Below are 57,671 nucleotides of genomic sequence, written 5' to 3'. Positions count from 1 at the left end.
TTGTCAAATGCTTGCATAGCGGTACCTGGGCGACCATGAAGCACTACATCAATATGATCTTTAATATCTCCTAATACTACCGGACTGCCTTTGAGCGCCGGGAAAACCCCCGGTAAGCCCATACCTGTTGGTTGGTGACACGCAGCGCAACTGGCCATATAGACTTGCTCGCCGAGTGTCATTAATTCTTCTTTTGGTAATGTTTGATCTAATAATGCAGCATCAGCAATTGCAGCGTTTGCTTTTGCCTGCTTAGCTTCGCTCAGCCAGTTTGCAAATGCTTGCTCAGATTTAGCTTCAACCACCACAGGCATAAAGCCATGATCCTTTCCGCATAGTTCTGCACATTGCCCTCGATAAATGCCCTCTTCATTAATTCTGGTCCAAGTTTCATTGATAAACCCAGGGTTAGCATCTTTTTTCACTGCAAAATCAGGCACCCACCAAGAATGAATAACGTCGTCTGAGGTCATTAAAAATCGTACTTTTTGATTAATTGGCAACACCAAAGGTTTATCAACTTCAAGCAGGTAATTAGGGTTTTTATTTGCAAGATTAGTTATTTCATCTTGAGGTGTAGCAAGCATTGAATAAAACTCAACATCTTCACCCATGTACTCATAATGCCATTTCCATTGAGAACCAGTAATTTTAATCGTGAGATCAGCTTTACTAGCATCTTCCATTGCAATCAAAGTTTTTGTCGCAGGAATTGCCATACCAATTAAAATCACAAACGGGATTGCCGTCCAAAGGATTTCAACTTTAGTACTTTCATGAAATTGGGCTGGTTTTGCCCCTTTAGATTTACGGTGGTGGATCAGTGCCCAAAACATCACGGCGAACACGATGACCCCAATCACACAACATATAATAAATATTGTCATGTGCAGCTGATAAACATCATTACTTATATCTGTTACGCCCTTACGCATATTAAACTGGCTATTAGCCAATACTTGCTGCGGTAGAACAAACAATATAAGCCACAAGGTAGAGCTCAATTTACCCATGTGACGGCTCCTTTAAATGCTATTGCAAAACGCAAAGCGAAAAGGCGGCACAGCTTTATTCGCGCCAATTCGTTATTTTTTATTGTTACTGAATATTAACGCAACCCTAAATTATGCTATTGAGCAAAATTGTTAGACTTTTAAAGTAGCTGTTAACACAGTGTATTAACCAATTAGTTAAAAAATGAACAATTAGCAAGTTTTAAGAGCAATTAAATTCTTTTTTGGTGCATAAATAACAGCTAAAAATCAGCGCGTTATTTTGTAATTAGGGATAATATTAGAGGGCTAAAAGTAGCTGACAAGTAGATTTGATAGGGCTTAGGACGCTATAGCTAAGTATAAAATCTAGCCATTAAAGCGGTAAAAAATTAAATGCACCAAACTTCACCAATTTGGTGCAAAATATAGATCAAAAATTTTACATCCAATCAGCGTTGCGGATCACCCCAACAGCTAACCCTTCAATATTGAAAGATTCATGTTCAAGATCCACTTCAATCGGTGAAAATTCATCGTTTTCAGCATGTAAAAAAACTTTTTTACCTGCTTTTTCAAGGCGTTTTACTGTTACATCGTCATCAACACGGGCAACCACCACTTGGCCATTTTCAGCAACTTGAGTGCTGTGTACTGCCAATAAATCGCCATCCATAATACCAATGTCTTTCATACTCATGCCTTGCACACGCAGTAAAAAATCAGCAGCCGGTTTAAACAAGAGTGGATCTATTTTGCAATGACTTTCAACATGCTGCTCTGCCAAAATAGGCTCACCAGCGGCAACTCTGCCTATTAGAGGTAAACCAAGTTGTTCCGGCTCATCCTCTTCAACTAACTGAATACCTCGACTAGCACCGGGCTTCATTTTAATAACGCCCTTTTTCGCTAATGCCTTTAAATGTTCTTCCGCTGCATTAGCACTTTTAAAACCTAACGTTTGCGCAATCTCAGCACGGGTTGGCGGCATACCGGTATCTTTAATAAAAACTTTAATAAGTTCGAGAATTTGAGCTTGGCGATTCGTTAATGGGCGCATACAACTGGTTTTCCATACAGTACATTTAACTGTGAGTATATACAGTTATCTGAAAATCGCAAATATAAATTGGCTTAAAATCGCGCCGTTAATAACAAGCTCATACTATTTAAACCACTTCCAGAATCAAGCGCAGATCCAAGACCAAACTTTAATGCTACATGTTGATTAAACCAATATTGCGTTTGCAGTTCATAGTTGTCTTTTAGATTTTTCTGATTCCGAATATTGGCAACGACTCCCACTGACCATGCTTGATTTACATAATAAACCGCCTGCCCCTGCACATAACGATAACGCCCTGCCAATTGCTTTAGCTCTAAATCCCAACCTTGATTGCTAACTATATTTGTCCAACGAACATAAGGAGCATAAGTCCATTCAACCGCGACTCTTTCATTATCTTTGCCAAACCACATATCATGGCGCTCTAAGCGACTGTAATATACATTGAACCCTAGTTGTAACTGCTCATTCATTTGCTTACCAACAGCGGCACTCACTAAATAATCAGTATTTTGCCAATAGCTATTATCCTCACAGAGGCGCTGCGCGCTGGCACTAATAACTAATCCTGCGGGACCATAGATGGCAGCATCGGCATTTAAATAGCTAAAATCATCATTAGCAAACCCACCAATAGCATAATTATTGACTTGATTTAAATACGCTTTTAGCTCGTATGGACCAGTCAAAGATTCAAGATCTTGCGCAAAATATCGGTATCGTGCGCCTAAAAAAGATTCATCTAAACCAGCTAAATCGGTAAAACCAATATCGAGTTGATGTTGGGTACTAGCAACAGCCTGCGGCTGAGCAACAAGGCTCATTAATAATATTGCACCACATCCAAATACCTTTACTTTCATCCTTAAGATCCATTAACAGTTAGATAATATAGGTACATTTTATCTATTTTTATGATCTTAACTGTAGGAAAATGTTTAAAAGTGTAGACTGATTTAGTAAATAACTTAGTGAGGTAGACAGATGAGTATTTGGTATCAACCGATCACCCTAGCACAATGTAAGCAACTTGATGACGGCATAAGTGGTCAAGGCACATTGATGAAAACCATGGGCATTGAAATAAGTGAAATAGGCGATGATTATTTAGTAGCAACGATGCCCGCGATCCCAGCTCATCATAACCCTATGGGTATGGTGCATGGCGGCGCAAATGTTGTACTTGCAGAAACCGTGGCGAGTTATGCTGCAAACTTTGCTGTTGATTTTACAAAGTTTTATTGTGTTGGCCAGGAGATCAATGCCAATCATCTAAAAGCATCACGTAATGGTATATTAACCGCGATAGCAACACCACTACACTTAGGCAAGCGTACATCCGTATGGGAAATAAAAATCACCAATAGTCGTGGAGAACTGTGCTGCGTATCAAGAATGACCGCAGCAATTGTAGAGCGAAAAGGCTAACTTGAAAGTGGATAAATTGTAATTTCAATACCTGCGCCAATAGCAGAAATACGCAATAAAGTATCGGCACTGAGCGCTTGATTAAAGCATTTTGGCGAAGTGCCTGATTCAAAGCCAATATCAAAGGTGCGCTTTGAGCATGATAACCACTGCTTTAATGCATTGCGTGAGCAAGATTCAATTAACTCACATAAGTGGTTAATCGCTTTATCTGGTGAGATAACGTCTTCATTAGACTCAATACGTGCTAGTTGACGGTACTCATCTTTATCGTAATGCAAAACCACAGCACTTTTTTTTAAGTCTGCAACTAACAAACTAATATCTTGCTTTGATTCAAGCTCTAGATCTACATTTAAAAATTGAATTTCCGACATTGTTTCATTTTTACCCTGCGTTAATAACAACGCAAACTTTAACCTAATTTTGCGTATATACCAAATCTAGAGTAGCTAGTTTTATTTTGTTGATGCGACAATTTGCCACATTGGCAAACTCAATATAATTTATAGAATACCGCACTAATAACAAACAGGTAGTCACTATGGATAAACGCATTTTTAAACATGCGCGTAAGTTTCACAAATGGTTAGGTTACTTATTAGCGCTACAAATTTTTGCATGGTTACTCGGTGGTTTAATTATGAGTGCTATACCGCTTGAAAAAGTTCACGGTAAACATTTAGCTGCGCGGCAATTAAATAACCCATTCAAACAAGCTGATTATCTAGCCTCAGTTGATAATATCGTTTCACAAATTACTCAACCAAGACAAATTAGTTATAGTCACTTTTTAACAATCCCTACCATTATTGTGAGCAACAGTAACGGTGAGTACAGCTTTAACGGAGTTACTGGCAGTCCTTTGGTAGCACCGAGTAAAGCGCAAATTATTGCCAATGCCCAAGCTCATCTATTAATTAATGCGCAAGTAACAGACGCGATCAAACTAGCTAAAGGTACTCGCGAAGTTGGCTTTAAAGAAAATATTTGGCAAGTAAATTTTGACGATACGTTTAACACCACACTATATTTATCCGCTGATAGTGGCCAAGTTATTACTGTTCGCAGCACAATTTGGCGAATTTTCGATTTTTTCTGGATGTTACACATAATGGACTATGATCAACGTGAAGATTTTAATAACCCATTATTAATTAGTTTTGCAGCCAGTAGCATATTGTTTTGTTTAACTGGCTTTATTTTATTACTACAGAATATCCGTTTTAGAAAACGTACTTCCCGTCGCCCAAGTAGCTAACCTTACCTTGTAGGTGAGTTAAAATTCCCACTACATCACACAGTTAAGCGATTTACTTTTTGAATAATCGCTCTAAACTAGCGCTTCCTGTAGTTCACTAAAGTGATTGGATATGCCGCATTTAATTATTGCGCTGGTATTGTGTTGTGTGAGTTTTAACCTTTATGCAGAACAATTCACCAGTTTTTACAGCGCAAAAAAACACCTCATCAAAACCCTTCCTGATAACGCCACCAGCCTCTATTGTGGCTGTAATATTAAACGCCAAGGTAAAAAACTGGTGCCCGACCCAAATGCATGTGGTTATGTGCCTCGCAATGCGGTTACTCGTTCAGGCAAACCAAATGCGCGCGCAACTCGGATTGAGTGGGAACATATTGTGTCTGCATGGGAATTTGGTCACCAGCTACAATGCTGGCAAGATGGCGGCCGAAAAAATTGCATTAAAGTCAGTGCGCAATTTCGGAAAATGGAAGCTGATATAAATAATCTCGCTCCGGCAATTGGTGAAATAAACGCAGACCGCTCTAATTATAGCTTTGGCATGATTGCAGGTAATGCAAGCCAATATGGTCGCTGCCAAGTAAAGGTAGATTTTAAACAGCGTGTGGTAGAGCCGCCCTTTTATGCACGAAAACGCATTGCCGATGCTTATTTTTATATGCAAAAAACCTATGGTTTAAAAATTTCCGACAAGCAAAAAAAATTATTTACCGCATGGCAAAACCAAGCTTTGGCAGCGAAAAATAGCAATGCTGTACTTTAAATAGCCAAAACCATAAAAAAGGCGCATTTCGCGCCTTTTCACTTAAAACCTACATTTAGTTTCGTCATTAAATATCTTGATGTGGGCCAAACACCTCGTAGTGAATACGCTCAGCAGCAACTTCTAATACGAGTAATTGCTGTTTAATTGCAGCCATAAACCCCGTTGGGCCACAGATGTAGAAATCACCTTCTTCAAGCGGTAGCTGCTCAGCAACAGCGCTGACATTCATCAATCCAGTAAACTCAGCTCCCTCGCCACCTTGATTAAACCAAGTGTAGTAATTTAATCGAGTATGCGCCGCGGCTTGCTCTGCCAAAAACTGACTAAATGAATGCTGCAGGATATTTTCACAGGCGTGTAAATAGGTGACCGCTTGATTCGATGTATCACATAATAATGTTTGTAGCATTGCCAGCATCGGTGTTTGGCCAACGCCCGCAGAAATTAATACCACAGGTTTTTTATTTGCGCGTAAAAAGAAGTCTCCAGCCGGTGGATAAAGCTCCACAACGCTGCCCTCATCAAGTGAGTGCAAATAATTAGATACAATCCCCGCTGCTGGCAATAACTCTTTTTTCACGCTAATACGGTAATTTTCACCATTACTTTGCTGAGAAATAGAGTATTGGCGTATCTCACTACACTGTGCATAAGCTGGTTTTACTTTGATACCTAAATACTGCCCTGGTTTATGAGTCATTACCGCTTTACCATCGACTGGCACTAAAGTAAAACTGGTTACTAACTCTGATTCAGGCTGTTTCTTAGCAATAACAAATGCTCTAGTACCCGACCAGCCACCGTGGTTATTTTTACTGTGCTCGTATAGCGCCGCTTCTTCGGTAATACAAATATCAGCAAGTAGTGCGTAAGCCTCACGCCATGCATATTCAACTTCAGCTGTAAATTGCTCAGGGAGCAATTCTTTTAAAGTGCCAATCAGGTGTCCGCCAACTATTGGATAATGCTCAGGTAAAATATGCATGCTGGTATGCTTATGATTAATGCGTGCCAGCGCCTCTTTTAATACGGCTAAATTATCAATATTTTGAGCATACGCAGCCAAGGCATTAAATAATGCAAATTGCTGACGGCCACTACGTTGATTGGTCATATTAAAAATATCCTGCAGCTCAGGGTTATGACTAAACAGCCGGTTATAAAAATGCTCCGTGACAACGGTGCCCGCCTGCGCCAATAAAGGCGCTGTGCTTTTTACTATTTCAATGGTTTTATCAGATAACATACAACTTCCTTTAACCACGACGCCCATCAACACGACGCCGCGTTAAAATAGGAATACAGTGGAATAAGAACAATAAAAATGCCACGATCCACAGTACAGCACTCAGCTGCCATGCGATGTGTGGCCCAATAACAACAGGTAATAACGAACGAATAATTGCTGCAATAAACACTAAAGCAAATGCCACAGCCATAAAGTGAGGAATAGTTAAAGGGCGGCCAGTATGACCATGAGATACCCGCGTCATCATCGCTAAGATCATCATGCCAATCGTACCTATAGTGATCATATGCAGCGCGTCTTTAAACAAAATAACCGAGCTGTAAAAACTCAGCGCAAGCAATACTAAACCAAGCCCAAGAGCTAGATAGGAGAAGTGCAACGACCATAACAGTGGTACTTTGAGCATTTGATTATTCCACCACAACAATGAGCGACTTAAATGCACTACAGCAACAACAGCCAATGCCCAACCAGGATTAACGCTTGCTATAAATAATTGGCTGATAAAATAAAGCGCGACAGCAAATAATGAGCTGTAAAGCAGCACTTTATCTAAACGAGGAGTACGCACTTGCTCCGCTAAACCAAGACCACGAGCAGTAAAAAAAGGTAATACCCGCCCAGCCACCACACCGACAAGTAAGGTCATTACTAGTACTGCGGTATCGGCGACTGCCAATGCAAGTAGCATGTTTTGTTGTATTGCTAAGCATAAATAAATAATATTGAGCACACACAATGCGCTTAGCATCGGTAAAAATTGGTAGTTATTTTTATTGCCAGCTTTAAGGAGCATATTAGCCAGCGCCATAACTGCACCTAACCACCAAAGCAATTGGAACAATAACACCGCATATAAACTAAAGTTTTCAATACCTGCACTGGTAATAAAAAACGCAACACGAGCTGCTAGCCACACTAGGGTTAGCAACATCAATTTACGACCATTAATACTCGCAACCCCGCTCCAAGTTTGTGCTGCGGTTAATAAAAACCCCACAGCTACAGCGCCTGCAAAGCCAAACATCATTTCATGGGCATGCCAAAGTGTTGCTGGCATAGTCAATTGCCATCTGGCATGGCCTGTTAAAATGAGTAACCAATAACTAATCGACAAAACGGCCAATAAGCCAGCTCCTAAAAAGTAGGGCCGAAATGCTAACATCCATAACGGCCATTGACTGACTTGATAAAAACGCACTTTTTTGGGCATTGGTTCGGTTAAATTGATTGCTCGCATCAGCGTATTAGACTTATCTATCTAGGTATTTATAACACGCTACTGCACAAGCCGAGCCAAGATTCAAACTGCTTATTATTCAACATATTAACTATTTTACTATTGACAAAAAAGTCTTTATGACTCACCTTTAAATAAGATAAAAACACATTTGAGTCATTTTGACATGGCAGATAAACAAAGCTTACTTAATGTCGCCCTTGTGCTTGCTAAAGTGAGCGACCAAAAGCAGCCTTTTCAGCAGTTAATTCAGTGTATCAAGCAAGTAATACCCAGTGACGCTATTGCACTGCTTACCTTACAAGGCGATGTGTTAAAACCACAAGCTATTCATGGACTGACGCCTGACACCCTAGGACGACGCTTTGTAATAAACGAGCATCCACGTTTACATGCCATTTGCAACGCTAAGCAACCATTACAGTTTGCCCATGATTGCCCAATTCCTGATCCGTACGACGGTTTACTATCGAGCAAAACTGGCGATATCCCTGTTCATGCTTGCTTAGGCATCCCCCTACTTGATAGCGAAGATAACTTACTCGGTGTGATCACCCTCGACAGTCTCGATGCAAATGCATTCGACAGTTTTGACCTTGAGCTATTTACTCAACTAGGTACGCTTTGCACCGCGCATTTGCAAACTGTATTAAAACTGCAGCAATATCAAAACCACGCGCAACATAGTAGCGCTTTAGTGCAAGAGCTAAACCGCGAAGCGCTTACCCGCGATGGTGCAGAGATCATCGGCCAAAGCACGGCCATGCAAGCCCTTCGAAGCGATATAAAACTAGTGGCGGCTTCTGAGTTTAGTGTCTTGATCCAAGGTGATACCGGGGTAGGTAAAGAGCTAGTAGCACGCAATATCCATCTTCATTCAAAGCGTAGCGAAATGCCGTTAATTCACTTGAATTGTGCATCATTACCAGAGAACCTCGCCGAAAGTGAATTTTTTGGCCACGCCAAAGGCGCATTTACCGGCGCCCATAATGCACGTCAAGGCAAGTTTCAGCTGGCTGATGGTGGCACCTTATTTTTAGATGAAATTGGTGAACTACCACTTGCCATGCAAAGTAAACTATTGCGCGTCTTACAAAGTGGTGAAATCCAAACGGTTGGCGAAGATGAAGTAAAATACGTCGATGTAAGGGTTATTGCGGCTACAAACAGGCATTTAAAAAACGAAGTCGCTCAAGGGCGTTTTCGAGCCGATTTATATCATCGGTTAAGTGTTTACCCGCTCAACGTTGCGCCACTTAAACAACGCGAAAACGATGTAATTCTACTTGCAGGTTACTTTGTTGAAAGAACAGCCCGTAAGCTAGCTATCAAACAACTCAAACTCAGCGTCGAAACGCAACTACTACTCACTCAATATGACTGGCCGGGAAATGTGCGAGAACTTGAGCATGTGATCAGCCGTGCAGCATTAAAAGCCAAACAAAGCCAGTGGCAGCAAGCAATAATTACTATTGAACCTGCTCATTGTGAACTTAACCTAAGTACAAATAACCCAGCGCCTGTCGCATTAACAACTGCCGATAACAATAACATAAATAAACAAAATTTCTCGCTCAAACAAGCAACGGATACATTTACTCAGCATTTAATCAGCCAACAGCTAGAACAACATAATTACAACTGGGCCAGTGCAGCACGAACATTAAAAGTTGATCGCGCTAACTTAGTGCGATTAGCCAAACGTCTCGGTATTACAGTAAAAAAATCTATTTAATGTGTATTTTATACACCCAAACTTGGCTATAGTGCCAACTGGTGTAAAACCACAATAAACATCTAAACAGGAGATATTTGATGATTGTATTAAACCCCCTTGCTGGGCAAGTAAGTGCTTAATTTTATTTTTTAATATTAAGTTTTGCCCGGCCATTAGCCGGGGCGCTGTTGATAGCTAAAATTTAACAGCAAACCCCTTTGTTATTTTTACTCTTTGCAGTAATGGGGTTATATGAATACTAATTTAAGTTTAAGCCAACTGGGTTGGCGCGCATTTTTCCAACAACAGCTTACGCTCAATGATTTAGAGCACACACTGATTGCACGGATCATTACCTACCATCGCGACCACTTTGTTGTACAGAGTGAGAAGGGTTGCCACAAGGTATTGGTAAATTCAGATCATCCCCCCTTAACTGTGGGTGACTGGATATTACTTACGCAACACAACGAACACTGGCTGTTTACCCGATTGCTTGAGCGCTTAACATTGCTCAGTCGCAAAAGTGCGGGAAGTAAATTAAGTGAACAGCTTATTGGCGCTAATATTGATACTTTGTTTATTGTCAGCTCGCATAATCAAGATTTCAATCTAAGCCGCTTTGAACGCTACTTAGCGTTAGCATATCAAAGTGAGTGTTTACCCGTTGTTGTACTGACCAAACGCGATCAATGTGCAGAGCCAGAGCAACATATAGCACAACTAACAGCGCTTGATAATCACTTAACCGTGCTGTCTGTTAATGCATTAGAGCGTGGCAGTGTTGAGCAATTAATGCCATGGTGCGGCAAAGGTCAAACATTAGCTTTTGTTGGGTCTTCGGGTGTAGGTAAATCCAGCTTAGTTAATAGCTTATGTGAACAGCAGCTAAGTGACACTGGTGCAATTCGTGAGGACGACAGCAAAGGTCGCCACACCACGACTCATCGAGCATTGCATGTTCTTAACGTAGGAGCGCTGTTACTCGATACTCCCGGCATACGAGAGCTGCAACTAAGTGACTGTCAACAAGGTGTAGAGCTTACTTTTAACGATATAAGTGAACTGGCGCAGCAGTGTCGATTTGCCGATTGTAGTCATCAGCTAGAACCCGGTTGTCAGGTGCTAGCTGCGTTACAAAAAGGCTTATTAACGCAGCGGCGTATCACTAATTATCAAAAACTGTTAAAAGAGCAGCAACGCAATACTCAGAGCCTTGCGCAATTACGTAGCCAAGATAGAAGCTTAGGTCGGTTTTATCGTAACGTACAAGCAGACATGCGTAATTTAAAAGGACGTTAATTAATTTTTCTCAGTCGTTAAACAAAACGTGGCTAAATACTGTTTAGCCACGTTTTTGCTGATAGAAAGATTAACCAGCTAAATTACGCGAGCTTATGCTCCTTAAAATACGCTTTTAAAAGCTGACTGAACGCCTGTACCTTAGCTGTTCGGTGCACTAAGTGATGGGTTACTAGCCATAAATCCGTTGGCCAACTCAGTTCATCCGCTAGTATTGGTACTAAATCAGCATACTGCGCCGCCACGTCATGCTGCATCCCGCCAATTCCCAAGCCTTTAACAATCGCACGGGTTGCCTCTGAGGTTTCAGACACGCGTAATTTCACTTGTGAAGTTGGTATATTTTCATCAACCCAAACAAAATAAGGCACTTTGCCATTATAGCCGGCCACCCCCGAAACAAAATTATGCAACGGCAATTGCTTAATACTTTTTGGCACGCCATGCTTATCAATATAACGCTTTGATGCATAAAATCCTGACGACAAATGCGCCAAATGCTGGGCGATATAATCACCTTCATCAGGACGAGGACCTGCGCGTACCGCTATATGTGCTTGGCCGTGATCAAGACGTAACCGGTTTTGATCAAGTATCACTTCCAGCTGCACTTGCGGATGTAAACTTTGAAATTGTTCACACACATCACTCAGTACATCAATAAAACCACTGACCGTTGTAAGCAATAAACTACCACGCAAAGTACTATCTGCGGCAATAATATCATTGTGTAAGCGTTCAAGTTCACTATTAATAGACTGCGCTGCTGTAAAGAGTTTAGCGCCAATCTCAGTTACTTTATAACCCCGGGCATGACGATGAAATAAACGTGCATTTAAACTTTGCTCTAGGTTATTAATGCGCCTAAGTACCGTACTGTGATGAACGTTGAGCTTTTCAGCCGCCGCTGTTAACGTTCCTAACCGCGCAACTTCATAGGCTACTTTTACATCTTGCCAGTCATCAAATTGAATCGCCATACCTGCCCTTAACCTTAACTGTGCGTATATGCACATAAGTTTTGCGTTTATTTGGCTTTTCTGCAAGTAAATATTTGCTAAAGTAGTTAACAGGCAAACCCAACTACGTTATTGAAGGCGACCACCATGACAGCACCAAAAATTATTGCCTTAGCAGGCAGCTTACGTAAAGACAGCTTTAACCAAAAATTGATCAATGAAGCAGCCCGCTTTGCATTAGAAAGCGGTGCAGAAGTTGAAGTAATTAAACTGGCAGATCTAAACTTACCCATGTTTGACGAAGACGTTGAAGCGCAAGGCACACCAGTAGGCGCTCAGTTATTAAAAGACAAACTACGCGCTGCAGATGGCATCTTACTTGCCAGCCCTGAATATAACGGTTCAATTACCGCGGTACTAAAAAATGCCATTGATTGGGCATCACGTACTGAGCAAGGCGCAGTTCCAGCATTTCGTAACAAGGTAACGGCTTTATACGCCTCATCACCGGGAGGCTTAGGTGGCTTGCGTGGTCTAAATCACGTTCGCGATATTTTATCGGGTATCGGCAGCTTGGTATTGGCAGATCAACTTGCCGTACCTGCAATTCACACTTTGCTTGATGAAAATGGCCGCATTAGTGACCCTGTGACAGCAGAACGAATTGCAGGCCTTGCTCAGCAGCTTGTCAGCTTAGCCAGCAAACTTAATAAATAACCTCTATTTCGAGATGAATATTTAATAAAAGCCAGCGCTAACGTTAAACAGTTGGCACATTATCTATTTTTAAGATACTGGCCCGGCGTTGTTGCTAATGTTTTTTTAAAAGCAGTATTAAATGCCGAGCTTGATTCAAACCCAAGCTGCTGTGCAATATATTGTTGAGAGTGACCACTCTCCAACATTTCGACCGCGCGTAATGCTCTAAGCTTTTGCTTCCACTGGCTAAAATTCATAGAAAAACTTTTATTAAATAAGCGATTTAATGTTCGACTCGATGCACCAACTTCAAGCCCCCATTGCTCAAGCGTTTTATGGCATCCAGGATGTGCATGTAGTTCACTTAAAATTGGCGTCAAACGGTTATCTTGCGCTGTTGGTATAAAAAATTGACTTGTTGGCGCGCACTCTAAACAATCAATAAATACATCAATAAACCGCATAGTTCGTGCGTCTAGATTATAGTCTTCTGGCCAACTACAAATCATTAAAACCATTGCTTTTAATAAGTCATCAATATGCAGTACCTTCGCGTTCAAGCCCAAACGTGCAACGTAAGACGTATCAATATAGACACTGCTAAATTGACCGCCGTAACGGCAGAAGGTCTCGTGAGGCAAATGCGGTGGTAACCACACTGCTTGATTTGGCGGAACAACAAAGCGCCCTTGTGAAGTAGCCACCGTCAAGACCCCTCTGCTGGCATAAGCTAACTGCCCCCATGTATGCTGATGAGTTTGCACATGCTGCCAAGGCGGCATTGGGCCTGCCCTTGGGTGAATAGGCCTATCGAGCTTAGTGCGCTTAAAGCGTGATTTGATACTCACCCAGCAATTTGTCTGATCAGATAAACTTTGTGTCATACTATGCTATTTTGGCCATTTTAAAAACATCTTACACTAGGGGCTGCAATATCAACAAATGTACTTAGGAAAAAAATGAAAGAACAAACTGGAGCCAAAACCTGGCAGTCGCCGTTCAATTTTTTAGCATTAGCCACTGCTATAATGGCGATCACCTTTTCTGGTTGGATGGCGCTACTTAATAACTTTGCAATAGAGGCGGCTAATTTTACTGGCGCCAACATGGGCATGTTGCAATCTTTACGTGAAATACCGGGGTTTTTAGCTTTTACAGCCGTATTTATTTTACTCGTATTAAAAGAACAAACAGTTGCGCTGATCAGCCTGTGCCTATTATCGATTGGAATCGCGCTTACAGGGTTTTTCCCCACTGTTTATGGCTTGTATGCCACCACTGTATTAATGTCGATAGGCTATCACTACTTTGAAACCATCAACCAATCTTTAAGCCTACAATGGTTTAATAAACAAGAAGCGCCTCTCAAATTAGGTAAATTACTCTCAATAAAGTCAATCGCTTCACTCTTCGCTTATGGGTCCATCTGGCTGAGTGTTACTTATTTAGCCACTGACTATAAAGCGCTCTATTTTGTACTCGGTGGGGGTGGGCTTATATTAACAGCGGTATTAGTTTTAGCGTTCCCAAGTTTTAAAATTAATTCAATACAACACAAAAAAATCATCTTGCGCAAAGAGTATAGCTTGTACTATCTACTCTTGTTTTTCTCAGGCGCGCGCAGGCAAATATTCATGGTGTTTGCAGGCTTTCTAATGGTCGAAAAATTTGGCTTTGATGTTGCCCAAATTACCGCCTTGTATATGCTAAATCATGTTATTAATATTTTTATTGCTCCAAAAATAGGGCAGATGATTAGTAGCATCGGCGAGCAAAAAACCTTAACTCTTGAATACAGCGGCTTAATACTGGTATTTATTGGCTACGCACTAGTTGAGTCTCCACTATTCGCAGCAGCCCTCTATGTCGTTGATCATCTCTTTTTTGCCATGGCTATTGCCTTAAAAACCTACTTTCAAAAGATAGCTAGACCTGAAGATATTGCCGCAACAGCTTCGGTCAGTTTTACCATTAATCATATTGCCGCAGTTATCATCCCTGCTGCTTTTGGTTTAGTTTGGCTATACGACCAAGTATTAGTCTTTTATTTCGGCGCAGCGTTAGCAGCATGTTCATTACTGTTCAGCCAGTTTATTACTGGGCATCTTCAACGCATTAAAAGTATTGCTTAATATCTTACAGCTTTGTCGCTGCCAACTTGGCAGCGATAAAATCCTCATGCGCGACATACAACAAGTTAGAAACACGGCGAATTACATACTCTTCTTGCGGATCTAACTCACCATCGGCATACGCTAAGCGCCATAGCAGCTCTATAATTTCAATGCGTTGCTCTGCGCTGCATTGATCATTAATTTGTTTAGAAAACTGAAAGTAATCAATCGCGTCATCCAAACTTTTTCCTGCGCTTTGCATTAGCTCACTAACGTCTTCATCACTCAAATTAAAATACTTTTTTAAAGTCAGAGATAACGTTTTCAATTCATCGTCTTGCTGCTCGCGATCAGCACGCATGACTTCAATCAATAATGCCGCTACAGCCGTTTTCAAATCATGCTCTTGCAGCTGAGCTGGTTGCTCATCAAAAGCTGAAAATAGTTGTTTTATTTGTTTGAACATCACATTTTCCCTTTTTGGGTGTTAGACTTACAGCATAACTCGTTGCATCACTGTAATTAAATAGTGCGCTCAATACAATAATGGAGTTAAAGGTTTATGAAAGGAAAAACAGCAAATAGGCTAGTAATTATCAGTGCACTGGCACTATTAATAGGCAGTAATGCGGTATTAGCAGAAAAAGGTGAAACCGAAAAACTCTATGACTTTGATGAAAAAGTCCATTATTACCAAACAAAATTAGACGCAAATAACTATCATCTAGAAATTCAATCTGACGACTATCAGCACTTTAAAAATCAAAGTGTATTTTTATTGCGCCATGCTGATCGTTTATGCCGTGGTAATCCGTTTATGCTAAAAGTGACTGATGGTGTACAAGAGTATGATCGTTTCCCAACCAAACCCCGCGCCTATCAGCCGCCTTTAACGGTATTACTACAATGTGAGACAAAGCCCAGCAAAGACTAATCTTTAGTCTTTATAACCCCAAGGCGCTGGCGGTGGTGTAATTGGTTTTGTTAAATCAAAATCAACGCGAAACTCGCGGCCTTGGCGAATTAAACGATAAGTAAACTTTTCAGGGTAAATATACATCTGCCATGTATTACCGATAGATTGTGGAATACCTTGGCTAACAAACAATTCTTTTGAATACTGATCCGCAGGGAACGACTGCACGTTAGCAAACCCAGCATCAACCGTATGACCACCGTACATAGTCGATACATCATCAGTCCCATCTTGATGGCGATGATCGTGTTTTAAACTCAAACCACTACCGGTTTTGGTAATGATCCACGTACGTGATGCATCATCACCTACATGAAACGGTACTTGTAACTCGCTATCAGTGCATTTACGAACATGCATGACTAATTTTTTACCCGCAAACGAGCTAGGACCAGTGGCATTATCAACCGTTACTTTACCCTCAAAAGCTTTACCACAATAGGCGGCAATATTATCAAAAAAGCCATCATGAGTTGGGATAGATACCAAAGGCGCAGGGCGAGCAAACGCCGCCGTAGACGCCAGCAATAAAGTTGCCGCAGTTAATAATTTCATAGCATGTTCCTAAAAATATAAAGTTGCAGCTTAGCGTGTTAATAAATACAAAGGAAGTAATCGCGGTGAGTGGTTTTTGGCTATAGATTAAATAAGCAAAGTTTACGAGCTTAAAAATAAATAAAACGTAAACAATTGCACTTGAGTCTAAAACTATTTATGTTTTTAAAGAGAATCAATTAAGAGGGTTAATATAGGAAATTATCCTATAGTGGCGTTTATCTTAATTTGTGCGCTATTCATTATAGAAGATCGAAAATATAACACATTATACCAATCTGCCAAATTATGTGATCTAATTAGCACACTGATACTTATCTACTTTTACTAAATTGAACTTAGAAAAATCCAAGCAACTTTTAGCTTTATCACGTAAAGAGCCTAATGCAAGAAAGCGCATACGCCTGCTTGCTGTTTCATTATTCTTTGAGGGTGAAAACAGAACGAATATTGCTAAGCGCCTAAATACAGCGCGCGGCAGTGTCATTAAATGGGTTTCAAACTACCTTAACAATGGCGTTGCTGGCTTGAACAACAAACCGATTAAAGGTCGTCCAGCTAAATTAACCTCACAACAACTAAATACACTGTCAGATTATGTAAAACAGTCAGCAAGTTCTTCAGAAGGAGGCAGACTAATGGGGGGAAGATATTGCTCAGTATATTTATGACCAGTTCAACATTAGATATCACACCGATCATATTTACAAACTGCTCAAGAAGCGTCGGTTTCGCTGGATCACAAGCCGTTCTATGCACCCAAAGCAGTCAAAGCAGTCAAAAGAAAGCCAAGAGGCTTTTAAAAAAGTTCCAAGTGGAAACGATCCTTCACACCCCAGGACATCTCCCTTTAGAGCGCATTGATGTTTGGTTTCAAGATGAAGCACGGTTTGGACAATAAAATCAAACAACACGCTTATGGGCTGAAACAGGCTCGAGGCCTCGCGCAACAAAACAACAGCAGTTTGAGTATGGATACTTATTTGGTGCAGTGTGCCCAAGTAATGGTAAAACAGAAGCGCTGATCAGCCCTATCGTCAATAAAGAGGTCATGACGCAACACATGGAATTAATATCAAAAGCCACGGAGGCCTGACGTCATGCGGTCGTGATTGTTGATGGCGCTGGTTGGCATACTATTGATACTGTACAACCATTCAATAATGTCACGCTAATAAAACTTCCGCCTTACTCCCCGGAGTTAAATCCAATAGAGCAAGTATAGAGTTGGATACGGCAACACTGTTTATCTAATCGTGTGTTTAGTGGTTATGAAGAAATTGTCGAACAGGTTTCGCAAGCGTGGAATAAATTCATTTCCGTTCCTGATACGGTTAAAAGCATATACTCTAGAGACTGGATCAAATTGACTTAATCTTTATGCAGATTGGTATTACTTACACACTTAGCGCAGACATACCAAACCCGGTGGCAGCAGTTAGCTCAAAATACACTAGGTAATACTTCACGCTCCGCTATTGCTACTAACTTACATGAATCACTAAAAAATGGCTTTTTATCGACCATTGATGCTCCAAAAATTAGCCAATTTAAAAAACTTAAAACAATTAATATGACTATTTGCTGCATACTTGCTTTGCTAGGTTTCGCTATTGCTTATATGTATTAATAAACACATCATATAGTATAAAAAGACTAGCCCCTGGAATTATTTAATTTGTATGTTTTGTACAAAAGGCAAAGCAGTATGGTTTTCATGCTACATTACTAATAAACACTCAATCAATTGATAAATATAATTAAAAATAAAAACACTTTGTAAATTCGGCTTTTGCAATAACGGTTTCAAGGCTTCTTACCTCCTGCGGAGGACCTAGCAGTTCAGGTATTGAAGATACAATGAATGGGAAGCTTGAACTTGTTAAATCAATACAAGGTTTGTCCGGTGGGAAGGATACATACCCATCTAAAAATCTCTACTTGTTTATCTCTGCATTCAACAATTGAAAACCTCTCAATAAACAACTGTATTGAAAAGTAAAACCGTTTACTCTTGCAGTGTTGAATACATTTTAAGTTCACAAGGATACGGTGAAAATGAAACATCTAATGAAGTCACAATAGAAGAAATGGCTGATGGCTGGCTAATGCGTTAACTTCCATTCAAAACGCGGCCTGAGCCGCGTTTCATTATTTATAATTATGGATTCAAAGGCACTGCTGAATTAAATCGAATATAGCCCTTTAATTCTGGAGATTCACTGCTCTCACAACTCTGCGTAATATTTACAGCCAGTTTTTGGACTTCATTTTTAGAGTTCTCTTCTAACTCAAAAATCTCAAATTGCCCATAAAGCCTACCACATCCTCTATGCTCCCCAGAGAGATCTAAACCAGCCGACGATTCACCTTGAAAAGGGTAACGGGTAGCATTTAAATACTCTCCAACAGACAAGCTTGCATCACCAGGGGCTTTTAGATTTAAACTCCAATTACTTTCATCACTTTCAAATAGAAACTCTAAGTGGGATTGATCATTTGAATCACGCGACACAGAAAAATCACCTGTTGCCTGCGTCTCTATGATCTTCTTCCCTAAGCTAACATAATCATCTTTAATACCATCTATAAAAAGGTACGTTCCTGAGTAAGGCAAATACTGCAAAGTTATTCTTTCCTTTGCACGCTCACCTAAGTCATTAGTAAGTATCACTTCAATAGTGATATCTGATTCAACAACTTCTGGTAGACTAAAACTTGTAGAAACTGCATTTTCGTCATCAAATTCAATGCCTACACCATTTAAATCAACCCATTGATAAGATAGAACCTGCCCTTTATTTAAAATACTGTCCTCAACACTCAACGTAGGATATTGATTGTCTTGATAGAAATAATTGGAGCTTGTTAAATTAGGAATAATACTATCTGTTGTTTTTATATCTAAAAATATCCAATTATGCTCCTGCCCTGTGACACTTGTAATACCTGAAACCTGTAAATCATAGTCTGTATCAGCCTTTAATGGTTGTTCTGGGTAAATATTTATTAGCGCGCCAGCAACCTCAACTCTACCAGGAATATTGATATGGTCGTACCCTGATTGAGTTTGGAAATATACAGAAGCAGAAGTGTCAGCTGCTACAGGTCTTGAAAAAATTAGAGGTACGGGGCCATCCAACTGAACTGAATTATTATTAACACTTCCAGGATCAAGTACTCGATCAAAATTATCTGCACGAAATGCTCTGATATTGTTATATATATTAAACGTAGACATAGCTTCGGGCAGGAAGGTGGACCAATGAAGCTGGAGCTGTTCTTCACCATAGCTAATGTTTAACTTATCAGAATCTGAAACAAAATTACTGGCTAGTAGTATCGACTCTTTTTCTGAGCTAACTTTAATAGAGCCCTTATGTGGATATTCCATAAAATACCCATACCAAGCATCTTCTTGAGAAAAGCTGAATTCACCATTCAAATTTGTATCATCAACAGTACCATTGGTTTTTATGCTGTATGTTGCTGTATTAAAATCAATTACCTTCTCTATCGTTAATTCTTTAATATTGACGTAATAAAAAGTTTCATCATAACTAAACGGCTTTAAGGCTTTTCCTTGGAGTTTTTCATCTACAGTTATAGCTATGGTTCGAATGCTAGGTGAATATGCAAAGCGAGTTGAGTAACTTCCCTTAAACGTCATTAGCTCATTATATGAGTAAGTACTTTCCAAGGTTTCAATATCATCATTATTGACACTAAACTCAATGATGCCATTTTGTAAATCAGCGTCTAAAATCGTGACTATTCTGAGGCCACTTAATGCATTCCGATAATTATCCGAGCAATCCTGAAAAGATTGCTGTAACACATCCCCTTCTGTAATCGTGCTGGAATCATCATTATCCAAATATGAAAGTGTATATAAGCCCCCATTTTCACACACTTGTTCTAGCTCTATTTCCTCGCCATCAAGCTTTGCTAATAGTTGATTACTTAAAGTTTGCGCTTCTTCCAGCAATAAATTTTGTAATAATAAAACCGTCTTTGTCGCATCTTGTGGTTTCTTTTCAACATTAATACGATGTTTTACCTCAATTGTATGTTCAGTCTCAACTTCTTGTCCATTATGAGCAACGTACAACTTATACACTGCAGTGGTATCCTCTGTTACATCGAATGGCTCTATGTTCAATGTAGCCTCTTCACTGATAAGGCTTCTTCCAGAGTCATACCAATGCACCACAACACCAGTGTCACTTTTATTTATATTGGCTTGTAAGGTAAACCCGTCATCCTCCGATACACTTTTTGGACCATCTATTGAAACCGTTAATGGCTGCTCAACGGGAGTTTCCGAGTCACCTCCACACCCTGCAATCATTAAAACAGCGGCTAAAAGCGCCCAAAAATTTCTTTGCAACTTACAATTCACGTAATTCACCTGATTTTTATCGTTAGTATATTGTGGATTGTACCCATAAAACAAAAAAATGTAATGCTGTAAATTAATTCCTCGACTCACAAAAAACACGGCCTTAGCCGCGTTTCATGATTAAATAACTTTTAAACCTTTACTGCCAAGGGCGCTCAGCGTTAAGCTTTGCTTCAAAGGCATCGATTTGTGGGTTGAGGGTTTCGGTGACACCGATAAAATCTAAACCACTTAATAAACGCTCTTTTACGTCTTTGCGAATATCAAAGCTAATTGGGGCAAACTTATTGCTGGTCAGCGTTTGGTTTTCAAGATCGATGTCGATATGAATATCGTCGTGTTGCTCGCTCAGTACAAATAAGTCTTCCAATGTTTGTGCTGGTAGTGCAATAGCTAACATCTGGTTATTGCCACAGTTATTAAAGAAAATATCAGCAAAGCTTTCCGCTAAAATCACTTCAAAACCATATTGCTTAAGCGCCCATGGAGCGTGCTCACGTGATGAGCCGCAGCCAAAGTTATCGCGAGTTAGTAATATTTGCGCGCCTTGGTAACATGGCCGATTTAAAATAAACTCAGGGTTTGGCTCGTCGTTATCTAAATAGCGCCAATCATAAAACAACGCCGCATCAAAACCATCACGGCTGGTTGAGGTTAAAAACTGCTTTGGAATGATTTGGTCGGTATCGACGTTGTTTTTATCAAGTGGGGCCATTAAGCCACTAAAAAAAATGCTCATTAGGCTTCTCCTCTAATATCAACAAAGCGACCATGAATAGCTGCCGCAGCGGCCATTGCAGGGCTTACTAAGTGTGTACGACCACCACGGCCTTGGCGACCTTCAAAGTTACGGTTTGAGGTGGATGCACAGCGCTTGCCTGCACCTAAGCGGTCATCGTTCATGGCTAAGCACATTGAGCAACCCGGTTCACGCCACTCAAAACCAGCAGCTTTGAAAATATCAGCTAGGCCTTCATCTTCAGCCTGTTTTTTCACCAAGCCAGAGCCTGGTACGATTAACGCCTCAACACCAGCAGCCACTTTTTTACCTTCAACAATCTGTGCGGCGGCGCGTAAATCTTCAATTCGGCTGTTGGTACATGAACCGATAAATACCGTATCTACGCTCGCTGACGATAACTTATCACCGGCCGTTAAACCCATATATTTAAGCGCGCTGCGAATCGCATCAGCTTTAATTAAATCAGGCTCTTGATCTGGATCTGGAATGCATTCATCAACACCAATAACTTGCTCAGGGCTAGTGCCCCAAGTAATTTGCGGCTGAATGCTACTCGCTTCTAGTTCAACTTCTAAATCAAACTGCGCACCTTCGTCAGTTTTTAAGGTTTCCCAGTAGGCAACTGCAGCTTCAAAATCATCGTCTTGTGGAGCAAATGGGCGGCCTTTTAAGTAATCATAAGTGATTTGGTCTGAAGCGATTAAACCCGCTTTAGCGCCCATTTCAATACTCATGTTACACAATGTCATACGCGCTTCCATTGACAGTGCTGCAATGCCTTCACCACAAAACTCTGCCACATAACCTGTACCACCAGCGGTACCTAGCTTACCAATCACCGCCATGATCAAATCTTTGGCTGTAACCGTTGGACGTAGTACACCATTAATTTGAATTTTTAATGACTTGGCTTTTTTCTGTTGTAGTGTTTGCGTCGCGAGTACGTGCTCAACCTCAGACGTACCAATACCATGGGCCAGCGCACCAAATGCACCGTGAGTAGAGGTATGGCTATCACCACAAACAATGGTAGTGCCAGGTAAAGTAATACCTTGCTCAGGCCCCATTACATGCACTATGCCTTGGTTAATTGAGTTTAAATCGTAAAGTACAATACCAAACTCTTTGCAGTTGGCATCAAGCGCCATCAATTGGTTTTTTGATACTTCACTGGCGGCATCTAATGAGCGGCTTTTGGTCGATACATTATGATCCATCGTTGCGATGGTTTTTTCAGGACAACGCACTTTACGGTTTTTCTCTCGCAGGCCAGCAAAAGCTTGCGGCGATGTCACTTCATGTACTAGATGACGGTCAATATAAAGTAAATCGGTTTGCTCATTAATACTAGCAACTACATGTGCTTGCCAGATTTTATCGTATAACGTTTGGGCCACTTGCTGATCCCCTAATTTGTTTGACTCGCCGCGTGACGGTGCAGCGAGTGAATAATTGTTTAAATACGTGCTGTTTTATATACGAGCGACAATTGCTGCGGCAACGTCTTGCGTTGTATAACCTGCATTTGGGTAAATATCCGGTGTACCTACGCCTGCTTCGACCGCTTCGGCTACTGCTTTTTCAATGCTGCGCGCCGCTTCATCTTGGCCTAGTGAATAACGTAGCATTAACGCGGCACTTAAAATTTGTGCGATTGGGTTTGCAACCCCTTTGCCAGCAATATCAGGTGCCGAACCACCAGCAGGTTCATACATACCAAAGCCCGACTGATTTAAACTTGCCGATGGCAATAAGCCCATAGATCCGGTGATCATCGCGCATTCATCTGACAATATGTCACCAAATAAGTTATCACACAGTAACACATCAAACTGGCTAGGTTGTTTAACCAGTTGCATTGCCGCGTTATCAACGTAAATATAATCAAGGCTTACTTCTGGGAAGTCTTTGCTTACTTCGGTTACTACTTCGCGCCATAAAACGCTTGATGCTAAAACATTGGCTTTATCAACCGACGTTACATGGTTATTACGTAATTTTGCTGCTTCAAAGGCAAAACGAGCAATGCGTTCAATTTCTTTGCGTGAATAGGTTTGTGTATCAAATGCGGTTTCTTCAGCCCCTTCGCCACTGCGGCCTTTTTCGCCAAAGTAAATACCGCCCGTTAGCTCGCGCACGCATAAAATATCAAAGCCTTTTTCGCTTATATCGGCACGTAATGGCGATGCAGCGCTCAGTGCTGGTAATAGTTGCGCTGGGCGTAAGTTACAAAACAAACCAAAGTGTTTACGTAGTGGCAAAAGTGATGCGCGCTCTGGTTGCTCATTGGCAGGAAGATGCTCCCACTTTGGACCGCCCACTGAACCAAACAAAATTGCATCGGCACTTTCACACGCTGCAAGGGTTTGATCGGGTAACGCTTTACCAAATTGATCAATCGCAGCGCCGCCAATGGCATGATGATGACGAGTTAAAGTGAAACCAAATTTACTGCTCACAGCATCCAATACTTGCTCTGCTGCTGCCATTACTTCTGGGCCGATACCGTCGCCTGCTAATACGGCAACGCTATAATTTGATTGACTCATCCTGCTTTCCTTTGTTGTTTTAAATCAGACACTTTTTGTGCGCGATAAATTAAGTTATAAACGCGGATCATGGCGCGTACTGACGCCTCAACCACATCCGCTGCAATGCCCGCGCCGTGATAAGGGCGGCCATCGTATTTAGCTATTATATTTACTTCACCTAATGAACTGGCACCTTCACCGGTAGCTTCTAGATTAAATTCAATCATTTCAACAGCCATACCCGTTAAACGTTCAATCGCTAAGAATGATGCCTCTACAGGGCCATTGCCGGTAGCCGCTTCTTGTTTAGACTCACCATTAATCGTCATCCCAATCGTTGAGCTTGCTACTGATTGCGAGTTAGACGTTGAGTTAACAAACTCTAATTGGTATTTGTCGTCTTTATCACTGATTTGGTTAAAATAAATCATCGCTTCAAGGTCATAGTCGTACACTGTACCTTTTTGATCTGCAAGGGTTAAGAAGCTTTCATATAGGCTATCCATATCGTAATCAGATTTTTGATAGCCTAATTCTTCAAGGCGGTGCTCAATAACATGACGACCCGAACGTGAGGTCATATTTAATTGGTTATTTGGTACGCCGACGCTTTCTGGTGACATAATTTCATAGGTATTTTGCGCTTTTAATACACCGTCTTGATGAATACCTGAACTATGGGCAAAAGCATTCTCGCCAACAATCGCTTTGTTAGGTTGCACTGGCATATTACAAATTTTCGCCACTTGGCGTGAAGCGCGATAGATTTCTTCACTGCGAATATCGGTATACACTTTTAAGTGGTCTTGGCGCATCTTCATGATCATCGCCACTTCTTCAAGTGAACAGTTACCCGCACGCTCACCAATACCATTAATAGTACATTCGATTTGCCGTGCACCGGCTTGCACCGCTGCAACAGAATTGGCAACAGCCAAACCTAAATCATTATGACAATGTACACTTAACCGCGCTTTATCAATATTTGGCACGTTATTCATTAAATGGCGGATCATCGCCGCGTATTCGTCTGGCGTAACAAAACCAACTGTATCTGGTAAGTTGATGGTTGATGCACCAGCATTAATCGCCTGCTCAACAATTTTGCATAAATCCCAATGCGGTGTACGGCCTGCGTCTTCGCATGAAAATTCCACATCATCAGTATAATTACGGGCAAGCTTAATTGATTTAACCGCCATGGCTGTCGCATCATCTAAGCTCATACGTAGCTTGTGTTCTAAATGCAAAGGGCTGGTAGCAATAAAAGTATGAATTCGACTTTGTTGTGCTGTGCGAAGTGCTTCGCCACAGGCTTCAATATCTTTAGCAACAGCGCGTGCTAAACCACAAATAATCGGGCCTTTCACTTCTGTCGCTATACGTTGCACTGAACGAAAATCGGCAGGGCTCGAAACCGGAAAACCTACTTCCATCACATCCACATTTAGGCGGCTAATAGTATGCGCCAGCTGGATTTTATCTTCTTCAGTCAGGCTCGCTTTAAGCGCTTGCTCACCATCACGTAAAGTGGTGTCGAAAATCCATACTTTATCTTGTTCTTGCATAATCTACCCTTAATTCTCTGCTGCCCTGGATGCGAGATAAAAAAAACCCCGCGATATGCGGGGTTTTTTGTGTTTACTTAATGCAAATACACTAATCCCCGCTCACGTGCGCTTGCAGTAAGAGGTTCAGTTTTAATGTAATTAAATGAGTGTTTTGCATCGTCTTTACTAAATGTGTGTGTTCAGTGAGCCCTATTTTTAACACTTCAAAACTGCGCATGCAAGCATAATCTCACCTTTAAATGGAATGAAAAACCACAATAAAAGAAAATAAATTTCGCATAAAACCAACTTTACGGTTATATAATTCAAACCAAACCTAAAGCAACCATAATATACTTTACTTTATGGCCGATCCTGCTTAGATAAGTTTTCTATTTTAATTCCCACTGTTGTCTCCACTCTATTCAGATCCTTTGCTCATTTTATGCATAATTAATTACTCTGTGCTTTTTGGTTGGTAATAGCGACAGGTGCTAAAACGTTAAGCCCCCAAATATTCATTTCTTTAGTACGCGTAATGCGTTTCTCTCCCGTTAAAATATTGGTTCTAGTGATAATGCTATAAGTAACAGGTTTACCAAGCTCATCAACCTCGCCCATCGGGTTAAAACCTAATTTAAGCGTGACATTTTCATCCAGAGAAAAAATAACGCCATTACCTTCCCCTATTTCTGAGTGCTCTATTTCAGGGTTGGCAATATTCACCCAATGAAAATGCGCTTTTGGTCTGCCTTGAGTCATGAACGCCAAATATTTTCCATCAGGTGAAATACGGTGGTTTTTCATCTCCCACTCTTTTGGGAAACCAAAATCAACTTTGCGTACTACTTCACCATTAAACTTATGTATCCAAAAGCCGTCATGCTTTATCGCTAAAAACTCTTTATCGCCTGGGAGTAAAAATAACTCGTCAGAGTAAATTATTTCGCGCTGTGTAAGTGTTGCTGTTGATACTTTGTAGTTGTAATGTTTACCATCTGCATAAAAAATTACATTATCGCTATCTGAGGTCCAGTTAAATGAAGGATGCCCCCCCGCCTGACATGGTGATTAGTTTTTGTTCTTTGGTGTCGTAAAGCTGGCGTGTCGCTCTATCATTGATATAACCCGAAATAGCTATATAGCGGTTATCTGGGGAGCGGCTTGGTTTATGTAGCCCTACGGGTCTAAATTGCATAAACACTTCTTCAGGAATTATGCGGCGCCTGTCAGAGCCATCTAAACGAGATGACCACAGCGTGCGTACCTCACTGTATTTGTATTTATTCCAAAACATTAACCGCGGGGTTGAGAAGGTATCTGCATCGCCATACACCTCTTCACGTATTTCCATCGGCCACTCAGGGTGGTTTTTATGCTCTTTAGCCCATGGGTATTTAGCAACATCAACCTCTGCCTGCTCAGAGCCTTGTGAAGGTGGCTCTGAGCAACCGCTTAGTACCAAGCTGGCACAAAGAGAGAGCACACAAAACATGCTGTATTTTTTAAAAAACATCAAAAACTATCCTTTTACTGAATGCGCTTATTTACTGGATTGCTGTAAACACACTCATTATTTAAAACTTTTTAAATTATCAACAAACTCTTTCGCCCATCCACTAGGGTTATTATTTGCAATAAGCCCTATAGACTCCATTGGCGGAATAATAATAGGCCGTTGATTATTATTAGCCGTGTAGGCATGAAAGGGCTGACGCGCCTCTAAAGATTCATTGTTTATCGTGGATAAAATACCGGCTTTGTTCGTTTTTAATACAATAGGCTTTTTTACATCATAAACAACCGAATCAGGCTGTTCAGCAACCACAAACCGATTTGCTACTGGCGTTAATTTACTCACGGGTGTGTTGCTTTCAACATAACCAGTTAATAAATACACTATTGGGCTTGCAGATCCTTTGCTCATGTCATGCATTTTATTGTCCTTGTGCTGCTAAGTTAGTAATTGCTACAGGGACTAAAGTTCTCATGCCCCAGATTCCTTTTTCTTTAACTAACCCTTCAGTTTGCACACCTGTTAGTATGTTTTTTGTTCTGATGACACGCTCTGAAAGATAAAACCCATTTTCATCACGTTCTTGCGAGTGCTTTATTGTGTACTCTAATTGATAATCTTCATCTGGAGAAAAAATAACGCCACCACCCACACCTATTTCTGAATGCTTTATTTCAGGGTTTTCGATATTCACCCAATGAAAGTGGGCTTTCGGTCTGATATGAGTCATAAACGCTAAATACTTACCATCCGGTGAAATTCGGTGGTCCACCATCTCCCATTTCCTCGGAAAACCAAAATTCACTTTACGCACTATTTCGCCATTAAATTTATGTATCCAAAAGCCATCGTGCTTTACTGCTAAAAACTCTTTATCGCCGGGAAGTAAAAAAGCAGCGCCACTGTGGTGAATTTGTGGTCGTGGGGTTAACTCGCCTGTTGGTACATGGTAATTAAAGTTTTTGCCATCTGAGTAAAAAATGACGTTTTCACTGTCTGACGTCCAATTAAACCACGGGTAGCCACCACCGCCTGACATGGTGATTAGCTTTTGCTCTTTGGTATCGTAAAGCTGGCGCGTCGCTCGGTCATTTATATAACCCGAAATAGCGATATAACGGTTATCTGGTGAGCGAGCTGGTGCATGTATACTAATAGATTCTAAACGTGTAAATACTTCTTCAGGAATAATACGGCGTCTGTCTGAGCCGTCTAAACGAGATGACCACAGCGTGCGTACCTCACTGTATTTGTATTTATTCCAAAACATTAACCGCGGGGTTGAGAAGGTATCTGCATCGCCATACACCTCTTCACGTATCTCCATCGGCCACTCAGGGTGGTTTTGATGCTCTTTAGCCCATGGATATTTAGCGAGTTCAGCCTGTGAGAGTGATGACTCCTGCGATGATGACGGCTCTGAGCAACCGGTTAATAAAGCTATAAACACAAATACGGATACCGTATAGCCCTTGTTAAAAAACACCTTAAAAATCCTTTTATAAAAACCTAAATAAAAAAGCCCATATCAATGAGCTCTTTATTTACGCAATGTTTAATCGCTTAATTTACGAATATTAATCGCCTCGATACTGACTTCATCTAAACTTTTCGAATGGACTTCAAACCACTCTTTAACTTCATCAACAGTCATGTCATTCGAGCTATAAAAGTCTTTTTGATAATCACTCAAGTGCGGTTCGAGTTTGTTATAGCGTGTACTATTCATTGCTTTAGACCATGGCGCGTTATTGATTAATGATTTCGGTAAGTCCACCTCTAGGGCAAAGCCGTGACTGTATGTATCATCGAATAACAAGCCATCAACAGTGCTAAAGTCGGCAACGTGTATACCTGAATTACCAGCCGTTCTAAACTCTTTAAAACATAGTTTAGGTGATTCATCAACCGAGCCATTAGCGTTTATATCCACTTTACCAAAAGGGCGAATACCTTTTACGGTATTGCCTTTGGGGGTCTTATAATCCAGCTTAAAACGTGCGACATACAAATGCTTTTTCTCAGTTTGGCCTTGCTTGTCTAACTCAGCTTTTTTGTTATGCCAATTAAACAACGAGAGTACCTCTTGCTCTTGCTCTTGAGAATCACTTCTTAAAAATGAAATAAAATCGCGAAGTTGAGACTGCCCCTTTACGTTGCGTCGTCTTGTTAGTTTATATTGGTTATCACGTATTTTATCTTTATCAAAACCACCTGTTAAAGAACGTTCAATTTCACCAATATTAATTAAATTACTGGGATAAGTAGGCCCTTGCAACTCACTGTCTTTAAGCCAACTTGACGAAATACCCGCCATACTCAAAAAACACGGAATAGTATTGGAGTTTAGGTTGATCAGGTCTTTGCTGTAATTATCTTCAAGTAACTTATCGGCGGTTACCACGACAAAAACTTCAATTTCAGTATTCCAATCATATTTTTCAATTTTAAGGCTATTACCGTGGCGAGTGATGGTAAGGTTGTTTTTTATTGCACTTGCCCAAAGCTCGCGCTTATAAAGTTCTTCATAAGTAGTTTTTTTGTAAGGTCCCTCTAAATACTCATTGTTTAAATTCGCTAATGAGATAAATGGCGCGCCTTCGCCCCCAATTCTAATTGCCATAGTAACGGTTTTCTCACCATCAAATAACGCAGGGTAGGCAAAGCTTGAATCATAGCTCGTTAGGTAGTCTTTAATTAACATTGAGTTGTGTTTTTCTTTATCAACACTCACTAAAAAGTCGTCTTCAATAAAACTAAATACCCCATCAAACTCAACGGGGCCTTGTGCAGGTGTTTGTTTAAGCGGTAAATCCTGACTCTTAGTGCCAGCCACTTGGCACCTGATTCTATAGCGCATATTATTTAGCCGACCAGAGTCAGCATAGTCATCTGCGCTATTAATACCAGGTAACAAAAAAGCCGCTGAATGAGCGGTTGGCTTTATACCTAAATACGTTTTAGGCCCAAGTTGATAAAATGGCTGAAATACACAGCCAACCATGCCTATATAACGCGATTCATCAAAACCGTCTTGATTTATAAATAGCTCATCTTTGGTCAGCGCACGTGCAAGCTCTGAATACTTAATACTGGTTACATCCCAACCATCAATGCGTTGCACTTCAAACGTGAGTGGTGCTATGTGGGCTATCGTTTCATCAAACACCACCAGCACTCTAACCGGTGTAAATGGGGTAATTGATTCATCCCCTAAATCACTCATTAAGTGCCATTTTTTAGTATTAACATCTTGGTAATACATCACACTACAATGATAATTTGCTTCACCGTATTGCATCATTAATGGGTCAAAAGTATCAATAAAGTTGTCAAGCTCATTAGTGCCTAAAGTATGTATCGGAAAATACTTTTGATACTGTGTTTGTAAGTAACCTTGTAAGGAAGACACTGGCGCTTTAGACATCATATAAAACCCAAGCGCAGGGCTAACCATGCCTATCAAACTTGCTGTTGATCTTTCTTCATCCATTACTTGTACGTGGTTGTCGTATAATATTTTTCGGTCACTCGCGGCGGTTAATTTAAAGTCTTGGTTTACACCATAGGTTAATTGGTATTCCCGCTCAGCGGCACCAGAGCCTTTCATTTTATTTACGTTTTCAACTAAGTTAACCCAAAACGTATCCATTTTTATTACCGCGTTATCTATTAGCGGATACGCCCACTCATCGCCGAGTAAAAAGTTTTCAATATAGGCCTGAATCTCTAATTTTTTTGCATTGTTGATATAGTCTTCTTTGCTGCTTGCATACACTTGCGCTCTTAGCAGTAAACCAACCAATCCCGCAATGGCTTCGGCCCGTACTCTGTATTGCGCCGCCCATAAAGTGCTATTAGCAATGGTGTGGTTACTGTTCATCTCTGTTACCAAATCACGCATTAATGCTTGGTTGGCGCTACTTCGTTCGCTTTGCTGTTTTTGCCTATCATCAACCGCTAAATATTGTTTGCATATATTATCTGTCATTATTTCATCGGTTAGGGCAGCAACGCCGCGAATAACAACAGGCGCGGCGCCTACCACCGCTGTAACAAGCCCAATTGAACGTGCCACAAGCGCGGTATGAGGTATTACACTTAATACCGCAAGCGCAGTGTCAAGCGCGGCCATTAATGCTTTGTCGCCCTCTTTTGAGCGTGCGATTTTTTTCTCAACACTTAAGCTACGGTAACGTTCTAAATTATTCAGCCCCTCACGAGAAGCACTTACAGCAAGGCTACTGACAATATAAGCTTTAAGGCTTACCCGCCGGTTAATTGCACGTTGGGCTTCTGAGTCGTTATCAACCAAGTTCTCAAGCATGCCGTACCCATATACCCGCATGCGAGATTCAACTTGGTTATGATCCATACCGCGGCTAATCATTTGTTCAGCTAAAATAGTTTTAACAGCCTCAGCGCGCCTTAAAGACAACTTTTTATTATATTCAAAGCCGCCGATATCACAGGTATACCCTGAAATATCAACCATTGCATTAGGGTTTGCTAGCAGCCCTTCAACAATAATTTGGCTACGCGATATTATTTCATTTTGGTACTGCTCACTCACAACGTCACTGTCAAGTTCAAACTGGCTCTGAATAACCACATCATGGCTTACTTCGCGCTCGCTTAAACGGGCAAAATAATCATCAGCCACTCTTTTATAATGATTAACACTGGTGTTTAAAGTGTTTTCCGCTTCACCAAAATACGATATGGTCGCCTTACTAAACGCGCTAATACTTACAGCTAAATTAACGGTATTCATTGATTTATCCAATACGTTGAGTACGCGTGCAGGCACACCTAACGTACCACCTAAGGTATTATTGAATTGCCGTCTCTCATTTTCAGTTAATGTATGCGATTTATTAAAAGGCCAGAAGTGTTTGCTTAATGCATCGCTTGTTGTCTCGCCACTGGGATTAGTTAACGCCTCCCTCATTTTAGCCCAGGCATCAACACCGCTATCAAGTGCAAAGGTAGCATCAAGCATTGCTGATACTGCAGGGTCCTGGTTAGTTTGAAAGTGGGTATGCAGAGTTTTAGCAACTAATTTGGCAAATTTCCCTCGGTTATCATGGTGTACGCCATCGGCATCAACATATTGCTGCATGTCGGCAACTAAAAAGCCCGCAGCAAGGCTGGCGCGGGTTTTAGTTAATTCCCAGTTTGTACAGTAATCTAAAAAGCCACCGGCAATTGCCGTGGGTTTGCTATTCGGCATTTTGGCATCGGGCGAGCCATATTCAGGCAAGCCTTTTTTTGGCTCATTAGGGTCAAAACCTTCAGGGGCAGAGGCCGTGTTTTTTGCAAAGTTAATTAAATGGGTGTAATAACTCGGAAACTGCTTAATCAGTGACTCTTCAACTGAAATTGGGTCGCAGTTAATAATATCAAACTCACCGGCCTCGTTTTGAATGTCAAAATGCAACATTTCGCTGAGTTCGTAATAAGGGGTGCCACTGTCATCATAGCTAAGAGCATTTTGGCTCCAACGATTACCAAGCGGCCTAAGAGTTCTTGAATCTAATTTAACGCGTATTTTATATAAACCAGCGCTCAGATTTTGATCATTATTATTAATTACAGCGGTGTACACTGTCGAACCATCAACTTTTTTAAACTTACCTTCTATTGGCGCGTTCGTTCCTCTAATAACCTCAACATTACTACCTATTTTTCCTAGCGGAATTGATTGATTAACACTCAGCAACAGCGCCCGCGTTTTGGGTATAACATAACCATAAATATGGGTTACCTTGCTCTTAATAATATGTTCGTTATACCAATCGCTGTAGGTTGTATCTTTATTATTAGTATCAGGGCGCTTTAAATCTTCAACTGCAATTTGTTGATAGCTAAGAGTATTGGTTTTACCCTTATAGCTTTCTAGTTGAGTTTTAAACGTATCAAACCACTTATCACCTTGGCTTGCCGCTAACAAGCTTATCGCATCAACCGGCGGCACAATAATAGGTCGGGTTTTATGGGCATGAAACGGGTTTCGTGTTGTCAACTGCTTGTCATCAACAGCCTCAAGCACCGCACCTTCATCACTGCTTAACAGTATTGGTGCGGCTTCATTGCTATCAGCCACCACCACACGGTTAAACAGCGGGGTGAGCTTGCTGATTGGCTCGCCTCTATTAACATAGCCCGTGAGTAAATACGCTTTAGGAAAACTAGATTGCCCTGTATTCAATAGCTCTGTCATTATTCATCCTTGATATTAAACACGTCAAAAATATATATAGTTCCCATGCCCCATATATCATTTTCTTGAATGGGTATTTCTCGTGTTTGCTGAGTACTTAAATCAAATTCATAAAAAAAGTCATCTATATAATACTGACCATTCCCCATTAAATCCTCTGAATCTTTAAACCCTTGACTTAACACTTTATTTTTTTTATCTGAGAAAAAAAACGTCCCTGCTTTTCTTGGTAGTATAATGCGCTTGCTGGGATCTGATAAATCAATCCAATAATTTTTTGGATAACCAAGCCCTTCTGACACAAAATAAATATAATCGCCGAAAGGGGATACTTCTAAATACTTCATAGTAAATTGAGTGTTAAAACCTAAATCGACCTTCTCTATCACGTCGCCATTAAAGTCATGTAACCAGTATTTATTTTTTTTATCGGCTAAAAAAGTTTTACCATCTGGCAATAAAAACAAGCCATTAGAGTAAATAATTGGCCGCTCAGTAAGTGTTTTAGTGGGTACGTGGTAGTTATAATGCTTACCACTGGCGTAAAAAATCACATTTTCACTGTCTTTAGTCCAATTAAAATGGGCATAGCCATAGCCTTCGCTCATAAAAATAAACTGCTGGGTTTTAGTATCCCAAAGCTCACGTGTGTAGCCAAGTTCATTGTTGTACATTGATATTGCGATATACCGATTATCTGGCGAACGCACCGGTTTATGACCATCGACCATATTCTTACCCGTAAATACGCTTTCTGGAATAATCCTACGCCTGTCAGAGCCATCCATGCGCGCTGAAAACAACGTTTCTATACCTATCCACTCAACCTCAGCTCTAAATAAAATACGCGGAGTTGAAAACGTTTCTTCATCGCCATACACCTCATTGCGCACCTCTTTAGGCCATTCAGAGTGGTATGTGTGGCGATACGCCATTTTATCTTTACTAAATCGGCTGGGCTGTTCTTCAACAACTTGTTTAGCAGGTGGAGCAGGCTCCTCACCACAGCCAGTTAATAGCAATGTAGCGACACTTAGTAACATTATGACTGCACGGCGTGAAAATGACTTAGTTAACAGCGGCGTTATTGGTGATTTTTTTACTGAAATTAATGACATCAATAGTCCTTGATTGTACGGTGTAAATTGGTCGTAGAGGCAGCAATGCGAAGCATGAACGGGGTAGTTTTTTGGGCATGAAACGGGGTTCGTGTCGTCAATTGTTTGTAATCAACAGCCTCAAGCACGGCGCCTTCATCACTGCTTAACAGTATTGGCGTGGCTTCATTGCTATCAGCCACCACCACACGGTTAAAAAGCGGGCTTAACTTACTGATTGGCTCGCCTCTATTAACATAACCTGTGAGTAAATACGCTTTAGGGAAACTAGATTGCCCAGTATAAAGTTGCTCTGTCATTGTTCATCCTTGATATTAAACACGCCATAAATAAATACTCGCCCCATACCCCATATATCATTTTCTTTAATTGGTATTTCTCGTGTTTGCTGAGTACTTAAATCAAACTCATAAAAAAAGTCATCTATATAATACTGACCATTCCCCATTAAATCAGTCGAATCTTTAAACGCTTTACTTAACACTTTATTTTTTTATCTGAGAAAAAAAACGTCCCTGCTTTCCTTGGTAGTATAATGCGCTTGCTGGGATCTGATAAATTAATCCAATAATTTTGCGCTGCTCCAAGCCCCTCCGATACAAAATAAATATAATCGCCAAAAGGGGATACTTTTAAATACTTCATCGTAAATTGAGTGTTAAAACCTAAATCAACCTTTTCTATCACGTCGCCATTAAAGTCATGTAACCAATACTCATTTTTTTATGTGCTAAAAAGGTTTTGCCATCTGGCAATAAATACAAGCCATTAGAGTAAATAATTGGCCGCTCAGTAAGTGTTTTAGTGGGTACGTGGTAATTATAATGTTTACCACTGGCGTAAAAAATCACATTTTCACTGTCTTTAGTCCAATTAAAATGAGCATAACCATGGCCTTTACTCATAAAAATAAACTGTTGGGTTTTGGTATCCCACAGCTCGCGGGTGAAACCGTGCTCTGTTGTATCCATGGATAAGGCAATGTACCGGTTATCTGGCGAGCGCTCAGGTTTATGTAGCCCAACCATCCATTTATCTTCAAATGCAGTTTCGGGAATAATCCGGCGCCTATCAGAGAGATCCATGCGCGCAGAAAATAATGTAGTTTGCCCCGTCCACTCTATGTCGGCTTTAAATAAAATACGCGGGGTTGAAAACGTTTCTTTATCGCCATACACCTCATTACGTACCTCTTTTGGCCACTCAGGGTGGTATTTATGACGATACGCCAATTTGTCTTTACTAAATCGGCTGGGCTGTTCTTCAACAACTTGTTTAGCAGGTGGATTAGGCTCCTCACCACAGCCAGTTAATAGCAACATAGTAATACTTAGCAATATCATTACGCTGCTTCGCGCGCTTTTACTAAACGCCTTTATATTCGTTATGCTGTGTAAAAGTGGTTTAAAACGGGCTGTGTTTTCTGAGATTAATGACATGGGTAATCCTAGTATATGCGGTGTGAATTCATTAATAGATTTATCTTATAAATCTATGTTATTTATAATAAATTCATTCATCATCTATATTAATGCTTGGCATTAATTCTGCTTGCGGTGTTTGACCACTCAACTGTGTATAAGGCACTCGTTCAAAGATATAAAAAGGCTCAGCCCCGTCATCTGGATCTTGTATTAAATTAAAAGTACCTTCGGTGGGAATTTTTTTAAACGTGAGCCGAACCCAATCTGTATCTACAATACGTCGATCACCGACAGAGCATTCTTGGCGCCAACAGCTTTCAACATGCTCAAGAATAACTTTCTCATTGAGCGGGTTTATTGGTTTAGCCGATGATTTAGTTAAATTTAACTGGTATGCAAAGGTGATTTTTGGCTCTGTAATATACTTTTTATTTCTATTATTAACTTGCATTGGCATGCACTGTGAAACACTCATATTAGCTCCCAAATACTTGCTGTAATTTTGCTTTGGTTTTCTTCCCTGCAATTCCATCTACTTCAAGGTCGTGCTCGTATTGAAAATCCCTCACACCGGCTTTAGTTTTTGCGCCGTTAACGCCATCAACTGTGCCACAGTCAAAGCCCAGTAAATTACAGCGAGCTTGTACGCCTGAAAGGGTATCGATGGGGTCTAAATGACCAACTTGTGCGGTAAAACTTTCACTGGGTGAGCTTTGATCTTCCTTGAGATATAAATCAACCTGAGCGGTGAGCGTGTCGTTTTCATTTAGCTCAACTTCAACTAAGCCGTCACTCGGTAAAACGGTGTCGATAGTTTGGTTGCCGATGTTGAGTACAATACGTTTGCCAGTGATGTCATCACCATCTTCATGAATTATTTGCAGGCGAAAATATTCTTTTTCGTTTTGTACAACAAACGTATTTAGGCTATTGGCGCGCAGCGGCATAAACTTTTCTTTTTTAGGTGGTATGGTAATTTTATCGCCCGGGTAAATTAAGTTTGGATCAGGGCGCAGCGCTCTAAATTCAGCATTGCTTGGGTGGTTATACAAGGCGGTTGAGGTTTTATAACCATATTGGCGTGCTATGCGTAGCAGAGTTTCGCCTTGTGCGACGGTGTGTTGTTGTGTCATTGAAATATCCTTATCCCTAAATATAAATATCGCCAGAGCAAGTCTACGTTTAGGTGATGTTGCCTACTGACCAATCGTGATCGGCGAGTTCAAAAAAGCTGACTTTGGCGTTTTCAAAATCAGGGCCTGATACGTTGGCGTAGCCGTTTTTATCGAGCTGTCCGGTGATAACATGGCCGTTACGTAAGCGAATTTTGTACCCCATATTCGCTTGCGGCTCGCCGGCTTCATCACGCAATTCAATTTCGTAGCCTAACGCGGGCTGTTCAACGGTAAAGGTAGTGGTATCTACTGCGCCGCTGGCAGTGACAATAACGTTATAAAGTCCGGGCTTTACAGCAAAAAAATGCTGCCAAAATGAGACTTCGTCAGGGCGTTTTTTATCGAGTTGCAAGGTTACTTGCCCGCTGGTTGGCCCTTGCCACTTAATAACCACGCTGCGGCTGTTGCTGCTTGAGCCTTCAATATTGAGCTTCCAGCCATCGGGCACGCGTAAGCTAGTGCCGGGTTTGGCTGGTTTGCGATTACTAAAGCCTAGGTTGTAGTCGTAAATCAAATTGGCATTTTTATAGCCGGTATATTGCTCGGCGAGCTGCTCTACAGTTTCACTTGCTTGTAAAAGATGGTTTGAAAAATTTTGCCTAACTTGATGCGACGCTTTTAGCAATACAGTACTTTGCAAAATAGGCTTATATATACATACTGCGGGTAAGTGAACTTCAACAACTGTTGGCTTTAAAGCACGGCTATTTTGCTGCATTGATTGCGCAATATACTTTGCTTGGCCTTCGCCATACTGGCTATTGAGTAGCGCTGGATTTGCTAAGAAGTTTGCTTGGTTGGAGTCACTTAAAAAATGCTCCGAAGCCGAATAATCAGGTGTGGCATTAGCTCCACCGGATGACGAAAACTTAGTGGTACTCACAGGATCTTTTGGATAAACAGCTAAGCCTTACGCGGTATTTTTATAGGTGTTGTAGCTGACTTTTCGCCATGTTTTTTCATTTGCCCAAAATTGGCTGCGGGGATCATCACGTAGCCGTGCGGCTTGGCGTTTATCAATTACACCATACTGATTATCTTGAATAAGCCATTGTAGTTTTTTCGGTAATAAAAAGAATTCAGCTCGCCTGACGTACGCAAACGTTACAACAGGTTCGGTTGCTTCATCTTTTATTTCATCAAAAATATGGGCGTGTTGAAAGTTCACCGCGTCCTTGGTGAGCATGTGCATCCTCGCTTTCTCTAATGCAGAGATTTAATTTTCTGAGTATAAACTTTAGCTTGCAATAATAAAGAAATAGGAACAAAAAATCTACAAGCATTTATGCTGATTATTCACTCGTGTTTTTATTCTCTCGCACATAATTACTAGCGCCACGCGTTATATAACGTAATTGCCAAATTAAACGATCGACTAACTCTTCTCGTTGTTGCCCTTCTATGTCTAATGCTTCAGCACCGGCATTAAATACTAGCGTGACCATAGCCTCTGCTTGAATATACGCATGAGTTGCATCGCACGGGGTTTCGCTTTCAAGATAATGAGCAAGCTCTAAAATAAAGTGTTTAATTTCACGGGCTACAGCGGCACGAAATGCTTTAGAGGTGCCGGAGCGTTCACGCAGTAATAATCTGAATTGATTACTGGAGTTATCAATAAACTCCATAAAAGTAACAATCGAGGTGGTGATAATGCTACCGCCACTGGCTATACGGCGGCGCGCTTGGCGCATTAGCTGGCGCAGCGTTAAACCGGCTTCATCGACCATGGTTAAACCCAGTTCATTCATGTCTTTAAAGTGGCGGTAAAATGAGGTTGGTGCTATACCTGCTTCACGGGCAACTTCACGTAAACTTAAATTAGAAAAGCTATGATCGGCGCTTAATTGGTTAAATGCCGCTTCAATTAAAGCTTGTCGTGTTTTTTGTTTCTGTTGCGCGCGAACACCCGACATGAACTACTCCTGATTTAATTTAAATCAATTTATGGTGATTTTTATCTTAATTCTCCAGTCTAATACTTGACGGCAAGAGAATGAAATATTATTTTAGCTTACAAGTGTACGCTCAGATTTGAAAAGATGAAAAAACCACCGATTATTTGGACCAATGTCCTATTTTTTAGTATTACTTTTTTGGCTGCTGCCACATTAGTGCCTTGGTATGGGTTTACCCATGGCTTTACCAGTAGTCATTGGATCGCATTTGTTGCTTGTATGTTTTATGCTGGTATGTCAATTACCGCAGGCTACCATCGCTTATGGGCCCATAAAACTTACGACGCTCATCCTGTTGTAGAAGCCTTTTTTGCTTTAGGTGGTGCTTTTGCACTACAAAATAGTGCGCTGCACTGGAGCAGCGATCACCGCGTTCATCATGGCCAAGTTGATGACCCTGTAAAAGACCCTTATGCAGCAACTAATGGCTTTTGGTATAGCCACATAGGTTGGATGTTACGCGATTACCAAGGCGACAGTTATGGTGATTATAGTAATTGTCGTGATTTACAACGCAATAAAATAGTGATGTGGCAACACCGTCATTATATGAAATTAGTATTAGCAACTAATATTGGTATCCCTGCTCTGCTGGGTTTAATAATTGGTGATGTAATTGGCATGCTGTTGTTAGCTGGATTGTTGCGTTTGGTATTGAGCCAGCATTTCACCTTTTTTATTAATTCGGTGGCGCATATCTGGGGCTCTCGACCTTACACCGAAAAAAACACTGCTCGTGATAACGGGGTACTAGCCTTGTTTACTTATGGCGAGGGTTACCATAACTTTCATCATATTTTTGCCAGTGATTATCGCAATGGCATAAAATGGTTTCATTATGATCCCACAAAATGGATGATCCGCGCTTTTGCGGCTGTTGGACTTGCTAAAAAATTAAAACGTACGCCGGTTGAGCGCATCGAAAAAGCCAAAGCCGAAACGTTAATGAATAGAACGCAAAACCGTTTAGCGAAATTGCCTTTAGCGCAAGATAAGCTTACATTATTGCAGCAAGAGTACGATTTATTGCTGAAAAAGCTACAACACTTTTGCGCACTAAAAAAGCAAGTTTTAGAAGTTAAAAAGAATAACATGCTGCAACAATGCGAAAAATCAGCTTTAATGACACAATATCATGAGTTGGAAGCAGCCTGGGAAAATCAAAAGCAGGCGTGGCTTGCACTCAATGCGAGGTTATTAAAAGCCTCTTTTAGTTAATGTAGGAGTGGCTGTGGCCAAACAACAAGTAAAGCAAGAACAACCATCATTTCAATATGATGCAATTATTATAGGCACAGGTCCTGGCGGTGAAGGTACCGCCATGAACCTGTCTAAAAGCAACAAAAAAGTGGCCGTTATCGAACGCCAAGCTGCCGTTGGTGGTGGTTGCGTACATTGGGGTACTATCCCTTCAAAAGCACTACGTCACTCTGTTAGCCGCTACATAGAATACAAAGCAAACCCATTGTTTAATGTGGGTGAGCGCCCTAGTAGGTTAACGTTTCCTGATATTTTGCGCCACGCCAGCTCGGTTATTTCTAAGCAATCAAATTTACGCAGTAGCTTTTACGATCGTAATCGCATTCATATGTTTCAAGGTGATGCTAGCTTTGTTGATAAGCACACAATTGAAATTAAACGTCTTGATGGGTCAACCGAACGACTAACTGCTAAAACCATTGTTATTGCTACAGGTTCTCGCCCTTATCGCCCACCTGAAGTCGACTTTACCCATTCTCGTATTTACGACAGCGATACTATTTTAGGCCTAGAGCATGACCCTCATCGTGTGCTTATTTACGGCGCTGGTGTCATTGGTTGTGAGTATGCGTCTATTTTTAAAGGTTTAGGTGCAAAAGTCGATTTAGTTAATACTCGCGACCGCTTACTCGCCTTTATGGATGCTGAAATCTCAGATGCTTTAAGCTATCACTTTTGGAATAGCGGCATTGTGATCCGCCATAACGAAGAGTTTGACCGCATTGAAACCCGTGATGATTGCGTTGTTATGCATTTAAAATCAGGAAAACGCGTTAAAGCTGACTGTATTTTATTTGCCAATGGTCGCACCGGCAACACTGACGGACTTAACCTTGAAGCGGTTGGCTTAAAAGCTGATGGCCGCGGGCAGTTAAAAGTTAATGAAACTTACCAAACCGAGGTCGATAACATTTATGCCGTTGGTGATGTCATTGGCTACCCAAGTCTTGCTAGTGCAGCGTTTGATCAGGGTCGAATTGCTGCCGATGCAATTGCCTGTGGTAATTGCGATGAAAAACTAATTATTGATATTCCGGCAGGTATTTATACCATCCCTGAAATGAGCTCAGTAGGTAAAACAGAGCAGCAGTTAACCGCCGCGAAAATCCCTTATGAAGTCGGCAGAGCTCAATTTAAACATTTAGCGCGAGCACAGATTGCTGGTACCGAAGTGGGTAGTTTAAAAATATTATTCCACACTGAAACCAAAGAAGTACTGGGTGTGCATTGTTTTGGCGAGCGTGCCTCTGAAATCGTGCACATTGGCCAAGCCATTATGGAACAAAAAAATGGCGGCAATAATATTGATTACTTTGTAAATACCACCTTTAACTACCCAACTATGGCTGAAGCCTATCGTGTTGCGGCGTTAAATGGTTTGAATCGACTGTTTAAATAAACACGTTGAGACAGCTAATAAAAAGCCCGCTTACTGATAAGCGGGCTTTTTTGATTATAAATGACAGTGTTTGTTACAGCTGCAGTTACTTATGATATTGCGCACTAAACTCATGTACGGCATTAATAAATACACCCGCGTTTTCAGGATCAACATCAGGCGTAATACCATGGCCTAAGTTAAATACATGACCTTCACCTGTGCCAAAATCTTCAAGGATAGTCGCTACTTCTTGGCGAATACGATCTGGTGTGCCATGTAACATTGATGGATCCATATTACCTTGCAGAGCTACTTTGTCGCCGACACGGCGCTTAGCATCGCTAATATTAATTGTCCAATCGAGACCAATTGCATCACAACCCGTTGCTGCTATCGCTTCAATCCATTGACCGCCATTTTTAGTAAATAACGTAACGGGCACTTTGCGGCCATCGTATTCACGAATTAAACCATCAACGATTTTGTGCATGTACTGCAATGAGAACTCTTTATAATCACGCGGGCTCAATACACCGCCCCATGAGTCAAACACCATTAGAGACTGCGCACCGGCTTTAATTTGTGCATTTAAATAATCGATCACTGAATCAGCAAGCTTATCAAGTAACAAATGCAGTGTTTTTGGCTCAGCAAACGCCATTTTTTTGATTTTACCAAAGGTCTTGCTGCTCCCGCCTTCAACCATATAAGTAGCAAGTGTCCAAGGTGAACCCGAGAAACCAATTAGCGGTACTTCGCCTTTTAGTTCACGACGGATCGTGCTTACGGCATTCATAACATAACCAAGCTCATCTGTTGGATCGAGCTTTGGAATTTTTTGTACATCAGCAAGTGATGAAATTGGACGCTCAAATTTAGGACCTTCACCGGTTTCAAAATACAAACCTAAGCCCATCGCATCTGGAATCGTTAAAATATCACTAAATAAAATAGCGGCATCTAATGGGTAACGACGCAGCGGCTGTAATGTTACTTCACAAGCGAGCTCAGCATTTTTACACAGGCTCATAAAATCGCCCGCTTGTGCACGAGTTGCGCGGTATTCTGGTAAGTAACGCCCTGCTTGGCGCATCATCCATACCGGAGTCACATCAACTGGCTGTTTTTGTAGTGCACGTAAATAACGGTCGTTTTTTAATTCGCTCATAGCGTAAAGGATCCTAAAGCTGATAGATATTGTGCAGATTGTATCACCATATCGCACACCTCTCTATCGCTATGGCACTAATTAACCTTAGTATTGATACAGATTAATAATCTATTTTAAGATGCTTGCTTGGTACAAAATTAATACAACAAACAATAACATTTGAAATTTTTTATTAATATGTTTGCAACATAGTAAAAACCTTGGTATAACTTGTCCCGCGTTAACAATAAAAACAATAAAAATTACATAACAATAAAAATAAAAATCTTCTAATAACAATAAGAAAGCTTGTTTAAACAAGTCATGGAAAAAGAAATTAACCACCTTTATGGTGGTTTTTTCTTGCCTGAAACAATATAAACGATTTGTATTTTATTAAAAAAACTGTTTATATATCATATAGTTCTTGTTTTATTACAAAATTATAAAAAAAATGTGTTGATCTTTGCGGCATATTTCATTGTTATAGAAGAAACCAACCCAGCTAAGGAGAATGATAATGCTGACGCGTTTGGAAAAAGCTCAACAAAAATGGGGTGGTAGCCACACCGTGATCGACAAATGGCTCTCAGAACGCCAAGAACTATTAGTTTTATATTGTCGTATTGCTGGCTTTTCACCGTATGATAAAAAAGACCATGCCTTACCTGACCAATTACAGATCCAAAATTTTTGCCAACTATTGATGGATTATTTATCTGCTGGTCACTTTGAAGTGTATGACGACATTGCCAAGGCATGTGAGCAAAAAGGCCCTAACAGCCAGCAGCTTGCCAATGAACTTTATCCACGAATTTCGCAAACTACTGACATTGCACTTGATTTTAATGATAAATATGCAGAGGTGGATAAAGAAGATTTACTCAATGATTTTGATGACGACTTATCAAAACTTGGTGAAACACTTGAGCTGCGTTTTGAGTTAGAAGATGAGTTGATTGATAATTTATATTCTAATCACACCTAGATAATACACACAATTATTACGTTACAAGGAGCTAAGCTCCTTGTTTGCTGTTTACTTTAAGTCTTTTCTCACCCATCTATAAATTTAATATTCCCAGAACACCCCATAAAATTGAAATTTATATTTCAATGATGTAATTATAGCCTTATTGTGCATTAAAACTACACAGGCTCGCCATGAATAAACGTACATTTTTGAAATCTGTATCACTCCTCAGTGCAGGGTTACTCGCAGGCAATAGCGCTCAAGCAGCTAACCTATCAAGTCAAACTGCACTAAGTTTAAAAAAGCCGAACGCCTTACCAAGCAGAGGCACAATTGGTGTAGCTAGCCCATCAGCAGCAACAGCAAATCAAAAAGACATTATTTTAGCTAAGCAAGTAATTGAAGCGCTTGGCTATAATGCTAAGTTAGCACCTAATATTATGGCTAGACGTGGCCACCTTGCGGGCACTGATACACAACGTGCAGACGATCTTAATGCGCTGTTTAACGACAGCAGTGTTGATGCTATTTTTTGCTTACGAGGTGGCTCTGGGGCGGCACGTATTTTACCCCTGCTGGATTATGCAATGATCCGTGCTAACGCCAAACCGCTGATGGGCTACTCAGATATCACCGCACTTCATAACGCGTTACTAGCTAAGGCGGGTATTGTTAGTTTTCATGGACCTAACGCCTCTAGTGATTGGAATCCATTTCATGTTAAACAATTTAAACAAATGTTTGAGCAACAAACCCGCATGCACTTTAGCAACTTGCCAAAAGCCGAGGATGAATTGGTTAATAGCCAATACCTCACCCAAACCATCACACCAGGTAAAGCGACTGGACAACTTATCGGCGGTAATTTAACTGTACTAACAGCGCTGGCTGGCTCAACTTATTTACCACAATTTGACGGGGCTATTTTATTTTTAGAAGACATTGATGAAGCACCTTATCGGATTGACCGCATGCTCAGCACTTTAAAACTAATGGGTGCACTGGACAAAATAGCGGGGTTTGTATTTGGTGACTGTAACGATTGCAGCCCGGGAAATGGCTATGGCTCATTGACGCTAGATGAAATTTTTGCAGATTATATAAAACCGCTGGCTATCCCTGCCTACCGAGGGGCGATGATTGGCCATATAAAACGACAGTTCATATTACCGGTCGGTACGCAAATCGAACTCAATGCTGATACAGGTACGTTGACTATGAAAGAAACCGCCTTTAGCTAAGATTTTAGCAACAAAAAAAGGGGCTAATTAGCCCCCCTTCTCGCACAGAATAAATAATTACTCTGCAGCTGCTGCTTGCTCTTCATTTTGAATTTCAAGTAATTCAACTTCAAAAACAAGTGTTGAGTTAGCTGGGATCTTACCTAAGTCACGATCGCCGTATGCTAGTTCTGCTGGAATAGTAAACTTATACTTAGAACCTACAGGCATAAGTTGTAAACCTTCAGTCCAACCAGCGATTACGCGGTTAAGTGGGAAAGTCGTTGGTTCGTTACGAGCATACGAACTATCAAATTCAGTACCGTCAAGTAGTGTGCCTTTGTAGTGTACTTTAACTACGTCAGTTGCTACTGGCATTTCACCATCACCTTGAGTGATCACTTCGTACTGTAGGCCTGATTCAGTTACTGTTACGCCTTCTTTCTTAGCGTTATCAGCTAGGTATTTTTCACCTTCAGCTTGGCTTTTTTCAGCTTCTACTTTGGCATGTTGCTCTTGCTTAGTACGTACTGACGTATCAAGTGCAGTTAATACTTCACGAATTTTCTCTTCGTCAATTTTTGCGTCGCCAGCAAGGGCATCTTCAAAACCACGAATTAATAATGCTTGGTCAAGCTCAATGCCTAACTCTTTTTTATCAGCTAAATCTTTATTTAAAAAGTTACCAACAGATGCACCAATACCGTATGCTTGTTGTTGTACTTCAGTTTCAAGTTTAACAGGTGCTTGTTCTTGTTTTGCTTCTTGATTACAAGCTGTTAGCGCTAAAACTGACGCTGCAATCAATGACAATTTAATCGTCTTTTTCATTTTAAATCTCCGACACACTTTGCAGATGTCATTTATTGTATTATTACTAGTTAAAGGTTAACGGCCCATGGTAGGCTACTTATCTAATTTCTGATTGTAGGCTATACGCTCACTTTCACGTTAATTAGATAAACAACCTAGGCTTTCACGAGCCCTAGTCTAACCTCTCAATCACTAAGAGTTAAGGGGAAATAGCTGTAATATGTCGATATTTCGTACTTTTTTGTATCTTCTGTGCTGCACCTTGCTGATTGCCTGCTCAGAACAAAAAGACCAAGCCACTGCAAGCTATGAGCATGCAGCCAGAGGCGCGTTCGCCTCCGCAATATCTCATGATGGCAAATACAGCCTGATCTCATCTATACACCATGGGGTCGCCCTATGGGATAATCAACAGCAAGTACTAAAATACCAATGGTTTCAGCAACAAGACGCCGATAGCCTAGTACATACCGTGGCTATCGCTTATGACAACAGCCACGCTGTTACCGCTGAAAAAACCACTTTTGCAGTATGGGATATTGCCACTGGCAAAAATACCGGCTACTACAAAATAAAAACCGCCACTATTCGTGATATCGCCATTAGTAACCAAGGCCGCAGTGTTTTGTACGGTCGTAGCGATGGCGTTGTTGTTTACCTCGACTTAGAGACCGGTAGACGCATTGAGTTCCTTGGCCACCAAGAAAAAATTAACGCAGTTGCTTTATCGCCCAACGGAAATTTTGCTCTCAGTGGCTCCAATGATTATGCGGCGTACTTTTGGGATACTCGTTCCGGACAAGTGATCCATCGCTTTAACCATCCAAGTCGTGTCACCCAAGTGACCTTAGATCCGCAAGGTCGCTATGCATTTACCGCAGACAGTATGACACAAGCACATGTATGGCAGCTGACAACAGGTGATCTTGTTAGTAAACTGCAGTATATTGCCCGCCAGAGAATTTTCACTGCGGTACGCTTTAATGAAGCAGGCACCTTGCTGGCAACAGGCTCACCTAACCGCTTAGTGGACCTATGGCAATTATCCAGTGGTGAACAAATTCAAAGTTGGCATGTAACACCGCGAGAAGGCAGTAGACCAAAATCAGCAGTGGTACTTGATGTCGCTTTTACTGACAACGATACTGCGTTGTTAACCGAAAGCTCCAGTGGGATCGCTGAGCGCTTTACTAGACGAGAAAAAAATGAACACAATTGAACATCGCTTAACAGAACTTGAAGCCAAAGTGGCTTTTCAAGACGAAACGATTGAAATTTTAAATGATGAAATAAAAGTGCACCAGCAGCTGTTGGCAAAAATGAAGCGCCAAACAGAGCTACTGGCTGAAAAAATTAAAGAGTCGCAATCATCATCTATGATGATGTCAGACACGCCAGAGCCTCCGCCGCCACACTATTGATGGTTGCGGGCGCTTAATCGCCCGGTTTAAACACGCCAATGACTTGTTCAAATTGGCGTGTTGATGCCTGAACAGCCTGCTCTGGCTGTGCCATTTTATGGCCGCACTGAATGCATTCGACTTTCTCTACATCGTGCTCTTTGTAAAGCATCATCATATCCATGGTTTTACACTCTGGACAGGTTGCCCCAGCAATAAATCGTTTTTTCTGTTTCACTACGTTTTCCCACAGTTTGAAAAGAAACTTGCTACATTTTAACCCAATAACTACCCAGTTGATACGCTGACGATTGAAATATAGTCCAGCTTCCGTGCTATGATAGCGTCAAGTTCACAAAGGCACAGTAAAGCGCAGACTACATGATCCAGATCTCAGAAATTGAATTACTTCGCGGCGGTAAAGCACTCCTTAAAGATGCCTCAGCTACATTATTTCCAGAACACAAAGTTGGCCTAGTTGGCGCCAATGGCTGCGGTAAATCAACACTCTTTAGTTTATTGAAATCTGAACTACAGCTTGATGCAGGTAATTGCAGTATCCCTAAAGACTGGTCTATCGCCTCGGTAAAACAAGAAACGCCAGCGCTAGATATCAGCGCAATTGATTATGTATTACAAGGTCATCCTGAGTATTACGCCATGCGTATTGCGCTGCGCGAAGCCGAACAAAATGATGATGGCGATACCCAAGCCAAAGTGCACATACAACTTGAGCACATTAAAGGCTATAGCATAGAAGCCAAAGCCGGCGAGTTACTTCACGGGTTAGGGTTTGCAAATAACCAAATTGAAAACCCCGTTAGTGATTTTTCCGGTGGTTGGCGAATGCGCTTAAACCTTGCCCAAGCGCTGATTCGTGATGCCGACTTGCTGCTACTGGATGAGCCAACTAACCACTTGGATTTAGATGCGGTGTACTGGCTGGAGCGTTTTTTACGCGCTTACACCGGTACTTTAGTGTTGATATCGCATGACCGTGAATTCCTCGATGCTGTAGTTGACCAAATTTGGCATATCGACAAGCAAAAGATCAATGTTTACAAAGGCAACTACTCGCAATTTGAACGCCAAAAAGCAGAGCGTTTATTACAACAACAAGCGATGTTTGAAAAACAACAAGATCAAATTGCCCACCTTGAGCAATTTATTACCCGCTTTAAAGCCAAAGCCAGTAAAGCCAAACAAGCACAAAGCCGCGTTAAAGCGCTTGAACGTATGGAAAAGCTCGCACCAGCTCATGCTGATTCGCCCTTTGACTTTGAATTTGCAGAGCCTACCGCACTACCAAACCCATTGATGACACTCGATAAAGCTCAAGCCGGCTATGGCGATGTCACAATCTTAAATAGTATTAAACTTAACTTAGTCCCTGGTAGTCGCATTGCCCTACTTGGCCGTAACGGCGCAGGTAAATCAACCTTAATAAAGTTATTGTCTGGCGACTTACAACCGCAAGCAGGCGAAGTATTCCAACATCAGGGCTTAAACATAGGTTACTTTGCTCAGCATCAATTGGAATCGCTAGATTTAAAAGCCAGCGCGATTACCCATTTGCAGCGTTTAAATCCTAAAGCCACCGAGCAATCACTGCGTGACTTTTTAGGTGGTTTTGCCTTTATTGGTGATAAAGCCCTTGAGCCCGTAGCACCGTTTTCAGGGGGTGAAAAAGCCCGATTAGTACTCGCAATGTTGGTCTATCAAAAACCAAACTTATTACTGCTCGATGAGCCAACCAACCACCTTGATTTAGAAATGCGTCATGCTTTAGTAATGGCGTTGCAAGGGTTTGAAGGCGCGATGGTTACCGTTTCCCATGACCGTCACATGCTAAAAAATACCGCCGACGAATATTACTTAGTGGATAACGGTGAAGTAACCCAGTTTGGCTACGACTTAGACGAATACTATCAATGGCTACTTAACGCTAATAAAGAAGCGGCAAAAACCACTCAAGATGACAATGAACCAAAAGCAAACTCAAGCGTTAACCGTAAAGAGCAAAAACGCCTAGAAGCAGAGTTTAGAAAAGCCACACAACCACTTAAAAAGCACATCGAAAAGCTTGAAAAGCAACTTGATAAACACTCTGCCGAATTAGCTGAAATCGAACAAGCACTTGGCGATAACGAGCTTTATAACGATGACAACAAAGCAAAACTCAAAGAATTACTAGCTAAACAAGCGACGTTAACACCGAAAGTAAATGACATCGAAGAGGAGCTATTAATGGCCCTTGAAGAGATGGAAGAAAAAGAGCAAGCGTTTGCCAATGAACTTGCTCAATAGCAGAGATTTTTGGCAATTTGCATGTCGCCTTTACAGTGAAGGTGACATGCAAGCACGCCTGTTAGATTACCAAAACCAGCAAGGTAAAAACGTTAACCTGTGCCTGCTACTGTATTATTTAGACTCTCTCAATCTAGCAATTAGCCAAACTCAGTTAAACAAACTTGAGCAATGTATTAGTGAATTTGATCAGCAGGTATTACAACCGCTGCGTGCCGCCCGCGGCTATTTAAAAACCAACCACACCGAGATTGCAGATTACGCTGCAATTCGTAAAGAGCTACTCAGCGCCGAGTTAAAGCTAGAAAAACAACAGCAAGAGATGTTGATAGATGCGGTAAATAAATTTAGATTAGCTACGCATCCGGAGCCGAATAATATGAGGTTGTATCTGCTTAAGCTATAAGCAGCTCGGTGCGAACTTGTGTTTGGGATATAGTTAGGGCAATCATGTCTAAAACCATTGCCCACGGATATTCATACCTGTAGGAGCCAGCTTTAGCTGCGAATATATTTTTATCTGTCTCACTGTCTTTTTTTGTACAAAATTTTAAAGTGATTTATCCACAATGAGGGTTTCGAGGCGCTACGCTTTAAAGAAAAGCCAGTAAAATATACTAGCGCTTGTGTAGGTCGTGCTTTAGCGCTTGAATTCCGCGGCTGTAGGCTTGTTGTTATTTTTGGTTCTCAACCTGATACCTATTAATGTTCCTATAACTGTACTTAAAAGTAAAATAGGTAGCTCAAAAGCTAAAGTTGGCGGGATAAACAACTCTTGCAAAATAAACGAAGTGATCGCAGTGCTAAATAAAAACCCCAACACATAAACTGCACATGCATATTGCCAATTATGGCTTGAACTTCTGTAAGCCATAACCCCATACATGAATATGGATAAGAAAGCTGAGGGGATTAACTGGATTACGAAAAAGTCTTCAAAGGTTAGTCTCGCAATCATATTGATAACTTGTGATGTTAAGAAACCTAAACTTACATAAAAAAATGCCATCACTAAAGTGTATTTAACTATCCGTGTAACCCTCAAGATCTCCCCCTGTATTACAGTTTTTATAACCAATACAGTTTAAAATAAAAATGCAAAGACTGGTAGCTTTCCAGTTTTTTCATTAATAATGGCCCGCAAACTCCCTAGAGCTTTGCCACTTTAACCTTTCTCCTTGCAAACTCGCTAACTGATTTGATCCAAATCAACTTCTGTATCACTGCTAATCAACTTAGGAAAATAGCTTGATCTGGATCATAACAACCTAGTCAAACTGTCTCTATCATTAATCCATAGACATTAGGAGGCATTTATGGACGTATTCTTCAGAGACTTTTTTAGTGACCCAGTACTATTTTTATCATTTGGTTTTCTGGGAGTAGTGATCAGTTTATGCCTTTTCTTTGTGTACTTTTTTATCAAAAAAGTACATGACGACAAAACACCCAATCAGAATTAAGCACGACGCACAAAGCCCCTATCAAGTTATTTGATTAGGGGCTTTTTATTATTAAAAGTTTGTTACACTAGCGATTCTATTAGCTAAACATGTTTTAACTTATGTCTACAGATTTCAAGCCAGCTTGGTGGATGACTAATCGCCATGTGCAAACCATTATGCCACGGTTTTTTCGGCCTTTTCATAATACTCGCTACCAATTAGAGCAGCTTGATACTCCCGACGGCGATTTTTTAGAGCTCGCTTGGTCACAACCCAAAAACGATAACGCGCCGCTGGCAATTGTATTGCATGGCCTGGAAGGTAATATCAATAGCTTTTATGCAAAAGGCATGATGAAAGCCCTCAAAAAGCAGGGGTTTAGTGTTGTTTTAATGCATTTTCGTAACTGTTCTACTGAAGTTAACCGCCTACCCCGTGCATATCATAGTGGCGAAACCGGCGATCTCGATTTTTTTATAAAACAACTTAAGCAGCAGTTTCCAGATCGCTTGATGGTTGCAGTTGGCTTTTCACTCGGCGGTAACGTACTGGCCAAATACTTAGGTGAACAAGGCGAACAATGTTTACTTGATGGCGCGGCGGTTGTTTCAGCTCCTTATGATTTGTCGCCATCATGCCAAGTTATTCGTAAAAGTTTGGCTAAGATTTATCAAAAGTATTTACTCGATCGCATGAAAAAATCGATGCAGCGTAAATTACCGCAAATCACAAAACAGATTGATTTAACACCAGATCAGCTAATGGAAATTGATGATTTATGGCAGTTTGACGATAAACTGACAGCTCCTTTACATGGTTTTATTGGTGCTGAAGATTACTATCAACAAGCCAGCGCTAAGCCTTATTTAAAACACATTACAACACCCACATTAATTGTTCATGCGAAAGACGACCCAATGCTGTCAATTAAAGCTGTACCCAGTAGGCAAGATGTTAGTGAGCATGTTACGCTGCAAGTCTCAGAAAAAGGCGGCCATGTTGGCTTTATAAGTGGAAAAAATCCATTTAAACCGATTTATTGGTTAGAGCATGTAGTGCCAGATTTCTTCACCCAAATCGTCAAAAAAGAGCAGCTATGATCATTCCCCATGAGCAACTAGATAAAGACACTCTATACAATTTAATTGAAAGTTATGTGCTACGTGAAGGCACCGATTACGGTGAGCAAGAATTCAGTATTGAAAGTAAAGTGGCGCAAGTAAAACAACAACTACAAAATGGCGATGCCATGGTGTTTTTTTCAGAACTGCACGAATCAGTTACTATTATTTCTAAAGGTGAATTTAAAGCACTGCAAAGTGAAACACAATTTAACGAGTAAACTTGTAACCCTAGTTGTAAAAATAGACAATGGCTTTTTTACTAAAAGAGCCATTAAAAATGATAAAACTAAGCTCAGTAGTTATTGCCGTTGCACTTGCTTTATCAAGCCAAGTGCAAGGTGCAGACATTAGCGCATCAGCTAAAGCAATTAAACTCACCAAAGACACTATTTTAATCGATACTCATATCGATGTGCCGTACCGTATTCATGCTAAATGGGCTGATGTTACTAAAGCCACTGATGACGGTGATTTTGACTACCCACGCGCAGTTAAAGGTGGCTTAAATGCGCCATTTATGTCGATTTATATTCCTGCGCATTTGGAGTTTGAAGGGAAAGGTAAAAGCTTTCAGCTAGCAAATCAACTCATTGATAGTATGGAAGCAATTGCCCAGCGCGCCCCTGACAAATTTGCTATTGCCGATTCAACGAATGATATTAAAAAGCAGTTCAAACAAGGCAAAATGTCGATAGCAATGGGGATGGAAAACGGCTCACCAATTGAAGGTGACATGGCAAACCTACAGCACTTTTTTGATCGTGGTGTACGCTATATCACCCTTGCTCATTCACAAAGCAACCATATTTCAGATTCATCTTATGATATTCGCCGTAAATGGAAAGGTCTAAGCCCATTTGGTAAAAAACTGGTTACTGAGATGAACAATATCGGCATGCTGATTGATGTTTCACATATTTCAGATGATGCGTTTTATCAAGTAATGGAGCTATCTAAAACACCGGTTATTGCCTCACACTCATCACTGCGCAAATATACGCCTGGTTTTGAGCGTAATATGGATGACGATATGCTACTAGCACTAAAAAAGAACGGCGGGGTTATTCAAATAAACTTTGGTTCAAGCTTTGTAACCGCTAAAGCAGGTGATTGGGGCAAGCAGTTAAAGAGTAAAAAAGAGTCGGCAAAAAAAGAAGGCACTAAATTAAGTCAAGATTTTGATGCCGCGTATCGTGCTAAAAACCCGTATCCATTTGCGAGTCTTGAGCAAGTACTTGAGCATATCGATCACGTTGTAGAGCTAATTGGTATCGATTACGTTGGCATCGGCTCTGATTACGATGGTGTTGGCGATTCACTGCCAGTAGGCTTAAAAGATGTATCTAGCTACCCGAACCTAGTGCAAGGATTAATGGATCGTGGTTACAGTGACCAAGATATCAAAAAAATCCTCAGTGGCAATGTGCTGCGCGTATGGCAACAAGCCGAACAGTATGCAAAAAAACATTAATTGATAAATAATTAGGTCCTGAGGTTCAGGGCCTAATTACTCTTTGATGGCTGGAAAATCTCATTTATCAATTTCTCTTGAGACGTGGACCCTGCCATTTTAATCAACTCATACATCGCTCCTGTTGTCGCAAAGGTGCTTTGTGTACAGCTAAACGCGTCAAACAAGTTGTACTGGTAATGCGTTGACTCAGCTAGTAAATCACCTGAAGACACATCATATACAAAAAACTCAGCATAGGTATGAAGCGCATTTTCATCTTTATAATAACCGTCTTTAGATCTATATTTAAACGCGCCACTGAAAATCAAAACCGTGTCTACATTTTGTTGATTATTAAACTCAATGTTGCTCCATCGCGAGACGCCTACATCAGTATTAATGATCGACATAGATTGCTTATTTAACGGCACTAATGTGGTATCAAAACCAGCAAAGCGCGCAATTATCCGCTGCGTTAGCAGCTCATTTAAATCCGTAGGGAGCGCATACAACTGCCGTTCATTGCTGAATACCGTAACCCCTGTATGCGTACAAAGTAAGTTATCACCAATCAGCGTAATCACACCAACTTTACCAAGCGGTTTGCGATTTTCTGCGATGCTGAGGGTTGCTTTTTTGACACTGTCTTTTTTAACCTTTTCTTGCTTTGTTGCGCACCCCGATAGGAGCAAAAACAACGCAATAAAAAACCACTTAAGTATATTCATATTTTTCTTTTCCGTGCTGTATACAACGACCAAACAACATGATGTTTGCAAAGAGAAGAGTCTCCTTGCTTAATTAAAAATAAAATTAATCTTCGTTATCAATCATACTTAGCGAATAAATTATAATACGCTGAAGCACACTTAACTTTCTACATCTTTTAACAGACTTATAGCCCCAAAAGCGGTAAATTACGCCTTTTCAAATATGGAGCCTCCACCACATGCCTATTAGTAAAGGATCAGTCGCAATAGCCCTTGCCTCAGCCGCACTTGTGGTCTCGTGTTACGGTACATTTTTCAAATCAGTGAGTTTACCTAACGACAAAAGTAGCACTGAACAGTCATCGATCATTGTTACTAATATGCCACTGAATAATGACAGCAACGAACTTTCAGTTACCCAATTGCATAACAAAATAATATCTTTACAGCGACAAGTTACCAGCCTAAAAATAAAAAATACTTCTATAGATCAAGAATATAATAACGATGACTTTAAGGAGTTGGTGCTTGCTGTACTGACGGAAAAAGAACAGCAAGAAATAGATGAAATGCGTGAAAGCAACCCACTTTACGGTTTTTATGCCGACTTACCACAAGACTATGAACTACGCATAAAGTCAGACTCTGACTATGCGAAAAAAATAACCACACAATTACGAGAGCAAATACTCGACCCAAATGCCACAGACATCGATAGACTCGCAGCCCTAACTCAACTACAAATGAATATGTATATTTTGAATAAATCAAAAATACCTGAGTATGACTTTGCGGTAGTCGATAATATTTTAGAGCTGGCCGCTAATAGTGATGATGAGAAATTCAAAATCCAAGCCATTGAAGTCATAACTCAAGCACCCGTACTCGATCAACGCCTGACTGAGCGCTTTACTTCACTACTGCAGCATGAGTCTAACGATTATATTCGCCGTTTAGCGGGGCAAGGATTGATATCGCAATACTATCAATCGCAAAGCTCAGAAGATGGCAATAGCCAACAAATTGCCCAGCATATTTTATCACTTTACCAGCACACTAGTGATGATAATGTCCGCTCTGTACTTGATGAAATGATTGGCAATGAAAGCATGCTAGCAGAACTGCGAAAACATGCTGAAGGTTAAACGTATTAAAAAACGGCTCTCATTCTGATATAAAAAATTCATATTTCTACTCATGAAGGATTACTGAGTTTTAACTATACTGTTTTGCATAAGTCGCTAAATAAGCTATCAACATAACGTAATATGCGCACGATTAAAATTAAAAGTGGCATTACAATTAGCTATCAAGATAAAGGAAAAAAATCAGCGCCTGTCATCATTATGATTATGGGCCTTGGAGCGCAGCTAACAGTATGGCCTGATGAACTCTATTTTGGCTTAGTAGCTAAAGGGTTTAGAGTCATCCGTTTTGATAACCGCGATACTGGTCTTTCAAGCCAACTTGAACAATTTGGTAGCCCTAACCTATTCAAAATATGGCTAAATAAACGGTTACCTATTAAATCCCGCATCCCATACACCTTAGATGATATGGCAAATGATGTATTAGAATTAATGGCCGAATTAAAAATCAAAAAAGCGCATTTAGTCGGTGCATCTATGGGCGGCATGATTGCACAAATTATCGCAGCTAAACATAAAAAAAAGGTCTTGAGCTTAACCTCAATTATGTCAAGTTCGAGTAAACCTAAGCTATCGGCGTCTAATTTAAAGCTATTTTTACAGCTTGCAAAACATCGTCGCGCCCAAGCCAGTCGTGATGGTGCTATACATTATAATATAAGGCTAAATCAATTAATTGGCAGCCCAGCCTATCCACAAGATGAACTAGCTTTGCGTAAACAAGCTACCCTAGGAGTGGATAGAGCACACAACCCGCAAGGCTTTAACCGACAACTTGCCGCTATTACTGCCAGTGATTGCCGGCAACATTTAATGCCGAAAATAAAAGCCCCAACCCTCGTCATACATGGCAGTTTAGACCCTGTCATGCCAATAGCCGCTGGAAAGCAAACCGCAGCCCAAATCAGGAAGGCTAAATTAAAGATAGTAAACGGTATGGGCCATGACTTCCCGCCAGCATTAATGGTAAAAATGACCAAGTGGATCAGCAAACACGTTAAGAAAGCAGAACAAAAGCGCGCGCAGAAAAAGTTAAAAAACAAATAGCTGACAAGTAACTGCAACAACTGTACCTAAAACCACAGGTTCAGAGTTGCGTTACAGTGCATATAAGATCAAAATACAACCATTATTAATGCTATATAAAAATCAAAAAATAGATGAAGCACATGAAACTTTGCAATTTAATCCTTAAGTTACTAATTATTTTTCCTACTATAGCAATGGCAAATGACTATAAAGCCCAATGTCATGAACTTATAAATATCCTAAAAGCGAAAAATAATGCCAATTTAGTTTGGGGTGACTACTCTACGAGTAAATTAATGGCTATTGAAAAAATTCAAATGAATGGCTTTGAAGTACCTATTATTGTTACAGAAAACGTAGAATATAGTGCTTTTTATGGCAGTAACTCCCCAAGCTTAACCATAATGGAGCGGGATGAAGGTGATGACGAAGATGATTTTAAATCTCAAATACTCTTTTTCAACTCACTACTCTCACAAAGCGCTGAGGAAAAATTCCCACCACCATTCCCGGATACTGTTTTTGAAATAATTAAAGAGAGCCTATCTGTTACACCTGATGATGTTAATTGCAATATAACCACGCCAGAAGAAATGAATACCCTCATAAAGCAATCTATTATGATTACCACAAAATCTGTTTATACTCGTGGTAATAAAGCAAATGCAGCAATTAGGATAGATGATAGAAATGCTTTCGTAATAACTAATAACTTTGGTTTCGAGTATTTTGAGATGCGCAACAATAAAACACTAAGGATGGTCGTTGATACTTATGAGGCAAGCGACTTGGACCAATTTATCAATTCACTTAATTCTCAGAATGCCTTAAGTGAACTGCCAATTGTCACTAAAGCCATTTTAGAAGGAGTTAATTCCAATAAGGTAGCTGACTGGGAAAATGTACTGAAAGTAATGGAAGTGAATAACTATTCTGAAACACCCAAAAATCTCATTATTGAGTTAATTTCGAAATTAAAAGAACAAAATGACAAATAAATTTTAGACAACTCCCTACTTGGGTGGGGTTTAGCGAAACTCAACCCAAGCTATGGCGTTTGAATTCACACCGAGCAGCTCGCTAACTTTACTCTCGCTAACTCGCTTACTTTTCTACAGGCATTAAAAAAGGCCACCGAAGTGACCTTTTTCTAATAATTAACTTTATAAGTTAATTATTACTCTACGATAGTTGCTACTACACCAGCACCTACAGTACGGCCACCTTCGCGGATTGCGAAACGTAGACCTTCATCCATTGCGATTGGAGAGATTAACTTTACAGTCATCTTA

Annotated in this window: 53 protein-coding genes and 3 pseudogenes (1 of these 56 only partly in view); 23 read left to right on the top strand and 33 right to left on the bottom strand. The window is 40.7% G+C overall.

The window, feature by feature from the left end; translation table 11 throughout:
• The 3 genes from coxB to H5183_RS11285 all read right to left on the bottom strand — a co-directional run.
• Positions 1-1,013 carry the 5' portion of a cytochrome c oxidase subunit II gene (coxB, locus tag H5183_RS11295; RefSeq protein ID WP_145237781.1) on the bottom strand. It extends 130 nt beyond the left edge of the window, so the window shows 1,013 of its 1,143 coding nt (coding positions 1-1,013); the start codon lies at positions 1,011-1,013; its stop codon lies off the left edge, out of view.
• Between the two features lie 421 nt (positions 1,014-1,434).
• The gene (gene lexA / locus H5183_RS11290) at positions 1,435-2,052 is read right to left on the bottom strand and encodes a transcriptional repressor LexA (RefSeq protein ID WP_145237778.1); all 618 of its coding nucleotides are present in this window, start codon (positions 2,050-2,052) and stop codon (positions 1,435-1,437) included.
• A gap of 74 nt (positions 2,053-2,126) precedes the next feature.
• Entirely contained in the window at positions 2,127-2,921 is a 795-nt protein-coding gene (locus H5183_RS11285) for a hypothetical protein (protein ID WP_149980421.1), read from the bottom strand.
• Between the two features lie 121 nt (positions 2,922-3,042).
• Between H5183_RS11285 and H5183_RS11280 the strand changes: the two genes are divergently transcribed.
• The gene (locus H5183_RS11280; protein ID WP_149980420.1) at positions 3,043-3,486 is read left to right on the top strand and encodes a PaaI family thioesterase; all 444 of its coding nucleotides are present in this window, start codon (positions 3,043-3,045) and stop codon (positions 3,484-3,486) included.
• Here the strand turns inward: H5183_RS11280 and H5183_RS11275 are convergent.
• Positions 3,483-3,863, bottom strand: a complete 381-nt coding sequence (locus tag H5183_RS11275; protein WP_145242456.1) for a hypothetical protein — start codon at positions 3,861-3,863, stop codon at positions 3,483-3,485. The genes H5183_RS11280 and H5183_RS11275 overlap by 4 nt on opposite strands.
• 167 nt (positions 3,864-4,030) lie before the next feature.
• Here H5183_RS11275 and H5183_RS11270 point away from each other — a divergent pair, with 167 nt between their 5' ends.
• Complete coding sequence (locus H5183_RS11270) at positions 4,031-4,747, top strand: hypothetical protein (protein ID WP_182731725.1); 717 nt, start codon at positions 4,031-4,033, stop codon at positions 4,745-4,747.
• 112 nt (positions 4,748-4,859) lie between these two features.
• Complete coding sequence (locus H5183_RS11265) at positions 4,860-5,513, top strand: endonuclease (protein WP_182731724.1); 654 nt, start codon at positions 4,860-4,862, stop codon at positions 5,511-5,513.
• Between the two features lie 67 nt (positions 5,514-5,580).
• Here the strand turns inward: H5183_RS11265 and hmpA are convergent, their stop codons facing one another.
• Together hmpA and H5183_RS11255 are read right to left on the bottom strand one after the other, a co-directional pair.
• The gene (gene hmpA / locus H5183_RS11260) at positions 5,581-6,762 is read right to left on the bottom strand and encodes an NO-inducible flavohemoprotein (RefSeq protein ID WP_182731723.1); all 1,182 of its coding nucleotides are present in this window, start codon (positions 6,760-6,762) and stop codon (positions 5,581-5,583) included.
• A gap of 10 nt (positions 6,763-6,772) precedes the next feature.
• Positions 6,773-8,005 carry an NnrS family protein gene (locus tag H5183_RS11255; protein ID WP_182731722.1) on the bottom strand — a complete coding sequence of 411 codons (1,233 nt, stop codon included), beginning with the start codon at positions 8,003-8,005 and terminating at the stop codon, positions 6,773-6,775.
• Between the two features lie 166 nt (positions 8,006-8,171).
• On the opposite strand from H5183_RS11255, the gene norR reads away from it, so the two are divergent.
• Together norR and rsgA are read left to right on the top strand one after the other, a co-directional pair.
• Positions 8,172-9,740 carry a nitric oxide reductase transcriptional regulator NorR gene (gene norR / locus H5183_RS11250; protein ID WP_149980416.1) on the top strand — a complete coding sequence of 523 codons (1,569 nt, stop codon included), beginning with the start codon at positions 8,172-8,174 and terminating at the stop codon, positions 9,738-9,740.
• A 234-nt stretch (positions 9,741-9,974) separates the two neighbouring features.
• Entirely contained in the window at positions 9,975-11,024 is a 1,050-nt protein-coding gene (gene rsgA / locus H5183_RS11245; protein WP_182731721.1) for a ribosome small subunit-dependent GTPase A, read from the top strand.
• Positions 11,025-11,107: 83 nt separating this feature from the next.
• Here rsgA and H5183_RS11240 read toward each other — a convergent pair whose 3' ends face one another.
• Positions 11,108-12,004 carry a LysR family transcriptional regulator gene (locus tag H5183_RS11240; RefSeq protein ID WP_145242443.1) on the bottom strand — a complete coding sequence of 299 codons (897 nt, stop codon included), beginning with the start codon at positions 12,002-12,004 and terminating at the stop codon, positions 11,108-11,110.
• A gap of 126 nt (positions 12,005-12,130) precedes the next feature.
• On the opposite strand from H5183_RS11240, the gene H5183_RS11235 reads away from it, so the two are divergent.
• Entirely contained in the window at positions 12,131-12,700 is a 570-nt protein-coding gene (locus H5183_RS11235; protein WP_182731720.1) for an NADPH-dependent FMN reductase, read from the top strand.
• 59 nt (positions 12,701-12,759) lie between these two features.
• Here the strand turns inward: H5183_RS11235 and H5183_RS11230 are convergent, their stop codons facing one another.
• Complete coding sequence (locus H5183_RS11230) at positions 12,760-13,566, bottom strand: helix-turn-helix domain-containing protein (RefSeq protein ID WP_182731719.1); 807 nt, start codon at positions 13,564-13,566, stop codon at positions 12,760-12,762.
• 75 nt (positions 13,567-13,641) lie between these two features.
• On the opposite strand from H5183_RS11230, the gene H5183_RS11225 reads away from it, so the two are divergent.
• Entirely contained in the window at positions 13,642-14,814 is a 1,173-nt protein-coding gene (locus tag H5183_RS11225; RefSeq protein WP_182731718.1) for an MFS transporter, read from the top strand.
• A 4-nt stretch (positions 14,815-14,818) separates the two neighbouring features.
• Here the strand turns inward: H5183_RS11225 and H5183_RS11220 are convergent, their stop codons facing one another.
• On the bottom strand, positions 14,819-15,262 hold the full coding sequence (locus H5183_RS11220) for a TerB family tellurite resistance protein (RefSeq protein ID WP_182731717.1): 444 nt from the start codon (positions 15,260-15,262) through the stop codon (positions 14,819-14,821).
• Positions 15,263-15,358: 96 nt separating this feature from the next.
• Here H5183_RS11220 and H5183_RS11215 point away from each other — a divergent pair, with 96 nt between their 5' ends.
• Complete coding sequence (locus tag H5183_RS11215) at positions 15,359-15,730, top strand: hypothetical protein (RefSeq protein WP_145242437.1); 372 nt, start codon at positions 15,359-15,361, stop codon at positions 15,728-15,730.
• A gap of 3 nt (positions 15,731-15,733) precedes the next feature.
• Here the strand turns inward: H5183_RS11215 and H5183_RS11210 are convergent, their stop codons facing one another.
• Positions 15,734-16,327: a hypothetical protein gene (locus H5183_RS11210; RefSeq protein WP_149980414.1), complete on the bottom strand. Its 594-nt coding sequence runs from the start codon at positions 16,325-16,327 to the stop codon at positions 15,734-15,736.
• Positions 16,328-16,659: 332 nt separating this feature from the next.
• Between H5183_RS11210 and H5183_RS11205 the strand changes: the two are divergent.
• Positions 16,660-17,702: pseudogene (locus H5183_RS11205) on the top strand (IS630 family transposase).
• Positions 17,703-18,488: 786 nt separating this feature from the next.
• On the opposite strand, the gene H5183_RS11200 reads toward H5183_RS11205, so the two are convergent.
• The 18 genes and pseudogenes from H5183_RS11200 to fabR all read right to left on the bottom strand — a co-directional run bounded on the left by H5183_RS11200 (position 18,489) and on the right by fabR (position 38,924).
• Complete coding sequence (locus tag H5183_RS11200; RefSeq protein WP_182731716.1) at positions 18,489-20,729, bottom strand: Ig-like domain-containing protein; 2,241 nt, start codon at positions 20,727-20,729, stop codon at positions 18,489-18,491.
• Positions 20,730-20,868: 139 nt separating this feature from the next.
• Positions 20,869-21,468: a 3-isopropylmalate dehydratase small subunit gene (leuD, locus tag H5183_RS11195; protein ID WP_182731715.1), complete on the bottom strand. Its 600-nt coding sequence runs from the start codon at positions 21,466-21,468 to the stop codon at positions 20,869-20,871.
• Complete coding sequence (gene leuC, locus H5183_RS11190; protein ID WP_182731714.1) at positions 21,468-22,868, bottom strand: 3-isopropylmalate dehydratase large subunit; 1,401 nt, start codon at positions 22,866-22,868, stop codon at positions 21,468-21,470. The genes leuD and leuC overlap by 1 nt, the downstream gene beginning before the upstream one ends.
• Before the next feature lie 75 nt (positions 22,869-22,943).
• Positions 22,944-24,020, bottom strand: coding sequence for a 3-isopropylmalate dehydrogenase (gene leuB / locus H5183_RS11185; RefSeq protein WP_149980410.1), 1,077 nt, complete (start codon positions 24,018-24,020; stop codon positions 22,944-22,946).
• The gene (gene leuA, locus H5183_RS11180) at positions 24,017-25,570 is read right to left on the bottom strand and encodes a 2-isopropylmalate synthase (protein WP_145242424.1); all 1,554 of its coding nucleotides are present in this window, start codon (positions 25,568-25,570) and stop codon (positions 24,017-24,019) included. Before leuA ends, leuB begins: the two co-directional genes overlap by 4 nt.
• 435 nt (positions 25,571-26,005) lie before the next feature.
• Positions 26,006-27,068 (bottom strand): annotated as a pseudogene (locus H5183_RS11175) (hypothetical protein).
• Between the two features lie 57 nt (positions 27,069-27,125).
• The gene (locus tag H5183_RS11170; RefSeq protein WP_182731713.1) at positions 27,126-27,488 is read right to left on the bottom strand and encodes a hypothetical protein; all 363 of its coding nucleotides are present in this window, start codon (positions 27,486-27,488) and stop codon (positions 27,126-27,128) included.
• A 1-nt stretch (position 27,489) separates the two neighbouring features.
• Entirely contained in the window at positions 27,490-28,554 is a 1,065-nt protein-coding gene (locus H5183_RS11165; protein WP_182731712.1) for a hypothetical protein, read from the bottom strand.
• A 69-nt stretch (positions 28,555-28,623) separates the two neighbouring features.
• On the bottom strand, positions 28,624-33,291 hold the full coding sequence (locus tag H5183_RS11160) for an OmpA family protein (protein ID WP_182731711.1): 4,668 nt from the start codon (positions 33,289-33,291) through the stop codon (positions 28,624-28,626).
• Positions 33,291-34,409 (bottom strand): hypothetical protein, encoded by a 1,119-nt coding sequence (locus tag H5183_RS11155; protein ID WP_182731710.1) that lies wholly within the window; start codon positions 34,407-34,409, stop codon positions 33,291-33,293. Before H5183_RS11155 ends, H5183_RS11160 begins: the two co-directional genes overlap by 1 nt.
• Positions 34,409-34,708: a hypothetical protein gene (locus H5183_RS11150; RefSeq protein WP_182731709.1), complete on the bottom strand. Its 300-nt coding sequence runs from the start codon at positions 34,706-34,708 to the stop codon at positions 34,409-34,411. Before H5183_RS11150 ends, H5183_RS11155 begins: the two co-directional genes overlap by 1 nt.
• A complete protein-coding gene (locus tag H5183_RS21790) occupies positions 34,705-34,893 on the bottom strand; it encodes a hypothetical protein (RefSeq protein ID WP_259397218.1) in 189 nt (62 codons plus the stop codon). The genes H5183_RS11150 and H5183_RS21790 overlap by 4 nt, the downstream gene beginning before the upstream one ends.
• 199 nt (positions 34,894-35,092) lie before the next feature.
• Positions 35,093-35,848, bottom strand: a complete 756-nt coding sequence (locus tag H5183_RS11145) for a hypothetical protein (RefSeq protein ID WP_259397216.1) — start codon at positions 35,846-35,848, stop codon at positions 35,093-35,095.
• 73 nt (positions 35,849-35,921) lie between these two features.
• Positions 35,922-36,308: a hypothetical protein gene (locus H5183_RS11140; protein WP_182719727.1), complete on the bottom strand. Its 387-nt coding sequence runs from the start codon at positions 36,306-36,308 to the stop codon at positions 35,922-35,924.
• 1 nt (position 36,309) lies between these two features.
• Entirely contained in the window at positions 36,310-36,966 is a 657-nt protein-coding gene (locus tag H5183_RS11135) for a peptidoglycan-binding protein (protein WP_182731708.1), read from the bottom strand.
• Between the two features lie 49 nt (positions 36,967-37,015).
• A complete protein-coding gene (locus H5183_RS11130) occupies positions 37,016-37,891 on the bottom strand; it encodes a hypothetical protein (RefSeq protein ID WP_259397212.1) in 876 nt (291 codons plus the stop codon).
• Between the two features lie 27 nt (positions 37,892-37,918).
• Entirely contained in the window at positions 37,919-38,194 is a 276-nt protein-coding gene (locus H5183_RS21785; RefSeq protein WP_259397211.1) for a hypothetical protein, read from the bottom strand.
• A gap of 106 nt (positions 38,195-38,300) precedes the next feature.
• Complete coding sequence (fabR, locus tag H5183_RS11125; protein ID WP_145242416.1) at positions 38,301-38,924, bottom strand: HTH-type transcriptional repressor FabR; 624 nt, start codon at positions 38,922-38,924, stop codon at positions 38,301-38,303.
• Positions 38,925-39,050: 126 nt separating this feature from the next.
• Here fabR and H5183_RS11120 point away from each other — a divergent pair, with 126 nt between their 5' ends.
• Both H5183_RS11120 and sthA read left to right on the top strand, forming a co-directional pair.
• Entirely contained in the window at positions 39,051-40,184 is a 1,134-nt protein-coding gene (locus H5183_RS11120) for a fatty acid desaturase (protein ID WP_145242414.1), read from the top strand.
• Between the two features lie 13 nt (positions 40,185-40,197).
• Positions 40,198-41,625, top strand: coding sequence for a Si-specific NAD(P)(+) transhydrogenase (sthA, locus tag H5183_RS11115; RefSeq protein ID WP_145242412.1), 1,428 nt, complete (start codon positions 40,198-40,200; stop codon positions 41,623-41,625).
• An 85-nt stretch (positions 41,626-41,710) separates the two neighbouring features.
• Here sthA and hemE read toward each other — a convergent pair whose 3' ends face one another.
• Positions 41,711-42,775, bottom strand: coding sequence for a uroporphyrinogen decarboxylase (gene hemE, locus H5183_RS11110; protein WP_149980407.1), 1,065 nt, complete (start codon positions 42,773-42,775; stop codon positions 41,711-41,713).
• Between the two features lie 502 nt (positions 42,776-43,277).
• On the opposite strand from hemE, the gene rsd reads away from it, so the two are divergent.
• Positions 43,278-43,745, top strand: coding sequence for a sigma D regulator (gene rsd / locus H5183_RS11105; RefSeq protein WP_145242408.1), 468 nt, complete (start codon positions 43,278-43,280; stop codon positions 43,743-43,745).
• 176 nt (positions 43,746-43,921) lie between these two features.
• On the top strand, positions 43,922-44,971 hold the full coding sequence (locus tag H5183_RS11100) for an LD-carboxypeptidase (RefSeq protein WP_145242406.1): 1,050 nt from the start codon (positions 43,922-43,924) through the stop codon (positions 44,969-44,971).
• Positions 44,972-45,028: 57 nt separating this feature from the next.
• On the opposite strand, the gene fkpA is transcribed toward H5183_RS11100, so the two are convergent.
• On the bottom strand, positions 45,029-45,781 hold the full coding sequence (gene fkpA / locus H5183_RS11095) for an FKBP-type peptidyl-prolyl cis-trans isomerase (protein ID WP_145242404.1): 753 nt from the start codon (positions 45,779-45,781) through the stop codon (positions 45,029-45,031).
• A 202-nt stretch (positions 45,782-45,983) separates the two neighbouring features.
• Between fkpA and H5183_RS11090 the strand changes: the two genes are divergently transcribed.
• Both H5183_RS11090 and H5183_RS11085 read left to right on the top strand, forming a co-directional pair.
• Positions 45,984-46,982, top strand: a complete 999-nt coding sequence (locus H5183_RS11090) for a WD40 repeat domain-containing protein (RefSeq protein ID WP_145242402.1) — start codon at positions 45,984-45,986, stop codon at positions 46,980-46,982.
• Positions 46,969-47,184 (top strand): SlyX family protein, encoded by a 216-nt coding sequence (locus tag H5183_RS11085; RefSeq protein ID WP_145242400.1) that lies wholly within the window; start codon positions 46,969-46,971, stop codon positions 47,182-47,184. Before H5183_RS11090 ends, H5183_RS11085 begins: the two co-directional genes overlap by 14 nt.
• Positions 47,185-47,197: 13 nt before the next feature.
• Here the strand turns inward: H5183_RS11085 and H5183_RS11080 are convergent, their stop codons facing one another.
• Complete coding sequence (locus H5183_RS11080) at positions 47,198-47,401, bottom strand: YheV family putative zinc ribbon protein (RefSeq protein WP_182731707.1); 204 nt, start codon at positions 47,399-47,401, stop codon at positions 47,198-47,200.
• A gap of 143 nt (positions 47,402-47,544) precedes the next feature.
• On the opposite strand from H5183_RS11080, the gene H5183_RS11075 reads away from it, so the two are divergent.
• The 5 genes from H5183_RS11075 to H5183_RS11055 all read left to right on the top strand — a co-directional run bounded on the left by H5183_RS11075 (position 47,545) and on the right by H5183_RS11055 (position 53,510).
• Positions 47,545-49,470 (top strand): ATP-binding cassette domain-containing protein, encoded by a 1,926-nt coding sequence (locus tag H5183_RS11075; RefSeq protein ID WP_182731706.1) that lies wholly within the window; start codon positions 47,545-47,547, stop codon positions 49,468-49,470.
• Positions 49,454-49,876, top strand: a complete 423-nt coding sequence (locus H5183_RS11070; RefSeq protein WP_182731705.1) for a TIGR02444 family protein — start codon at positions 49,454-49,456, stop codon at positions 49,874-49,876. Before H5183_RS11075 ends, H5183_RS11070 begins: the two co-directional genes overlap by 17 nt.
• Positions 49,877-51,034: 1,158 nt before the next feature.
• Positions 51,035-52,015, top strand: coding sequence for a hydrolase (locus tag H5183_RS11065; protein ID WP_145242394.1), 981 nt, complete (start codon positions 51,035-51,037; stop codon positions 52,013-52,015).
• Entirely contained in the window at positions 52,012-52,257 is a 246-nt protein-coding gene (locus H5183_RS11060) for a YheU family protein (RefSeq protein WP_145242392.1), read from the top strand. The genes H5183_RS11065 and H5183_RS11060 overlap by 4 nt, the downstream gene beginning before the upstream one ends.
• A 59-nt stretch (positions 52,258-52,316) precedes the next feature.
• A complete protein-coding gene (locus H5183_RS11055; RefSeq protein ID WP_182731704.1) occupies positions 52,317-53,510 on the top strand; it encodes a dipeptidase in 1,194 nt (397 codons plus the stop codon).
• Between the two features lie 32 nt (positions 53,511-53,542).
• Here H5183_RS11055 and H5183_RS11050 read toward each other — a convergent pair whose 3' ends face one another.
• Positions 53,543-54,220, bottom strand: a complete 678-nt coding sequence (locus tag H5183_RS11050; protein WP_182731703.1) for a hypothetical protein — start codon at positions 54,218-54,220, stop codon at positions 53,543-53,545.
• A 221-nt stretch (positions 54,221-54,441) separates the two neighbouring features.
• Here H5183_RS11050 and H5183_RS11045 point away from each other — a divergent pair, with 221 nt between their 5' ends.
• The 3 genes from H5183_RS11045 to H5183_RS11035 all read left to right on the top strand — a co-directional run bounded on the left by H5183_RS11045 (position 54,442) and on the right by H5183_RS11035 (position 57,377).
• Complete coding sequence (locus H5183_RS11045; RefSeq protein ID WP_145242386.1) at positions 54,442-55,347, top strand: hypothetical protein; 906 nt, start codon at positions 54,442-54,444, stop codon at positions 55,345-55,347.
• A 123-nt stretch (positions 55,348-55,470) separates the two neighbouring features.
• The gene (locus H5183_RS11040; RefSeq protein WP_182731702.1) at positions 55,471-56,397 is read left to right on the top strand and encodes an alpha/beta fold hydrolase; all 927 of its coding nucleotides are present in this window, start codon (positions 55,471-55,473) and stop codon (positions 56,395-56,397) included.
• Between the two features lie 122 nt (positions 56,398-56,519).
• Positions 56,520-57,377 carry a hypothetical protein gene (locus H5183_RS11035; protein WP_182731701.1) on the top strand — a complete coding sequence of 286 codons (858 nt, stop codon included), beginning with the start codon at positions 56,520-56,522 and terminating at the stop codon, positions 57,375-57,377.
• A gap of 179 nt (positions 57,378-57,556) precedes the next feature.
• Here the strand turns inward: H5183_RS11035 and H5183_RS11030 are convergent.
• A pseudogene (locus H5183_RS11030) lies at positions 57,557-57,671 on the bottom strand (elongation factor Tu); the annotation flags it as partial.

The sequence above is a fragment of the Pseudoalteromonas sp. SR44-8 genome, from assembly GCF_014163635.1.
GTDB lineage: Bacteria > Pseudomonadota > Gammaproteobacteria > Enterobacterales > Alteromonadaceae > Pseudoalteromonas > Pseudoalteromonas rhizosphaerae.
Note: the sequence above shows the minus strand (reverse complement) of the source record. Positions and strands in the feature narration are given on the sequence as shown.

What these genes read in the sequence shown, in the direction of transcription:
- H5183_RS11075 (WP_182731706.1), top strand. Translation starts at nt 47,545, where the DNA reads ATGATCCAGATCTCAGAAATTGAATTACTTCGCGGCGGTAAAGCACTC.
- H5183_RS11280 (WP_149980420.1), top strand. Translation starts at nt 3,043, where the DNA reads ATGAGTATTTGGTATCAACCGATCACCCTAGCACAATGTAAGCAACTT.
- H5183_RS11225 (WP_182731718.1), top strand. Translation starts at nt 13,642, where the DNA reads ATGAAAGAACAAACTGGAGCCAAAACCTGGCAGTCGCCGTTCAATTTT.
- H5183_RS11150 (WP_182731709.1), bottom strand. Translation starts at nt 34,708, where the DNA reads ATGACAGAGCAACTTTATACTGGGCAATCTAGTTTCCCTAAAGCGTAT.
- H5183_RS11255 (WP_182731722.1), bottom strand. Translation starts at nt 8,005, where the DNA reads ATGCGAGCAATCAATTTAACCGAACCAATGCCCAAAAAAGTGCGTTTT.
- H5183_RS11160 (WP_182731711.1), bottom strand. Translation starts at nt 33,291, where the DNA reads ATGACAGAGCTATTGAATACAGGGCAATCTAGTTTTCCTAAAGCGTAT.
- hmpA (WP_182731723.1), bottom strand. Translation starts at nt 6,762, where the DNA reads ATGTTATCTGATAAAACCATTGAAATAGTAAAAAGCACAGCGCCTTTA.
- leuB (WP_149980410.1), bottom strand. Translation starts at nt 24,020, where the DNA reads ATGAGTCAATCAAATTATAGCGTTGCCGTATTAGCAGGCGACGGTATC.
- H5183_RS21785 (WP_259397211.1), bottom strand. Translation starts at nt 38,194, where the DNA reads ATGCTCACCAAGGACGCGGTGAACTTTCAACACGCCCATATTTTTGAT.
- H5183_RS11170 (WP_182731713.1), bottom strand. Translation starts at nt 27,488, where the DNA reads ATGCATGACATGAGCAAAGGATCTGCAAGCCCAATAGTGTATTTATTA.
- lexA (WP_145237778.1), bottom strand. Translation starts at nt 2,052, where the DNA reads ATGCGCCCATTAACGAATCGCCAAGCTCAAATTCTCGAACTTATTAAA.
- H5183_RS11220 (WP_182731717.1), bottom strand. Translation starts at nt 15,262, where the DNA reads ATGTTCAAACAAATAAAACAACTATTTTCAGCTTTTGATGAGCAACCA.
- H5183_RS11085 (WP_145242400.1), top strand. Translation starts at nt 46,969, where the DNA reads ATGAACACAATTGAACATCGCTTAACAGAACTTGAAGCCAAAGTGGCT.
- H5183_RS11270 (WP_182731725.1), top strand. Translation starts at nt 4,031, where the DNA reads ATGGATAAACGCATTTTTAAACATGCGCGTAAGTTTCACAAATGGTTA.
- H5183_RS11090 (WP_145242402.1), top strand. Translation starts at nt 45,984, where the DNA reads ATGTCGATATTTCGTACTTTTTTGTATCTTCTGTGCTGCACCTTGCTG.
- rsgA (WP_182731721.1), top strand. Translation starts at nt 9,975, where the DNA reads ATGAATACTAATTTAAGTTTAAGCCAACTGGGTTGGCGCGCATTTTTC.
- leuD (WP_182731715.1), bottom strand. Translation starts at nt 21,468, where the DNA reads ATGAGCATTTTTTTTAGTGGCTTAATGGCCCCACTTGATAAAAACAAC.
- H5183_RS11215 (WP_145242437.1), top strand. Translation starts at nt 15,359, where the DNA reads ATGAAAGGAAAAACAGCAAATAGGCTAGTAATTATCAGTGCACTGGCA.
- H5183_RS11240 (WP_145242443.1), bottom strand. Translation starts at nt 12,004, where the DNA reads ATGGCGATTCAATTTGATGACTGGCAAGATGTAAAAGTAGCCTATGAA.
- H5183_RS11065 (WP_145242394.1), top strand. Translation starts at nt 51,035, where the DNA reads ATGTCTACAGATTTCAAGCCAGCTTGGTGGATGACTAATCGCCATGTG.
- H5183_RS11070 (WP_182731705.1), top strand. Translation starts at nt 49,454, where the DNA reads ATGAACTTGCTCAATAGCAGAGATTTTTGGCAATTTGCATGTCGCCTT.
- H5183_RS11120 (WP_145242414.1), top strand. Translation starts at nt 39,051, where the DNA reads ATGAAAAAACCACCGATTATTTGGACCAATGTCCTATTTTTTAGTATT.
- fabR (WP_145242416.1), bottom strand. Translation starts at nt 38,924, where the DNA reads ATGTCGGGTGTTCGCGCGCAACAGAAACAAAAAACACGACAAGCTTTA.
- H5183_RS11210 (WP_149980414.1), bottom strand. Translation starts at nt 16,327, where the DNA reads ATGAAATTATTAACTGCGGCAACTTTATTGCTGGCGTCTACGGCGGCG.
- H5183_RS11275 (WP_145242456.1), bottom strand. Translation starts at nt 3,863, where the DNA reads ATGTCGGAAATTCAATTTTTAAATGTAGATCTAGAGCTTGAATCAAAG.
- H5183_RS11140 (WP_182719727.1), bottom strand. Translation starts at nt 36,308, where the DNA reads ATGAGTGTTTCACAGTGCATGCCAATGCAAGTTAATAATAGAAATAAA.
- H5183_RS11050 (WP_182731703.1), bottom strand. Translation starts at nt 54,220, where the DNA reads ATGAATATACTTAAGTGGTTTTTTATTGCGTTGTTTTTGCTCCTATCG.
- H5183_RS11230 (WP_182731719.1), bottom strand. Translation starts at nt 13,566, where the DNA reads ATGACACAAAGTTTATCTGATCAGACAAATTGCTGGGTGAGTATCAAA.
- H5183_RS11040 (WP_182731702.1), top strand. Translation starts at nt 55,471, where the DNA reads ATGCGCACGATTAAAATTAAAAGTGGCATTACAATTAGCTATCAAGAT.
- H5183_RS11055 (WP_182731704.1), top strand. Translation starts at nt 52,317, where the DNA reads ATGATAAAACTAAGCTCAGTAGTTATTGCCGTTGCACTTGCTTTATCA.
- H5183_RS11235 (WP_182731720.1), top strand. Translation starts at nt 12,131, where the DNA reads ATGACAGCACCAAAAATTATTGCCTTAGCAGGCAGCTTACGTAAAGAC.
- hemE (WP_149980407.1), bottom strand. Translation starts at nt 42,775, where the DNA reads ATGAGCGAATTAAAAAACGACCGTTATTTACGTGCACTACAAAAACAG.
- H5183_RS11060 (WP_145242392.1), top strand. Translation starts at nt 52,012, where the DNA reads ATGATCATTCCCCATGAGCAACTAGATAAAGACACTCTATACAATTTA.
- fkpA (WP_145242404.1), bottom strand. Translation starts at nt 45,781, where the DNA reads ATGAAAAAGACGATTAAATTGTCATTGATTGCAGCGTCAGTTTTAGCG.
- H5183_RS11145 (WP_259397216.1), bottom strand. Translation starts at nt 35,848, where the DNA reads ATGTCATTAATCTCAGAAAACACAGCCCGTTTTAAACCACTTTTACAC.
- H5183_RS11135 (WP_182731708.1), bottom strand. Translation starts at nt 36,966, where the DNA reads ATGACACAACAACACACCGTCGCACAAGGCGAAACTCTGCTACGCATA.
- H5183_RS11100 (WP_145242406.1), top strand. Translation starts at nt 43,922, where the DNA reads ATGAATAAACGTACATTTTTGAAATCTGTATCACTCCTCAGTGCAGGG.
- H5183_RS11045 (WP_145242386.1), top strand. Translation starts at nt 54,442, where the DNA reads ATGCCTATTAGTAAAGGATCAGTCGCAATAGCCCTTGCCTCAGCCGCA.
- leuA (WP_145242424.1), bottom strand. Translation starts at nt 25,570, where the DNA reads ATGCAAGAACAAGATAAAGTATGGATTTTCGACACCACTTTACGTGAT.
- H5183_RS11155 (WP_182731710.1), bottom strand. Translation starts at nt 34,409, where the DNA reads ATGTCATTAATTTCAGTAAAAAAATCACCAATAACGCCGCTGTTAACT.
- H5183_RS11035 (WP_182731701.1), top strand. Translation starts at nt 56,520, where the DNA reads ATGAAACTTTGCAATTTAATCCTTAAGTTACTAATTATTTTTCCTACT.
- norR (WP_149980416.1), top strand. Translation starts at nt 8,172, where the DNA reads ATGGCAGATAAACAAAGCTTACTTAATGTCGCCCTTGTGCTTGCTAAA.
- H5183_RS11265 (WP_182731724.1), top strand. Translation starts at nt 4,860, where the DNA reads ATGCCGCATTTAATTATTGCGCTGGTATTGTGTTGTGTGAGTTTTAAC.
- rsd (WP_145242408.1), top strand. Translation starts at nt 43,278, where the DNA reads ATGCTGACGCGTTTGGAAAAAGCTCAACAAAAATGGGGTGGTAGCCAC.
- H5183_RS11285 (WP_149980421.1), bottom strand. Translation starts at nt 2,921, where the DNA reads ATGAAAGTAAAGGTATTTGGATGTGGTGCAATATTATTAATGAGCCTT.